The organism is Erythrobacter sp. HA7-11, assembly GCF_055693605.1.
The window spans coordinates 791,670-848,175 of sequence record NZ_JBVFUF010000002.1; the positions used below are offsets into that span (position 1 = coordinate 791,670).

Annotated in this window: 51 protein-coding genes, 1 tRNA gene, 6 pseudogenes and 1 riboswitch (2 of these 59 only partly in view); of the genes and pseudogenes, 39 read left to right on the plus strand and 19 right to left on the minus strand. The window is 59.9% G+C overall.

What is annotated here, in order from left to right:
• Positions 1-352: the 5' portion of a heme ABC exporter ATP-binding protein CcmA gene (gene ccmA, locus ACZ1GU_RS04095; RefSeq protein ID WP_472646816.1), read on the minus strand. It extends 230 nt beyond the left edge of the window; 352 of the gene's 582 nt are visible here — the first part of the coding sequence; the start codon lies at positions 350-352; its stop codon lies off the left edge, out of view.
• A gap of 77 nt (positions 353-429) precedes the next feature.
• Between ccmA and ACZ1GU_RS04100 the strand changes: the two genes are divergently transcribed.
• On the plus strand, positions 430-735 hold the full coding sequence (locus ACZ1GU_RS04100) for a 4a-hydroxytetrahydrobiopterin dehydratase (protein WP_472646817.1): 306 nt from the start codon (positions 430-432) through the stop codon (positions 733-735).
• Between the two features lie 20 nt (positions 736-755).
• On the opposite strand, the gene ACZ1GU_RS04105 is transcribed toward ACZ1GU_RS04100, so the two are convergent.
• The 3 genes and pseudogenes from ACZ1GU_RS04105 to ACZ1GU_RS04115 form a co-directional block, all read right to left on the minus strand.
• Complete coding sequence (locus ACZ1GU_RS04105) at positions 756-1,571, minus strand: SDR family oxidoreductase (protein ID WP_472646818.1); 816 nt, start codon at positions 1,569-1,571, stop codon at positions 756-758.
• A 94-nt stretch (positions 1,572-1,665) separates the two neighbouring features.
• On the minus strand, positions 1,666-3,741 hold the full coding sequence (locus ACZ1GU_RS04110; RefSeq protein ID WP_472646819.1) for a S9 family peptidase: 2,076 nt from the start codon (positions 3,739-3,741) through the stop codon (positions 1,666-1,668).
• Between the two features lie 95 nt (positions 3,742-3,836).
• Positions 3,837-4,455, minus strand: a pseudogene (locus tag ACZ1GU_RS04115) (DNA-3-methyladenine glycosylase family protein).
• 106 nt (positions 4,456-4,561) lie between these two features.
• On the opposite strand from ACZ1GU_RS04115, the gene ACZ1GU_RS04120 reads away from it, so the two are divergent.
• The 33 genes and pseudogenes from ACZ1GU_RS04120 (at position 4,562) to ACZ1GU_RS04280 (ending at position 37,851) form a co-directional block, all read left to right on the plus strand.
• Positions 4,562-4,879 carry a 2Fe-2S iron-sulfur cluster-binding protein gene (locus ACZ1GU_RS04120; protein ID WP_472646820.1) on the plus strand — a complete coding sequence of 106 codons (318 nt, stop codon included), beginning with the start codon at positions 4,562-4,564 and terminating at the stop codon, positions 4,877-4,879.
• A 42-nt stretch (positions 4,880-4,921) separates the two neighbouring features.
• Positions 4,922-5,938: a cysteine synthase A gene (locus ACZ1GU_RS04125; protein WP_472646821.1), complete on the plus strand. Its 1,017-nt coding sequence runs from the start codon at positions 4,922-4,924 to the stop codon at positions 5,936-5,938.
• Positions 5,939-5,947: 9 nt separating this feature from the next.
• Entirely contained in the window at positions 5,948-6,376 is a 429-nt protein-coding gene (locus tag ACZ1GU_RS04130; RefSeq protein WP_472646822.1) for a hypothetical protein, read from the plus strand.
• Positions 6,377-6,518: 142 nt separating this feature from the next.
• Positions 6,519-7,172: a hypothetical protein gene (locus tag ACZ1GU_RS04135; protein WP_472646823.1), complete on the plus strand. Its 654-nt coding sequence runs from the start codon at positions 6,519-6,521 to the stop codon at positions 7,170-7,172.
• A gap of 401 nt (positions 7,173-7,573) precedes the next feature.
• Positions 7,574-8,065 (plus strand): division/cell wall cluster transcriptional repressor MraZ, encoded by a 492-nt coding sequence (locus tag ACZ1GU_RS04140; RefSeq protein ID WP_472646824.1) that lies wholly within the window; start codon positions 7,574-7,576, stop codon positions 8,063-8,065.
• Entirely contained in the window at positions 8,065-9,015 is a 951-nt protein-coding gene (gene rsmH / locus ACZ1GU_RS04145; protein WP_472646825.1) for a 16S rRNA (cytosine(1402)-N(4))-methyltransferase RsmH, read from the plus strand. The genes ACZ1GU_RS04140 and rsmH overlap by 1 nt, the downstream gene beginning before the upstream one ends.
• The gene (locus ACZ1GU_RS04150; RefSeq protein WP_472646826.1) at positions 9,012-9,584 is read left to right on the plus strand and encodes a hypothetical protein; all 573 of its coding nucleotides are present in this window, start codon (positions 9,012-9,014) and stop codon (positions 9,582-9,584) included. The genes rsmH and ACZ1GU_RS04150 overlap by 4 nt, the downstream gene beginning before the upstream one ends.
• Positions 9,581-11,301 (plus strand): annotated as a pseudogene (locus ACZ1GU_RS04155) (peptidoglycan D,D-transpeptidase FtsI family protein). The gene ACZ1GU_RS04150 and the pseudogene ACZ1GU_RS04155 overlap by 4 nt, the downstream one beginning before the upstream one ends.
• Positions 11,298-12,806, plus strand: coding sequence for a UDP-N-acetylmuramoyl-L-alanyl-D-glutamate--2,6-diaminopimelate ligase (locus tag ACZ1GU_RS04160; protein ID WP_472646827.1), 1,509 nt, complete (start codon positions 11,298-11,300; stop codon positions 12,804-12,806). Before ACZ1GU_RS04155 ends, ACZ1GU_RS04160 begins: the two are co-directional and overlap by 4 nt.
• A complete protein-coding gene (locus ACZ1GU_RS04165; protein ID WP_472646828.1) occupies positions 12,803-14,320 on the plus strand; it encodes a UDP-N-acetylmuramoyl-tripeptide--D-alanyl-D-alanine ligase in 1,518 nt (505 codons plus the stop codon). Before ACZ1GU_RS04160 ends, ACZ1GU_RS04165 begins: the two co-directional genes overlap by 4 nt.
• Positions 14,321-15,391: a phospho-N-acetylmuramoyl-pentapeptide-transferase gene (mraY, locus tag ACZ1GU_RS04170; RefSeq protein ID WP_472646829.1), complete on the plus strand. Its 1,071-nt coding sequence runs from the start codon at positions 14,321-14,323 to the stop codon at positions 15,389-15,391.
• Positions 15,392-15,407: 16 nt separating this feature from the next.
• On the plus strand, positions 15,408-16,751 hold the full coding sequence (gene murD / locus ACZ1GU_RS04175) for a UDP-N-acetylmuramoyl-L-alanine--D-glutamate ligase (protein WP_472646830.1): 1,344 nt from the start codon (positions 15,408-15,410) through the stop codon (positions 16,749-16,751).
• Complete coding sequence (locus ACZ1GU_RS04180; protein ID WP_472646831.1) at positions 16,748-17,977, plus strand: FtsW/RodA/SpoVE family cell cycle protein; 1,230 nt, start codon at positions 16,748-16,750, stop codon at positions 17,975-17,977. Before murD ends, ACZ1GU_RS04180 begins: the two co-directional genes overlap by 4 nt.
• Positions 17,974-19,184 (plus strand): annotated as a pseudogene (gene murG / locus ACZ1GU_RS04185) (undecaprenyldiphospho-muramoylpentapeptide beta-N-acetylglucosaminyltransferase). The gene ACZ1GU_RS04180 and the pseudogene murG overlap by 4 nt, the downstream one beginning before the upstream one ends.
• Positions 19,181-20,611 (plus strand): UDP-N-acetylmuramate--L-alanine ligase, encoded by a 1,431-nt coding sequence (murC, locus tag ACZ1GU_RS04190; RefSeq protein WP_472646832.1) that lies wholly within the window; start codon positions 19,181-19,183, stop codon positions 20,609-20,611. Before murG ends, murC begins: the two are co-directional and overlap by 4 nt.
• An 85-nt stretch (positions 20,612-20,696) precedes the next feature.
• Positions 20,697-21,581: a UDP-N-acetylmuramate dehydrogenase gene (gene murB, locus ACZ1GU_RS04195; RefSeq protein WP_472648710.1), complete on the plus strand. Its 885-nt coding sequence runs from the start codon at positions 20,697-20,699 to the stop codon at positions 21,579-21,581.
• Positions 21,578-22,099: a DUF4262 domain-containing protein gene (locus tag ACZ1GU_RS04200; RefSeq protein ID WP_472646833.1), complete on the plus strand. Its 522-nt coding sequence runs from the start codon at positions 21,578-21,580 to the stop codon at positions 22,097-22,099. Before murB ends, ACZ1GU_RS04200 begins: the two co-directional genes overlap by 4 nt.
• Positions 22,096-23,082: a D-alanine--D-alanine ligase gene (locus tag ACZ1GU_RS04205; protein ID WP_472646834.1), complete on the plus strand. Its 987-nt coding sequence runs from the start codon at positions 22,096-22,098 to the stop codon at positions 23,080-23,082. The genes ACZ1GU_RS04200 and ACZ1GU_RS04205 overlap by 4 nt, the downstream gene beginning before the upstream one ends.
• A complete protein-coding gene (locus ACZ1GU_RS04210) occupies positions 23,069-23,986 on the plus strand; it encodes a cell division protein FtsQ/DivIB (RefSeq protein WP_472646835.1) in 918 nt (305 codons plus the stop codon). The genes ACZ1GU_RS04205 and ACZ1GU_RS04210 overlap by 14 nt, the downstream gene beginning before the upstream one ends.
• Positions 23,986-25,314 carry a cell division protein FtsA gene (gene ftsA, locus ACZ1GU_RS04215; protein WP_472646836.1) on the plus strand — a complete coding sequence of 443 codons (1,329 nt, stop codon included), beginning with the start codon at positions 23,986-23,988 and terminating at the stop codon, positions 25,312-25,314. Before ACZ1GU_RS04210 ends, ftsA begins: the two co-directional genes overlap by 1 nt.
• Before the next feature lie 156 nt (positions 25,315-25,470).
• A complete protein-coding gene (gene ftsZ / locus ACZ1GU_RS04220; protein ID WP_472646837.1) occupies positions 25,471-26,784 on the plus strand; it encodes a cell division protein FtsZ in 1,314 nt (437 codons plus the stop codon).
• Positions 26,744-27,208 (plus strand): hypothetical protein, encoded by a 465-nt coding sequence (locus ACZ1GU_RS04225; RefSeq protein WP_472646838.1) that lies wholly within the window; start codon positions 26,744-26,746, stop codon positions 27,206-27,208. The genes ftsZ and ACZ1GU_RS04225 overlap by 41 nt, the downstream gene beginning before the upstream one ends.
• A gap of 99 nt (positions 27,209-27,307) precedes the next feature.
• Positions 27,308-28,852, plus strand: a complete 1,545-nt coding sequence (locus ACZ1GU_RS04230) for a tetratricopeptide repeat protein (RefSeq protein ID WP_472646839.1) — start codon at positions 27,308-27,310, stop codon at positions 28,850-28,852.
• A gap of 140 nt (positions 28,853-28,992) precedes the next feature.
• On the plus strand, positions 28,993-29,499 hold the full coding sequence (locus ACZ1GU_RS04235; protein ID WP_472646840.1) for a type III secretion system chaperone family protein: 507 nt from the start codon (positions 28,993-28,995) through the stop codon (positions 29,497-29,499).
• Positions 29,500-29,527: 28 nt separating this feature from the next.
• Entirely contained in the window at positions 29,528-30,334 is an 807-nt protein-coding gene (locus ACZ1GU_RS04240; RefSeq protein ID WP_472646841.1) for a pyrroline-5-carboxylate reductase family protein, read from the plus strand.
• A 129-nt stretch (positions 30,335-30,463) separates the two neighbouring features.
• Positions 30,464-31,219, plus strand: a complete 756-nt coding sequence (locus ACZ1GU_RS04245; protein WP_472646842.1) for a Bax inhibitor-1/YccA family protein — start codon at positions 30,464-30,466, stop codon at positions 31,217-31,219.
• A 224-nt stretch (positions 31,220-31,443) separates the two neighbouring features.
• Positions 31,444-32,391, plus strand: coding sequence for a hypothetical protein (locus ACZ1GU_RS04250; RefSeq protein WP_472646843.1), 948 nt, complete (start codon positions 31,444-31,446; stop codon positions 32,389-32,391).
• A 1-nt stretch (position 32,392) separates the two neighbouring features.
• Positions 32,393-32,619, plus strand: a riboswitch (cobalamin riboswitch).
• A 115-nt stretch (positions 32,620-32,734) separates the two neighbouring features.
• Positions 32,735-33,814 carry a TonB-dependent receptor gene (locus tag ACZ1GU_RS04255; RefSeq protein WP_472646844.1) on the plus strand — a complete coding sequence of 360 codons (1,080 nt, stop codon included), beginning with the start codon at positions 32,735-32,737 and terminating at the stop codon, positions 33,812-33,814.
• Positions 33,750-34,028, plus strand: a pseudogene (locus ACZ1GU_RS04260) (TonB-dependent receptor plug domain-containing protein); the annotation flags it as partial. The gene ACZ1GU_RS04255 and the pseudogene ACZ1GU_RS04260, both read left to right, overlap by 65 nt.
• Positions 34,029-34,150: 122 nt before the next feature.
• The gene (locus ACZ1GU_RS04265) at positions 34,151-34,702 is read left to right on the plus strand and encodes a TonB-dependent receptor domain-containing protein (protein ID WP_472646845.1); all 552 of its coding nucleotides are present in this window, start codon (positions 34,151-34,153) and stop codon (positions 34,700-34,702) included.
• Between the two features lie 70 nt (positions 34,703-34,772).
• On the plus strand, positions 34,773-35,831 hold the full coding sequence (obgE, locus tag ACZ1GU_RS04270; RefSeq protein WP_472646846.1) for a GTPase ObgE: 1,059 nt from the start codon (positions 34,773-34,775) through the stop codon (positions 35,829-35,831).
• A complete protein-coding gene (gene proB, locus ACZ1GU_RS04275) occupies positions 35,816-36,943 on the plus strand; it encodes a glutamate 5-kinase (protein WP_472646847.1) in 1,128 nt (375 codons plus the stop codon). Before obgE ends, proB begins: the two co-directional genes overlap by 16 nt.
• Positions 36,940-37,851, plus strand: coding sequence for an NAD-dependent epimerase/dehydratase family protein (locus tag ACZ1GU_RS04280; protein ID WP_472646848.1), 912 nt, complete (start codon positions 36,940-36,942; stop codon positions 37,849-37,851). The genes proB and ACZ1GU_RS04280 overlap by 4 nt, the downstream gene beginning before the upstream one ends.
• A 4-nt stretch (positions 37,852-37,855) precedes the next feature.
• Here ACZ1GU_RS04280 and ACZ1GU_RS04285 read toward each other — a convergent pair whose 3' ends face one another.
• From ACZ1GU_RS04285 to ACZ1GU_RS04330, 10 genes and pseudogenes are all read right to left on the minus strand, one after another.
• Positions 37,856-38,647 (minus strand): phosphoadenylyl-sulfate reductase, encoded by a 792-nt coding sequence (locus ACZ1GU_RS04285; RefSeq protein WP_472646849.1) that lies wholly within the window; start codon positions 38,645-38,647, stop codon positions 37,856-37,858.
• Positions 38,640-39,098 carry a DUF934 domain-containing protein gene (locus ACZ1GU_RS04290; protein ID WP_472646850.1) on the minus strand — a complete coding sequence of 153 codons (459 nt, stop codon included), beginning with the start codon at positions 39,096-39,098 and terminating at the stop codon, positions 38,640-38,642. Before ACZ1GU_RS04290 ends, ACZ1GU_RS04285 begins: the two co-directional genes overlap by 8 nt.
• A gap of 86 nt (positions 39,099-39,184) precedes the next feature.
• Positions 39,185-40,816 (minus strand): nitrite/sulfite reductase, encoded by a 1,632-nt coding sequence (locus ACZ1GU_RS04295; protein WP_472646851.1) that lies wholly within the window; start codon positions 40,814-40,816, stop codon positions 39,185-39,187.
• The gene (locus ACZ1GU_RS04300; RefSeq protein WP_472646852.1) at positions 40,816-41,112 is read right to left on the minus strand and encodes a DUF2849 domain-containing protein; all 297 of its coding nucleotides are present in this window, start codon (positions 41,110-41,112) and stop codon (positions 40,816-40,818) included. The genes ACZ1GU_RS04295 and ACZ1GU_RS04300 overlap by 1 nt, the downstream gene beginning before the upstream one ends.
• The gene (gene cobA / locus ACZ1GU_RS04305; RefSeq protein ID WP_472646853.1) at positions 41,109-41,867 is read right to left on the minus strand and encodes a uroporphyrinogen-III C-methyltransferase; all 759 of its coding nucleotides are present in this window, start codon (positions 41,865-41,867) and stop codon (positions 41,109-41,111) included. The genes ACZ1GU_RS04300 and cobA overlap by 4 nt, the downstream gene beginning before the upstream one ends.
• An 89-nt stretch (positions 41,868-41,956) precedes the next feature.
• Positions 41,957-43,048 (minus strand): mechanosensitive ion channel family protein, encoded by a 1,092-nt coding sequence (locus ACZ1GU_RS04310; RefSeq protein WP_472646854.1) that lies wholly within the window; start codon positions 43,046-43,048, stop codon positions 41,957-41,959.
• Complete coding sequence (metC, locus tag ACZ1GU_RS04315) at positions 43,045-44,265, minus strand: cystathionine beta-lyase (RefSeq protein ID WP_472646855.1); 1,221 nt, start codon at positions 44,263-44,265, stop codon at positions 43,045-43,047. The genes ACZ1GU_RS04310 and metC overlap by 4 nt, the downstream gene beginning before the upstream one ends.
• Before the next feature lie 2 nt (positions 44,266-44,267).
• Entirely contained in the window at positions 44,268-44,765 is a 498-nt protein-coding gene (locus tag ACZ1GU_RS04320) for a sulfurtransferase (protein ID WP_472646856.1), read from the minus strand.
• A gap of 34 nt (positions 44,766-44,799) precedes the next feature.
• Positions 44,800-45,126: pseudogene (locus ACZ1GU_RS04325) on the minus strand (rhodanese-like domain-containing protein); the annotation flags it as partial.
• Between the two features lie 57 nt (positions 45,127-45,183).
• A complete protein-coding gene (locus tag ACZ1GU_RS04330; RefSeq protein WP_472646857.1) occupies positions 45,184-46,353 on the minus strand; it encodes a hypothetical protein in 1,170 nt (389 codons plus the stop codon).
• A gap of 239 nt (positions 46,354-46,592) precedes the next feature.
• On the opposite strand from ACZ1GU_RS04330, the gene queF reads away from it, so the two are divergent.
• Together queF and ACZ1GU_RS04340 are read left to right on the plus strand one after the other, a co-directional pair.
• Positions 46,593-47,063, plus strand: coding sequence for a preQ(1) synthase (gene queF / locus ACZ1GU_RS04335; protein ID WP_472648711.1), 471 nt, complete (start codon positions 46,593-46,595; stop codon positions 47,061-47,063).
• A gap of 225 nt (positions 47,064-47,288) precedes the next feature.
• The gene (locus tag ACZ1GU_RS04340; protein ID WP_472646858.1) at positions 47,289-50,348 is read left to right on the plus strand and encodes a YadA-like family protein; all 3,060 of its coding nucleotides are present in this window, start codon (positions 47,289-47,291) and stop codon (positions 50,346-50,348) included.
• Positions 50,349-50,423: 75 nt separating this feature from the next.
• Here the strand turns inward: ACZ1GU_RS04340 and ACZ1GU_RS04345 are convergent.
• A tRNA-Thr gene (locus ACZ1GU_RS04345) sits at positions 50,424-50,499 on the minus strand.
• Between the two features lie 174 nt (positions 50,500-50,673).
• On the opposite strand from ACZ1GU_RS04345, the gene ACZ1GU_RS04350 reads away from it, so the two are divergent.
• Entirely contained in the window at positions 50,674-51,084 is a 411-nt protein-coding gene (locus tag ACZ1GU_RS04350; protein WP_472646859.1) for a TM2 domain-containing protein, read from the plus strand.
• Positions 51,085-51,096: 12 nt separating this feature from the next.
• Here ACZ1GU_RS04350 and ACZ1GU_RS04355 read toward each other — a convergent pair whose 3' ends face one another.
• Genes ACZ1GU_RS04355 through ACZ1GU_RS04365 form a run of 3 tightly spaced genes read right to left on the minus strand, consistent with a single transcriptional unit; the run spans position 51,097 to position 54,039 of the window.
• Positions 51,097-51,981, minus strand: a complete 885-nt coding sequence (locus tag ACZ1GU_RS04355; RefSeq protein WP_472646860.1) for a hypothetical protein — start codon at positions 51,979-51,981, stop codon at positions 51,097-51,099.
• A gap of 10 nt (positions 51,982-51,991) precedes the next feature.
• Positions 51,992-52,753, minus strand: a complete 762-nt coding sequence (locus ACZ1GU_RS04360) for a hypothetical protein (protein ID WP_472646861.1) — start codon at positions 52,751-52,753, stop codon at positions 51,992-51,994.
• On the minus strand, positions 52,714-54,039 hold the full coding sequence (locus tag ACZ1GU_RS04365) for a replication-associated recombination protein A (protein ID WP_472646862.1): 1,326 nt from the start codon (positions 54,037-54,039) through the stop codon (positions 52,714-52,716). The genes ACZ1GU_RS04360 and ACZ1GU_RS04365 overlap by 40 nt, the downstream gene beginning before the upstream one ends.
• A 112-nt stretch (positions 54,040-54,151) precedes the next feature.
• Between ACZ1GU_RS04365 and ACZ1GU_RS04370 the strand changes: the two genes are divergently transcribed.
• On the plus strand, positions 54,152-54,835 hold the full coding sequence (locus tag ACZ1GU_RS04370) for a PadR family transcriptional regulator (RefSeq protein ID WP_472646863.1): 684 nt from the start codon (positions 54,152-54,154) through the stop codon (positions 54,833-54,835).
• 97 nt (positions 54,836-54,932) lie between these two features.
• Entirely contained in the window at positions 54,933-55,385 is a 453-nt protein-coding gene (locus ACZ1GU_RS04375; protein ID WP_472646864.1) for a hypothetical protein, read from the plus strand.
• Positions 55,386-55,390: 5 nt separating this feature from the next.
• Here the strand turns inward: ACZ1GU_RS04375 and ACZ1GU_RS04380 are convergent.
• A pseudogene (locus ACZ1GU_RS04380) lies at positions 55,391-56,506 on the minus strand (glycosyltransferase family 4 protein) (it continues 79 nt past the right edge of the window).

Here is a 56,506-nt window from a genome sequence, read left to right on the forward strand (position 1 = left end):
GATAGCGCACCGGAATGTCGAGTAACGGTTCCAACCCCAGCATCCGGTAAGTTGCGGGCGCATCTGCGCAGCCGTCTATCCGCTCCCAGAATGCCAGCGCCTTGGCCAGCGGCAGATCGGGATCAAGCGAGACCCGCTCATCCAGCAGGCCAATCGCGCCTTCGCTTACAACGCTGCCAGAAAACGGGGTGAGCAGTCCTGCCATCGCGCGTATAAAGGTTGTCTTGCCGCAGCCATTCGCCCCGGTGACGTGGCACGCTTCGCCAACCTCCAACGTGAGGCCAAGTCCCCGGAAAAGTACGCGGTCCCCCCGGCGGCAGGCTAGGTCAGTGGCGGACAGGCGCGCTTGCATGGAGCCCTCTTGCATGAATGTGGGCGTTAGGCAAAAGCGGGCATGCGAACAACTCATGCTTGATGGAGACCCCCAATATGTCAGTCGCCGAATTGAACGAGAAGGAGCGGGCAACTCTGCTTGCCGATCATCCCAAGTGGAACGAAGCGCGAGAAGGCAAGGCGGTCGAGCGGACTTTCGAGTTCGAGAGCTTCTCCGCTGCCTGGGGTTTTATGAGCCGCGTTGCTTTGCTCGCCGACAGCCACGATCATCATCCCGAATGGTCCAATGTCTACAACCGCGTTAAAATCACGCTGACCACGCATGATGCTGACCCCGACAATGGCGGCGCGCTCTCAGAACGCGATGCAAAGATGGTCGACGCGATCGACGCAATCGCTTGAGGCTAGAATTTAGAGCTGTGTTAGCGCCCGAGCAGTCCCGATGCCGCACGTTGCTGCTTGCGAATCTTGCCTGGGGTCCACCGCTTCGCGAAGTTGAGCTTCTTCGCGGTCTTGCCGACGAGATAGTGCACGTCATCACTATGCACCGCTTTCCAGATGGTGGCGGCCACTTCCTCGACTGGCGTAATTTCAAGACCAGCGGCTTTCACGCGGTCTCGCACTGGCTCGTTGGAATGGCGATTGCCGGTGCCGTCCAGCAAAGGCGTCTCGATGAAGCTCGGACAGATTGAGCACGCCTTGATCTTGTCGGGGGCCCACTCTGCATCAAGGCTTTCGGCAATACCGCGCACGGCGAACTTGGTAGCACTGTAAACGCTCATTCCCGAGCCGCCTGTGATGCCAGCCGCGCTAGCGATGTTCACGAGGACGGAGTCCGGCGCGGCTTCCTTGAGGTAGGGATAGGCTGCTTGGGCGCCGTACAGCACGCCCTTGATGTTGATATCGAGGCAGCGATCAATCTCATCCACGTCCAGCTCATTGAGCGGACCGCCCGTGCCGATCCCGGCATTGTTGACAACACAATCGATTTTGCCGCCGGCTGCTTTCGCAAAGGCTTCGAGCGCTTCATCCCAGGCAGCGCGATCTCGCACATCGAGTGTATGCGTGGAGCACTGGCCCTCAAGAACGAGCGCCTTGGTCTCCTCCATGCCAGCTACATTCACGTCGGCCACTCCGACAAACCAGCCGCGCTCGGCAAAGAAAATCGCCGTTGCTCGGCCAATGCCCGAGGCGCCGCCCGTGATGAAAATTGACCTGTGTCCCGCTGTATCGCCCATGTGATCCCTCTCAGATTGCAGTTTGCAACCTGTTTAGTGCGATGGTCTGACTTTGTCAGGTCTTGATGTGATAACTGATCTAGGTTGCTCAGGATTAGTCGCTCAGCACTTCTTCCAAGCCGACAACATGCTCTGCGCCTTCGAGGATTTGTGCGGTTGAACTGGCCACAGTGTTGCCGATGCCTTCGCTGCGTCCGCCAAGGCAGCTGGCGAGAAAGTTCTCGGTGATTGCAGAAAAGGCGATATTGTTGACCGGCTTGGCAAATCCGTGCCCTTCATCGGGGTAGAGGACGTAAGTGACCGGCACGTTGGCCTTTTTCATCGCGCCGACAATCTGGTCGCTTTCCGATTGTTTGACCCGCGGATCATTTGCGCCCTGCAAGATCAATAGCGGCTTGGTGATCTGATCTGCCTTGTAGAGCGGGCTTGCGGCTTTCAGCAGCGCTAGGCCTTCTTCAGTGTTCGGGTTGCCCATGCGCTCGTGGAAGATCTTCACCATCGGCGCCCAGTATGGCGGGATGGTTTCGAGCAGCGTTTCGAGGTTGGACGGGCCGACAATATCGACTCCGCACGCAAACTTTTCAGGCGTGAATGTGAGGCCCGCCAGCGTTGCATAGCCACCATAGGAACCGCCCATAATCGCGACTTGGTCGGCGGTCGTGATGCCTTCTGCAATCGCCCAATCGGTCGCATCGATCAAATCGTCGTGCATCGACAGGCCCCATTGCTTGTTGCCTGCATTGATGAAGTCCTTGCCGAAACCGGTTGAGCCGCGGAAATTGACTTGCAGCACGGCGTAGCCGCGATTGGCGAGCCATTGGACGGTGCTGGCAAAGCCATAACCATCGCGGGCCCATGGGCCGCCGTGCACAAGCAGGACCATCGGTACGGTCGTTTCTGGGCGACCGCTTGCGTCGGTATCGCTGCCTGGTGGAAGCGTGAGATATGAAGGCAGAGTCAGGCCATCGCGGCTGGTGATTTCAACCGGATGCATGGGTTGGAGCGGCGCACCTTCCAGCTCTGGACGAGTGATGTAGAACGGCGTCAGGCTCTGCGCGGCACGATCATAGATGTAACTGCCACTCGGCGCAGTCAGCGGGTCGTTCCATACGATCCAAGTCTGGTCATCATCGGTCCGGCTGGCGACGCCAAACTCGCCGTCTAACCGGCTTTCGAGCCAATCAAACGACGCCTTGATTGCTGGGTTGATCGCGGTCCATTCGGTTTTAAGATATGTGGCCGAGTACGCCTCAACCACGCCGGTCTCGCGGTCGCGCATCGTACCGCCAATATCGGCTTTCTCATTCTCGGCGATCAGCGTTTTCTCGCCCGTTGCCGTGTCCTGCGCAAACAACGCAGCGGTATTGCGTCCGCGGCTATCTAGCCAATAGAGCACTGAGCCATCATTGGTGTAGCCCGCTGGTGACGTGGTGAGCGAATCTTCCATCGCCGTGGTTTCGAACGGCGCGTCCTCCACCACATTGTCTGCAACGCGGAAATAGTCCGTCCCGCCAGCCTCATTTTGTCGCATCGCCATGCGCAAGGTTAGCGTGTCATCAGCAACAAAGCCTGCATAACTGTTGTTCTCATACACAAGCTCCAGCTCGCCTGTGTTGAGGTCCAGCAGGTGAACATCATGGAATTGAGGGTCGCGATTGTTGAGGCCAATCAAGATTTTGTCGCGAATGGTTTCTGACCCGCCGACAATATCGACCCGCGTGTTCTCAAACGGCGTAAGCGTTGTTTCTTCGCCGCTTTCGACATCGATCGAATAAAGCAGAAAGTTCTCATCGCCGCCTTTGTCCTGAATGTAGAGCAAGCTCTTGGAATCGGGCGACCAGAAGTGCTGGCGGATCGGGCGGTCCGCTGCGTTGGTCATCGCTTTTGCTGCATCCAGATCGTTGTGCGGAGCCATCCAGATGTTGAGAACGCCGTCTTTGGGAGCGAGCCAGCTAAGATAATTGCCATCAGGGCTGATGCGACCTTGCGCGCGTGTCGGATTGCCGAACAACGCGTCGCGCGGGATAAGCGGGAAACTTTCGACGGTGCTGGTCATCATTGCTCCGGTATTTGTTGTCTGATTGTCTGCCGAGAGAGCTCCCGGCAGGATGAGTGTGCTTGCCGCAATGGAGGCAACCATTGCGCTGGCTGCGCGAATAATTGGGGACATGGGGGCTTTCCTCCGGGTTTCAAATAGGTGTATTGTGCTAGCAATACAGACTGTGTTTTCGTTTACAAGCGAGCCGGGCCATTTTCTGGCTCTGGTTAGAGCGCGGGGTTGGCATAAAAATGCCAAGTGAAGATCGCCATTGCGCCGCGATGGGGGCGCCAGCGGTCACCAATTTTGCGTAGGTCTTTTTCGGACGGGCGCTCCTCAAGTTCGAGCAGCCTTTTGACACCCTCTTGGACGGCGAGGTCACCAGCTGGCCACATATCGCCGCGGCCTTCGGCAAACAGCAGATAGATTTCGTACCGACCAGCGTCCGATGCCCTTGATCTTGGTCAGCTCTGCAATGGCGTCTTCGTCATCCGCCGGAAGCTGATCAAAATTGACGTCGCCCGCGCTGACCAATTCGCACAGGCTGCGGGCATAGCCTTGTTTCTGGCGGGACAGGCCGCAGGCGCGAAGCGCATCGAAATCGCGTTCGAGCAAGCAGGTCGGGGTGAAGTCCTCGCCCAGTTCCGCCTCTAGCTTGTTCCACATGGACGTCGCCGCCGCGACCGAGACTTGCTGGCCCACAATTGTGCGCAGCAACGTCTTATATCCACGATCCCGCAGGCGCGGCTCGGGATAGCCAATCCGCTCAATCTCGCGGGCAAGGACCGCGTCATTATCAGCAAGTTCATCAAGGCCCGCCTTGATATATTCAGCGCTTAATCCCACTTGCCGCTCCACAAACCCAGATTCAAATTCGCCTCTAGCAGCGCGCTAGACTATCGGATAGAGCGCCGCCGACACGCGATAAAGCAAGAACAAGGAATTTGAGCTCATGCCAAAAATGATCGTCACCAATCGTGAAGGCGAAACGAGTGAGATCGAGGTCGAAGATGGCCTGACCGTAATGGAAGCGATCCGCGACAACGGCTTTGACGAATTGCTGGCGCTGTGTGGCGGATGCTGTTCGTGCGCGACATGTCATGTGCAGGTCGACGCTGATTTCGCCGACCAGCTCCCGGAAATGAGCGAAGACGAAGATGATCTGCTCGAAAGCAGCGATCACCGCAAGGAAGGCTCGCGCCTGTCATGTCAGATCCCGTTCACGTCGGAGCTCGACGGCCTGAAGGTAACTATCGCACCAGAAGATTAAACTTCGTTGCGAGCGCGCAGCGGACCGCTTACCTCGCATGATATGAATATCACTCAACCCATCGGCGATACGCTCGCTTTGATTGGCAATACCCCGCTTGTCAGGCTCGAAGGGCCGAGCAAGGCGGCTGGCTGCGACATCTGGGGCAAATGCGAGTTTGCCAATCCCGGCTCTTCGGTAAAAGACCGCGCGGCGCTTTATATGATCCGCGACGCGGAAGAGCGCGGCGATTTGAAGCCCGGCGGAACTGTGATCGAAGGCACGGCTGGCAACACCGGAATCGGTATCGCTCTGGTGGCGAATGCGCTCGGCTACAAGACTGTGATTGTCATGCCCGACAATCAGTCGAAGGAAAAAATGGACACTTTGCGCGCACTTGGCGCTCGCCTGGTGCTCGTTCCACCGACCAAATATGCGGACCCTGCGCACTTCCAGCATACATCGCGGCGCATGGCCGAAGAGACCGAGGGCGCGATTTGGGCCGGACAGTTCGACAATGTCGCCAATCGCAAGGCGCATATCGAAGGCACATCGCAAGAACTGTGGGAACAGCTCGGCGGCAAGATTGACGGCTTCACCTGCGCAGCTGGGACCGGAGGGACCATTGCAGGCGTTGGAATGGGCCTCAAAGAGAAAGACGAGAACGTCCGCATCGCGCTGACCGATCCACATGGCGCGGCGCTCTACAATTACTACGCTCACGGCGAACTCAAGAGCGAAGGGTCTTCGGTTGCGGAAGGGATCGGGCAGGGCCGGATCACTGCCAACCTAGAAGGCGCGCCGATCGATACGCAATTCCGCATCTCCGATGAGGAAGGCATGGAATGGGTCGAGCTCTTGTTGCGCGAAGAAGGGCTGTGTCTTGGTCTCTCCTCCGGCATCAATGTCGCCGGGGCAGTCGAGCTGGGCAAGCAATTGGTTGCCGAGGGGCGCGAAAATCCGCAGGTCGCAACGATCTTGTGCGACACTGGCTTCCGCTATCTCTCAACGCTCTACAACGCGGATTGGTTGAAAGAGAAAAACCTGCCGGTGTTCGACTGGCTCGAACAAGCGTGTTAGGCTGAGCATATGGCATATCGCAAACTGTTCGAAGCTCGTATCGCCGACCGCGAAGCGGCGACCGGAAATTCCGGCGAAGTGGCTGGCGCGCCTCTGGGCGGAACACGTGAAGAAGCCGCGCATCGCTTGCAGGTCGGATTAACCGGACTTGCCGCGATGGTCTTATTGGTGGGCCTTGCCAGCATCATCCAAGGGCGTGCGGCGATTAGCGAAGAAACCGCTGTTCCTGAAGCTGCCCCCACGACCGAGCCAAGCGAAGCACCGCCACTTCGTGATCCCTTGGCCGATGCCGGAGTTGTGCCAGATTTACCATCCGAGCCTGAGGCAACGCCAACGCAGGAAGCCGCGATCGTGCCAGAGGTAGGGGCAGGGACGGGCGCGACCCAAGGCGGCATCGAACGCGACCAATTGCCTAAAGATGAGTCCGAGGCGCCTTAATCCCTTTCTCGCGTCTGGTTTCGTGGCGATCCTTTTGGCTGTCGCTGCAGCGGTATTCCTAGTCTTCGTGCGCCCAGCGCAGACTGCGGCCTCGGAGTGTGCGCAAGAGAGTCGTGCGGAACCACCGCCTGCATTGGCTTTGATGACTAGCCTGCCAATCTATTGGCCGTTGGGCGCAGACGTCAGTGATCTCGCAGCAGGTGGCGAACGCATCAGAACCTGGCAAAAAGTCGCAATTTCTCCCTGCTACACACTGGTCCCGGTCGATACGCTTGCTCCGGTTCCCGGGCTTTCCCCGCAAGAGCCAGAATTTGACCCGCTGGCCGGTCACACACGATTGGCGGTCATCCAGCCACGCGGCCTTTCTCCGCAGGATAATGTCGCTCTCGATGATTGGGTGAGGGCGGGTGGTACGCTATTGATTGTGCTCGATCCAGCTTTGAGCGGTCACTATGAATTGCCACTCGGGGATCCGCGTTTGCCGACCCTGTCCGCTTTGATCCCTCCGGTGATTGATCGCTGGGGGCTGAAAATCAGCTTTGACGAGACGCAGGAAATCGCTGCCTTAGAGGCGTCGGTGGAAGGCTTTAACCTCCCGCTCGTTCTGTCCGGACAAGTGTCGGCTAGCAATGACGATTGCACAATTCTCGCCAACGGCGCGATGGCGCGCTGTTCCGTCGGCAAAGGCGTAGTCACAGTGCTCGCTGATGCTGCCGTGTTTGAGCACGAGGAATTGACGGGTGGGGATTCGGCGAATCTCATCGGCCTGCTCGAATACGCATTTGAGCAGCGCTGAAGCGAGCGAAAATTGCGGTCGGGGATTTCGCGGGACCAGCGCGGGGTTTTCGAGTCGTGCAGCCTCGATTTCCTAAAATTGGCAGAAAATCAGCCTTTTGGCGCTCTGATCTCGATTGACCTGCTAAGTGGTTTGACGGATAGGCGTTGAAAATTAACCATATAAAACAATAGCTTTTCGGCTTTTCCCGTAAAATCCCGCAAAAACCCCTTCCATCCCGACTAAACCCACGATAATACCGTCTTCCATCAAACATGCCCCGTTTGTGCTGTGCCGCCTTTCTTAGTCGGCGCGCTGTCCGCGTTTGCGCGCGGCTGGCGGCGGGGAAGCCGTGTTTGTGTCCCGGACGGGACGGGGAAATTTCGAGTTCGCGCAGGCGAACATGAGGGGAGTTGGAGCGCGTGTCGTTCGCAGGATTCAGTGGTCAAGCTTATTCGCCAGCCGGCGATAAGGGCCGCTTTGTGCTGCCTCCACTCTTTCGAAAAGCCGTCAAAGAAAGCTCAGCGGGGCGGATATTGTGCCTCGCCAAGCATGAGCGTTGGAACTGCCTGACCGGCTTTGGGCTTTCTCGCAAAAGCGAACTCGAAGATCAGCTGGAGCGCGAGGAAGATCGCGCCATCCGGCTTGATAAGGAATTCGACCGCGACCTGCGCGCGATGCAGCTCTTCGGCTTTGTCGAAGTGCCATTCGATGACAGCGGTCGTTTCGTCATGCCCGAACATCTGCGCAGTTTGGCCCAAGTTGAAGACGGACTCTACTTTCACGGCGGTGGCCGCTTCTTCACGATCTGGAATCCGGATCAGCTCGCCGAGATGGGCGAGCAATGGGAAAGCGCGCAGGCTGCTTGTAAAAATCTGGTCGCTGAGGCCGCGGCGAAAGGGCGCAAAAGATAATGTCCCACGCCGCGCCTCATATCCCTGTCATGCTTGATGAAGTTATCGCCGCGCTCGATCCCCAGCCCGGTGATGTGATTGTCGACGCCACCTTTGGTGCCGGCGGATATACTCGTGCGCTGCTGGATCGCGGCGCAACTGTCCACGCCTTTGATCGCGATCCTGACGCGATCACTCAAGGCCGCGGATGGAGCGAGGCGCGTTCTTTCCCTCCGCGTCTGGTGCTTCATCCGCGGCGCTTTTCCGAAATGGTTGGCGCCATGGCGGAAGTGGGCGTTGCGCAGGTCGATGGCGTTGCAATGGATATCGGCGTGTCCTCGATGCAGCTGGATCAGGCTGAGCGCGGCTTTGCCTTTTCGGCTGACGGTCCGCTCGATATGCGGATGAGCCAGGACGGCGAAAGCGCGGCCGATTTCCTCAACTCTGCCGATGCCGACACGATTGCCGACGTACTTTATGAATATGGCGAAGAACGACAGTCTCGACGCGTTGCCCGCGCGATCGTCGCTGCCCGTCCACTCGAGACGACCGGTGAGCTTGCGCGCATTGTTCGCAAGGCGCTGGGCTATAAGCCGCACGACAAGAAGGACCCCGCGACGCGCACCTTCCAGGCCGTTCGCATTCACGTGAATGACGAGCTTGGCGAGCTGCGCGAGGGGCTTTCAGCCGCTGAGCAATTGTTGCGCGCCGGTGGGAAGCTCGCAGTGGTCAGCTTCCACAGCCTCGAAGACCGGATGGTCAAGCGCTTCCTGAAAGAAGCGTCGGGCGGTGGTCGCACTGTCTCGCGCCATTTGCCGGGTGAAATTCCTGGCCCGGAGCCTGTTTTTGAAAAGCCATCCAAAGCGATCCGGCCAAGCGAGGCCGAGATCGACCGTAACCCACGCGCGCGCTCTTCTACGTTACGCAGCGCAATCCGCACCGAAGCTGAAGCGAGGAGGCTGGCAGCATGATCGTTTCTGGTTCCCGTTTGCGTCAAATCGGCTGGATGGCCGTGCTTGCCCTGTGCATCGGCCTGTTCCTGGTGCTCAGCTTCCGCGTGCATGCGGTGAAGAGCGAAGTGCTGCTCGCAGAGCGGCAGATCGTTGCGCTTGAGCGCGAGACTCTTGTGCTCGAAACCGAATTTCAGGCGCGCGCCAGCCAGCGCCAACTTGCCAATTGGAACGTGGTTGAATTCGGCTATGTCGCCCCGCGCGCTGATCAATACCTTGAAGGCGAACGGCAGCTGGCAAGCCTTGGTTCGCCGCAAGCGCCCGGTGCGCCTGCGCCTATTCGCGTTGCTCGAGCCGAAACGCAAGATGGCGGTGTTCCTCAATCTATCCGTGACCGCGAGATGGTTTCTCCTATTAGTGGCGCGCCGATCACGCTTGCATCGATTGATAGCGATGACGCTCCGACAACAATGTTTGCCGAAGCTTTCAGCGAATTCCTGATCGAAGCCTCGCCAATCCGCGCCGCGCAAGCGCGCACATCCTCGACTGTCGGCGGCTTGCCAAACCAAACAGTAGAGGCGGCTGAATGACCGCATATGCGGCCCGCCCGGCCATCCCCGCAGGCCGCATCAAACTCGTCAACCTGCGCTATCGCTCGCTGTTGACGGCGCGTTGGCGTGTGCTCTGGATCGTGCTGGTTTTCGCGCTGATTGCCGCTGCCGCGATCTTGCGCATCGCCTATCTCGGTTTTGCAGGGCACGCTCCGTCGCGTTCGAGCCTTGCTGAGCAGCTGCTGCCGCCGCGCGGTGAGATCACCGACCGCAATGGGATGCCGCTGGCGCGTGCATTTCCCGCCTATGCCCTCTGGTATGCACCAAAGGCGATGGGTGATGGCGGGGCGCCTTTGGTTCGCTCGCCTGAAGAGGTTGCTCAAGGCCTCGCGGCGATTTTTCCCAATATGGATGTGACCGATACCGCGAAGCGTCTGGCGTCGGGGCGCGCCGGATATCTACGCCGCCGTGTACTGCCCGAAGATGCCAACAAAGTCATGGCCTTGGGTGAAATTGCACTCGAGATCCCGCGTGAGACCGATCGTCACTATCCGCAAGGTTCGCTGGGCGCACATGTGCTTGGCTATGTCGCCGCTGATGATCGCGGTCGCGTTGGAATGGAAGCGGTGCTGGACAAACAATTGCGCGATCCGGCCACGCGTTCTGACTCAGTGGCCTTGTCGATTGATATGCGGGTCCAAGGCGCGCTCGAAGACGAATTGCGCAAAACCATGCTTGCGACCAACGCTTTGGGCGCGGCTGGCATCGTTCTCGATGTAGACACTGGTGAGGTGATGGCGCTTGCATCGCTCCCCGAATTCGATCCGAACAAGATCGATGCCGAAGGGCAGGCGAACATGATGAACCGTGCGACCAACCAGGTCTATGAACTGGGTTCGACGTTCAAGCCACTGACGGTTGCCGCCGCGATTGATGCTGGCGTTATCAGGGACTTGTCGAAGAACTGGAACGCGCGGTACCGGTGAAGATCGGCTCAATCGAGCGCGCCGACTTCACAGACAAGGGCGCGTACCTCAATATTCCGCAGGCGCTGGCCTATTCGTCCAATACGGTCACAATGCGGGTTGCTGATCAGCTCGGTCCTGAGCGGCTGCGCCAGACAATGATTGATCTGGGCATGAATGAGCGGCCCTATATTGAGTTGCCTGCCAAAGGCCATCCGATCTGGCCCCAGGGCAAATGGTCGCGCCTTACGAATATGACCGTCGGCTATGGCCACGGTATCTCGGTTACGCCGCTGCATCTTGCGAGCGCTTATGCCGCGATGGTCAATGGCGGTATCTGGCGTCCGGCAACCTTGCATAAGCTGGAAGCGGGCGAAGCCCCGCGCAGCCGCCGCGTGTTCAAAACCTCGACCTCTTCGCGCATGCGCCAATTGCTGCGGATGATCTCGATGTACGGCACAGGCCGAAGCGCCGATGCGGAGGGATACCGCGTGGGCGGAAAAACCGGCTCGGCGGAAAAGGCGACGCGTGGCGGCTACAGCAAGACAAAGCTGATTTCTTCCTTCGCAGCGGCATTTCCGCTCGATCGCCCGCGTTATGTGGTAGTGGCGGTAATTGACGAGCCGCGCGGCACGGTCGCGAGTTCATTCCAGCGGACGGCAGCGTTCAACGCCGCGCCTGTGGTGGGCAGGTTGGTCCCTAGGATCGGTCCGATGCTGGGTGTCCGTCCTGATACGACGCGCGATGTCGATATCAGCGACCTGAGGTTCTTGGTGGAGGGCCGCAAATGAAACTTGAAGCACTGGCGACGCGAGCGGGCGTCGCATTGAAGAGCGGCGAGGATGCCGAAGTCACCGGCTTCGCTATTGATCACCGTAAGGTTGCGCCGGGCACCGTCTTCGGCGCTTTTCGCGGTCTGGAGTTCAACGCGGAGGATGTGATTCCTCAGGCGATTGCAGCAGGCGCCGTCGCGGTAGTGACGCGCCCCGGTGTGAGCGTCGCAGGGGCTGTGCACATCGCCAGCGACGAGCCGCGCCGCACTTTTGCGCAATTGGCAGCCGGTTTCTTCACCCCTGTCCCGAACACAATCGTCGCAGTCACCGGAACGAACGGCAAGACGTCCACGGTCGAGATGACGCGTCAGATCTGGCGTATGTGCGGCGAGCGCGCGGCCAGTATCGGGACTTTGGGTGTAACAACTCCGGATGAGAGCGTTTCAACCGGTCTCACCACGCCCGACATCGTCACGTTTCTCTCCAATATGAGCGGATTGGCGCGTGAGGGCGTGACTCATGTCGCATATGAAGCATCAAGCCACGGCCTGTCGCAATTTCGGAACGAGGGATTGCCGGTCAGCGCTGCAGCTTTCACCAATTTCAGCCGCGATCACCTCGACTACCATGCTGACATGGAGGACTATTTTGCGGCAAAAATGCGCCTTTTCAGCGAAGTCCTGAGCCAGGGCGCAGCAGCCATCATATGGGACGGCGGGGACAATAGCGAGTGGACCCGCCGCGCCATCGAGCACGCGGTGTCCTCCAATCTGCGCGTGCTCCTAGTCGGCAAGGTGGGGAGCGAGCATCCAGCGTTCCTTCGCCTTGTCGATCGCAAGACCACACAGCTTGGCCAAGTGCTCGAGGTGGAGCATGACGGGGTGCACCGCACAATCAAGCTGCCGCTTATCGGCGAGTATCAGGCCGCCAACGCTTTGGTTTCAGCGAGTCTAGCGATTGCAACGGGCAGTGATCCGGCGCAGGTGCTTGATGCGGTTTCGCGGCTTCAGCCTGTGCGCGGACGCATTGAACGCGCGGTTATCTCTCCCGCAGGCGCGCCTGTCTATGTCGATTACGCGCACACGCCAGATGCGCTCGCCGCCGCGATTGCGGCTTTGCGTCCGCATGTCGCACGCGGGCAGGGCGGGCGTTTAATCACCGTGTTCGGAGCAGGCGGGGATCGCGATCCGGGCAAGCGCGAAGCGATGGGCGCAGCCGCGTCGGATCAGTCGGATATCGTCATCATCACCGATGACAATCCGCGAGGGGAAAGCCCCGCTTCGATCCGTGCGGACATTATGCGCGGGGCCGCTGCGAGCGCGCGGGAAATCGGAGATCGCCGCGATGCAATTCGCGAAGCAATCGCGCTTGCAGGCGCGCATGATATTGTGCTGGTGGCCGGTAAAGGCCACGAGCAAGGTCAGATTATCGGGTCGGGAGATAATATGCGGATTTTGCCGTTCGACGATGTAACGGTGGCGCGCGAATGCGTAGCTGAACAAGCGTCTGGAGCGACTTCGTGAGCGCCTCTGCAAACGCCAAAAAAGCAGCGCATGCCGCTCTTCGCGCCTGGCCGGTCGTCGAGCGCGATCGCCTGCCGCTGGCCCTATGGTCGTCAGCCGAGATCGAGCAGGCAACCGGCGGCATAGCAAGCCACGCGTTTCAGGCGTCCGGCGTGGAGATGGATTCGCGCGATGTGCGTCCTGGCGACTTGTTTGTCGCGCTGAAAGGTGAGGCGATGGACGGTCATCGCTTCCTGCCAAAAGCGTTCGACGCGGGTGCAGTCGCCGCAATCACAGATAGGCCGGTCGACTACCCGCACGTTCTGGTCAAAGACACCAGCAAGGCACTACATGACTTGGCGCAGGCCGCGCGCGATCGCAGTCCAGCGCTGCGGATCGCCATCACCGGTTCGGTCGGCAAAACTGGCGTGAAAGAGGCAATCTTCAACGCTCTCGACCGCGCGAGCCGCGGCGCGGCGCATCGCAGTGTTCGCAGCTACAACAATCATGTCGGCGTTCCCTTGAGTCTTGCGCGTTTGCCCGCGCGCAGCCGCTTTGGTGTGTTCGAAATGGGCATGAACCATGCGGGCGAAATCGCCCCGCTCGCTGCGCATGTTAGGCCCAATGTCGCGTTGATCACCACGCTCGCACCCGCTCACATCGAAAACCTTGGCAGCATGGAAGCGATTGCGGATGAGAAAGCTGCGATCTTCTCCGGTCTTGTCAAAGGCGGAACCGCGATCATCCCAGCGGACACAGATCATACCGATCGCTTGATCGAGCACGCGCGCAAGGCTGGTGCCAAGATTGTCACTTTTGGCCGGAGCGAGCGCGCAGATGTGCGCCTGCTCGACGCGATCCCGCAGGCAATCGGCGGTTCGCTGGTCACAGCAGACCTGGGCGACGCGCGGCTTTGCTACACGATTGCCGAGCCCGGCGAGCATTGGATAACCAATTCACTTGGCGTCATGGCGGCGGTCCGCGCGGCGGGTGGAGATTTGGCTGCGGCGGGACTGGCACTTGCCGAAATGGGCGGATTGAAGGGTCGCGGCGCGCGCTTCCAGATTGACGCGAATGATGGCGGCCGCGCGCTGCTGATCGATGAGAGTTACAACGCCAATCCTGCGTCCATGCGCGCAACTTTGCGCCAATTGGGCCAGACGCCGGCCATGCGCCGCGTTGCGATTTTGGGCGAAATGGGCGAGCTTGGAGACTTCGCCGCTCGCTTCCACCGACAGCTGGCCGAACCGCTGGCCGAGGCGAAAGTCGACCACGCCATTCTCGTTGGTAACGGCATGGCGCATCTTGCGACAGAATTGCGTGGGCAATTGAGCAAAAGTGGCAGCCCCGAGCTTGGCATGTCAGGCGGCTTCACGCATTGCGATAGCCCAGCCGAGGCGATCGCCAAGCTAAACGAATACGGGATCAATGGCGGGGATGCGATCCTCGTCAAAGGCTCCAATTTCGTAGGGTTGGGGGCGGTCGTTTCCCACTTTACGCAAAAGGACCCGTCCAAAGGGTCACAGGACGACTAAATGCTGTATTTGCTAGCCGAATGGATGGGGTTTGAAGGGATATTCAACCTCGTGCGCTATCAAACATTTCGCGCTGGTGCGACGCTGATCACTGCGCTGTTTATCGGGATGCTGATTGGTCCGCGCTTCATCAATGTGCTGCGCGTTCGCCAAGGCAAAGGGCAACCGATCCGCGAGGATGGGCCGCAAAGCCACCTCGCCAAACGCGGCACGCCAACCATGGGCGGACTGATGATCCTGATCGCGCTGGCGCTCTCGTTGCTGCTGTGGATGGACCCGCGCAATCCGCTCGTATGGGCGTGTCTGGCGGTCACAGCGGGTTTCGGCATCATCGGTTTTCTCGACGATTACGACAAAGTCTCGAAGAACAGCCATGCTGGCGTGCCGGGCAGGGTGCGTCTGGCGCTGGAGTTCGCCGTCGCTGGCGTCGCATCCTACATCATTGTAAGTCAGATCAGCACAGACCTCTACGTGCCGTTCTTTTCGGATGTGCAGATCCCGCTTGGCCCGGCATACTACTTCTTCGCAGCGTTCGTGATCGTTGGCGCGGGCAACGCCGTAAACCTTACAGACGGGCTCGATGGGCTGGCGATCATGCCGGTGATCATCGCTGCAGGTACCTTCGCGATCATCGCCTATCTGGTTGGGCGGGTCGATTACAGCGAATATCTTGGCATTCCGCATGTCGAGGGCGCAGGTGAGCTGGCTATCTTCGCCGCCGCGATTATCGGCGCGGGGCTAGCCTTCCTGTGGTTCAACGCACCACCTGCGGCTGTCTTTATGGGCGATACCGGAAGTCTTGCATTGGGCGGGGCCTTGGGCGCTATTGCGGTTGCCTCTCACCACGAGGTTGTACTGGCGATTGTCGGCGGCCTGTTCGTGCTCGAAGCCGTCTCAGTCATCGTTCAGGTGTTCTGGTTCAAACGCACCGGCAAGCGGGTGTTCCGCATGGCGCCGATCCACCACCATTTCGAACAACTCGGCTGGAGCGAAAGCAAGGTCGTGATCCGGTTCTGGATCATCTCGATCGTGCTGGCGATGGCGGGGCTGGCGACACTCAAACTGCGTTAGGGGACTTGCTGGAGCCGTGATCACATCGACTGCCTTTGCTGGAAAGCGCTATGCCGTGCTCGGCCTGGCGCGATCCGGCGCGGCTACGGTGGAGGCTCTGCTAGCGAGCGGGGCCGAGGTGACGGCGTGGGACAATCGCGAGGAAGCGCGCGCGGCTTATGCTGGGCGCTGCGAGCTGGCCGACCCGCTGGAGCTGGACCTCACCGGATTTGCGGGCGTGGTGGTGTCGCCCGGCGTTCCGCTCAACGCGCATCCGATCAAGCACCATGCCGACACATTCGGCGTGCCGGTGATTGGCGATGTTGAATTGTTCGCCTTGGCGCGCGCCGAGTTGCCGCCGCACAAAGTGGTCGGGATTACCGGGACCAACGGCAAATCGACCACCACCGCGCTGGTGCACCATATCCTCAAGACCGCTGGCGTGCCGACAACGATGGGCGGGAACATTGGTCTGCCTATTCTCGCACAGGAGCCACTGCCAGAGGGCGGGGTCTATGTGCTGGAACTGTCGAGTTATCAGATCGATCTGACGTTCAGCTTGGATTGCGATGTTGCTGTGCTGCTCAACATCACGCCCGATCATCTGGATCGCTATGATGGTGATTTTGAGAAATATGCTGCGAGCAAGGCTAGGCTGTTCGAGATGCAATCTGGTGAAAGCTGTGCTGTGGCAAGAACGGAAGATTGGTGGGGCGGACAGAAGGCAGGCTCGAATGCAAGCGGAAAGTATCTCGAGGTTTCCGACGACATATTTTTCCAAATTCAAGATGCACCAAGAGCCATCATTCCATCTGAGCAAAGGCGCTGGCCCTCACTGAAAGGGCCACATAATTTGCAGAATGTAGAAGCCGCTTTGGCGGTTTCCGTTGTTCTAGATTTGGATATGAAGCTGATCCGCAAAGGACTGGAAACCTTCCCCGGCCTCGCACATCGCATGGAGCGGGTCGCTGAGCGCAATGGCGTTACCTACATCAACGACAGTAAGGCGACCAATGCGGATTCCACCGCGCCTGCCATTGCGGCCTACGCTCCCGATCCCGACCCGCGCGTGCGCTGGATCGTCGGAGGCATGGCCAAAGAGCAAGGCCTCGGCAAGCTTGCGGGACTGATGGATCATATCGCGGCTGCCTACACTATCGGCCAAGACGGCGAGATGTTCGCCAACGCAATCCAGCCATCCGCGCCCGCGACCTATTGCGAAACGCTCAGCAAAGCTTTCGCCAAAGCACACGGCGAAGCAAAAAGCGGCGACGTTGTTCTGTTCTCGCCAGCCTGTGCGAGTTTCGATCAGTTCAAGGATTTCGAAGATCGCGGGCAACAATTCCGCGATCTGGTCCATGCCTTGGGGGAGGCGGCATGAGCACAACTGGACATTTTGCGCCAACGCAGGCCGCAGCCACCTTTCACGCGCCCGTGCCAAGAGCGCGCGGATGGATAAGCGACGTGCGCATCTGGTGGCGCGAAGTTGATAAATGGCTGCTGGGGCTGGTGCTGATTTTGATGATGATTGGCACGGCTGCCGTCGCAGCTGCTTCTCCTGCAAGCGCTGATCAGCTCTCGACCGTTGAAACGCAGCTCGACGAATTTCTATTCTTCAAATCGCACATCGTCTGGCAGATTTTGGGCGTCGGCGTGATGGTCGTTACCAGCTTTGCGAGCCGCGACAATGCGCGGCGGATGGGCATTTTGCTTTTTGCAGCGATGTTGTTCCTGCTGTTTCTCGTGCCCTTCATCGGCGCGGAGAAAAACGGCGCGCGTCGCTGGCTTGAATTTGGCATGTCATTGCAACCTTCTGAGTTTCTCAAACCCGGATTTGCGATCGCGATGGCTTGGATACTGAGCTGGCGGTTGCGCGATCCGAACCTGCCGGTTCTGACGTATGTGACCGGCGCCATGGTTCTAATCGGCGGCTTGCTGATGCTCCAACCCAACCTTGGCGCGACCATCCTGTTTGCAGGCGTGTGGTTCGTGCTGGTGTTACTGTCTGGTGTGTCGGTGCAGCGGATCAGCGCGCTGGTCGGCGCAGGCGTGATTGGCCTGACTGCGACCTATTTCCTCTATGATAATGCGCGCCACCGCATCGACGCGTTCTTGGGTGGAGGCACAGCCTTTGACCAGGTTGATCTGGCGCAGCGCACCCTTCTTGCGGGCGGCTGGACCGGCAGCGGTCTGTGGCTGGGCATTCGCAAGATGAACTTGCCCGAAGCGCACACCGACTACATCTTCTCCGTCATCGGAGAGGAGTATGGTTTGCTGATGTGTGCGGTGATTGTGCTGCTTTACCTCGCGATTGTAGCGCGGGTGCTGTTGCGGCTGGTGGATGAAGAGAACCTGTTCGTGCTGCTCGCAGGCGCGGGCCTGGTCACGCAAATCGGCGGTCAGGCGTTCATCAACATTCTGGTCAATCTCCAACTGTTCCCTTCCAAGGGGATGACCTTGCCGCTGGTCAGCTATGGCGGTTCTTCGACACTCGCGGTGTGCTTCACATTCGGATTGCTGCTGGCGATCACGCGGCGCAATCCCTTCTTGCAACGCGAATCTCCCGGGTTGAAAGACTTCCTGTCGAATAAGGAGGAGCCGCGATGAGCAGCGACACGCCCAAAGGCGCAAGCCGCCACTTCGTCCTTGCCGCAGGTGGTACGGGCGGGCATCTGATCCCAGCCTTCGCGCTGGCGACCGAGCTTGAAGCGCGCGGACATCATGTGGCGCTCATCACCGATGAGCGCGGGGCGAACATTCCGGGTAAGCCTGACTTTTTGACCGCGCATGTCCTGCCCGCAGGTCGCTTGGGCAAGAACCCCATTCGCTGGTTCAGCGGTCTTCGCTCTATCATGGAGGGGCGCAACATGGCGCTGCGCCTTTTCGATGCGTTTGAGCCTAGCGCGGTGATCGGCTTCGGCGGGTACCCAGCCTTTCCCGCTTTGCTTGCCTCAACCAAAGCCAAAATCCCAAGCGTCGTTCATGAGCAGAACGCTGTGCTGGGCCGCGTCAACCGCCTGCTCGCCGGGCGCGTCGATGCAATTGCGACGAGCTATCCCGATGTCGAGCGCCTGAAAGAAAAGCACGAGACCAAGGTTTTTCTGGTCGGCAATCCAGTCCGCCCCGAAGTGCTTGAGCTGCGCAAACAGGACTTTCCCGAATTCACCGAAGAAGGCCTGCTGCGCGTTCTCGTGACTGGAGGCAGTCAGGGCGCGAGCGTGCTCTCCGATGTCGTGCCCGATGGTCTTGCCATGCTGCCGCCTGCCCTGCGCCAGCGTCTGCAAGTCACTCAGCAATGCCGCAAGGAAGACGTCGAGGCTGTACGCGAGCGCTACGCCAATCACGACATCCCAGCAGAACTCGGCACCTATTTCGAAGACATGCAAGAGCGGCTGGCGGACTGCCACCTGTTCATTGGGCGCGCGGGCGCATCGACTATTGCCGAGCTGACGGCGGTGGGGCGTCCAGGCATTCTCGTGCCCTTGCCCATCGCAACTGATGACCATCAGGCAGCGAACACTCAAGAAGTGGTAAAAGCGGGCGGCGCGCGCATGATCCGGCAGCACAATTTCGCGCCTAAGGAATTGGCGAAGCAAATCCAGGCCATGGCGCAAAAGCCGCAGACCCTTGCCAATGCAGCGCATGGCGCGTGGAATTGCGGTACGCCCTGATGCAGCAAAGGATCTCGCGGATCTGGTCGAAAGTTTTGGCGGCGTTGATATGATGGACGTCATCCGCGTGGGCGAAGGCGAGAAACGCCAGACTGCGACCAACACTGCGGTACGAAGGCGCGACCAAGGATATGGCCGAATGAAGGGTGTCGGCACCGATATCGGGACGATCCATTTCGTCGGAATTGGCGGGATCGGGATGTCCGGCATCGCCGAAGTGATGCACAATCTCGGCTATTCGGTGCAGGGCAGTGATCTGGCCGAAGGTCCGAGCGTTGAGCGCCTGCGCGCGCGCGGGATCAACGTGCATATCGGGCACGAGCGCGAGAACGTGGACGGCGTCGCGGTCGTCGTGACCTCAACTGCCGTGCGCCGGACCAATCCGGAAGTCGCCGCTGCGCTTGAAAACCGCACGCCAGTGGTTCGCCGTGCGGAAATGCTCGCCGAGCTGATGCGCCTGAAATCGACAGTTGCCGTCGCGGGAACGCACGGAAAGACAACGACGACCAGCATGATCGCAGCCCTGCTTGATAAAGGTGAAGTCGATCCGACGGTCATCAATGGCGGCATCATCGAGCAATATGGCTCCAACGCGCGCCTCGGTGACAGCGACTGGATGGTAATCGAGGCAGATGAAAGCGACGGGAGCTTCCTGCGGCTCGACGGCACGATTGCGGTCGTCACCAATATCGATCCCGAGCATTTGGATCACTATGGCGATTTCGACGGCGTCAAACGCGCCTTTGTCGAGTTCATCCACAACGTGCCGTTTTACGGCGCGGCGATCCTTTGTGTCGATCACCCAGAGGTTCAGGCGGTCATCGGGCAAGTGCGCGATCGCAAGGTCGTCACATACGGCTTCTCTCTGCAAGCCGATATTTGCGGCGTAAACATCCAGCCGCACGAAGGCGGCAATCGCTTCGATGTGGTCATCCGCCAGCGGGGCGAAGAGGACCGCCGGATCGAAGGCGTGAACCTTCCAATGCCGGGGCGTCACAATGTCCAAAACGCGCTCGCAGCGATTGCCGTCGCGATTGAGATGGGCTGCGCCGATGATGTGATCCGCGAAGGTTTTGGCCAATTTGGCGGAGTGCGTCGCCGTTTCACCAAGGTCGGCACTGTCGCCGTGGATGGCGGATCAGTCAGCGTGATCGACGACTATGCCCACCACCCGGTTGAAATCCGTGCCGTGCTGGAAGCAGCGCGCGAGGCCGTCGGCGGAGAGCAGGGCCGCGTTATCGCCGTTGCGCAGCCGCACCGCTATTCCCGGCTCAATGATTTGATGGAAGAGTTCCAAAGCTGCTTCAACGAAGCGGACCTCGTCTATGTGACGCCTGTCTACGAAGCCGGCGAAGACCCGATCGAAGGCGTGGATTCAGCCGCTTTGGTCGCAGGCCTCAAATCGCGCGGGCACAGAGCAGCGCAAACTGTCGAGGATCAAAGCGAGCTTGCCGGGGTCCTCGCAGCAGAAATTCGCGATGGAGACATTATCGTATGCCTCGGCGCGGGGGATATCACCCGCTGGGCCGCTGGCCTCGCAGCCGAGATTGACTCACAACGGAGCGCATGAACGAAATGGTGCAGCCAGGCGACTGGAACGATATGGACGACGGATCAGCCCCAACCAGCTCGGTTGAGGGGCTGCGGGCGCGCCTATCCCGGTCGATGGTGTTCGTGGCAGGCTGACGCAGGACGCGCCGCTCGCCAAGCATGTCTGGTTCAAAAGCGGCGGCAATGCCGATTGGCTGTTCGAGCCTGCCGATATTGACGATTTGCGCGATTTTCTCGAGCGGCTCGATGGTCAGGTTCCCGTGATGACGCTGGGTGTCGGATCGAATATGATTATTCGCGATGGCGGTGTGCCGGGTGTTGTTATCAAGCTCGGCAAAGCTTTTTCCGAAGTGGAAATCACCGGAGAGACCACGCTGCAAGCTGGGGCGGCGACCCCCGTTAGCATTATGGCGCGCCGTGCGGGCAAGGCCGGGATCGACGGGCTCTCATTCTTTATCGGCATTCCCGGCTCTGTCGGCGGCGTCGTGCGGATGAACGGCGGGTGTTATGGCCGCGAGACTTGCGATGTGCTGACCGAATGCGACGTCATCCTGCCCAATGGCGAGTTTGCCACGCTCTCCAACGCCGATCTCCAATACAGCTATCGCCACTCGGCATTGCCGGATGGCGCGGTGGTTGTCGCGGCGCGGTTTGAGGGATTCCCCGGCGACCCAGAGGTCATCAAGGCAGAGATGGACCGCATTTCATCCGAGCGCAAAGGCTCTCAACCCATTGGCAGCATGACTGGTGGTTCAACGTTCAAGAACCCGCCGGGGCATTCGAGCTGGAAGCTGATCGACGATGCGGGCCTACGCGGCTTCAAACTTGGCGGCGCTCAGGTCTCCGAAAAGCACTGCAATTTCTTGATCAATACCGGCGATGCGACCAGCGCGGATATTGAAGGGCTGGGCGAGCTGGTGCGCGAGAAAGTCTACGCGAACTCCGGCGTCGAACTGCAGTGGGAAATCAAGCGGGTCGGGCGTCCATGAGGAACTGGTTCAAAAAAGACGAACTCTCTCGAGAAGAACGCGAGATCGTATCGAACGTTGAGAAACATGGATGCCATCTCAACGGGGTCTTCGATCCAGAAGGCGTCCAGCCCAATTTCGTCTATTCTGTCGGATTCACCCAGACGCTCGAAAAAACCGGTAAATCTGACATGCCGGAGATCATCATTTTTGGCCTGCCCGGCGATTTTTGTGGCCCGGCGATCAATCAGCTGCTCGCGATGTGCGTCGCGGGGCAAGTGCTACAGGACGGGGTTCGGATAGAGGGTTTCTTCGGCGACTACGATGGCATTGTTAGGAAGGTTCATCCAAGCCAGATAGAAGAGGAGTATCTCAATTCGGCAATATGGTATCATCGCACCCAGATGGACAGCGAGCTCACTAATGTGGCGATGCTGGTCTGGCCCGATGCAAGCGGAATTTTCCCATGGGAGGAGGGTTGCGAAGAATGGGTCATCGCAGATCAACCCGCTCTCTATGAACCACGGCTTGCCACATGAGTACCAACCAATTTCTCCATATCGCGGTCCTGATGGGCGGCTGGGCCAATGAGCGCGAAGTTTCGCTGTCGAGCGGAAATGGCGTTGCCGATGCGCTCGAAAGCAAAGGCTACCGGGTCACCCGCATTGATATGGGCCGCGATGTCGCTAGGCGCATTGCCGAGGCAAAGCCCGACGTTGTGTTCAACGCGCTCCACGGCGTGCCCGGCGAAGACGGTACGGTGCAGGGAATGCTCGATCTGATGGGCGTGCCATACACGCATTCGGGCGTTGCTACCTCTGTCATCGCTATCGACAAGCAGCTCACCAAGATGGTGCTTCAACCGCATGGCGTGCCGTTTCCGGGCGGACGCATCGTGCAATGCGACGAGGTATTCGAGCGTGATCCGCTGCCGCGTCCCTATGTCTTGAAACCGGTCAATGAAGGGTCCTCAGTCGGCGTCGCGATTGTCACGGATGACAGCAACTACGGCAATCCGATTGCGCGCGATGCGGCGGGGCCGTGGCAGGACTTTGACGCGCTGCTCGCTGAACCCTTCATCAAAGGCCGCGAGTTGACGACAGCGGTGATCGACGGGCCCGACGGACCGCGTGCCCTTGGCGTAACTGAGCTGATCGTGAAGTCAGGTTTCTACGATTACGAGAACAAATACACCGAAGGCAAAACCGAGCATATCTGCCCGGCTAACATACCTGCCGAGATCGCTGCCCTGTGCGAGCATTATGCACTCACCGCCCACGCAAAGCTTGGCTGTGCAGGTGTCAGTCGCACCGATTTCCGCTGGGACGACGAAGTGGGCGACGCGGGGCTGTTCGTGCTCGAGACCAACACGCAGCCAGGTATGACGCCGCTCAGCCTCGTACCGGAGCAGGGCAAGCATTTTGGGATCGCCTATCCCGATTTGTGCGAAATGATCGTGCGAGAGGCGCTGCGCGTGCATGCGCCCGCACCAACGCGAGGAGGCGCTGATGGCGCAGATTAAACGCGGCGGAAAAGGCGTGCGGCGGGCGGCCAAGGCATCAAGCCGGGCAAAGACAGCGCGGCGGGCCAAGGCGAAGACGACAGGCGTTGTAAGCAGCGCGATAAGCCTGCTGCCTTTCACCGACGATCAATTGCAGCGGATATTCCTCGCCTTCATCATCGGAGGTGCGGTGGCGCTTGCGTGGTTCATCGCGAGCCTTGCAGGCGTGCCTGCTATGGCGCAGGCGCAGGTCGCGGCGCTCGCCTCAGATGCCGGATTCGAGGTGCGCCATGTTCGCGTGACCGGAACAAAACGCATGGATGAGCAACACGTCTACAGCCGCGCTCTCGCCCAGCGTGACCGGCCTATGCCGCAAGTCGAGCTCGAGGCTTTGCGCGAAGAATTGCTCGAAATGCCGTGGGTTGAGGATGCGCGGGTTTCAGCGCAACTGCCTGAAACATTGGCGATCGACATTGTCGAGCGGAAGCCGCATGCGGTGCTCGCCAAGCCGGACCGCTTAATGCTGATTGATGCCTCGGGCGTCGAGCTGGAACCAGTAGCGATCGAGAACGCCAAGGATATGCTGCTCATCTCTGGTCCGGGCGCAAGCCGACACGTCAGCGATCTTGATCGGCTGCTTGCCGCAGCGCCAGCCTTGAAGCCGCAGATTGAGGCCGCAGAATGGGTCGGCAATCGCCGCTGGAACCTGACCTTCAAAACGGAGCAAGTGCTGGCATTGCCAGAGGGCGAAGACGTAGCCGCGACTGCGCTTGTAAAGTTCGCTCGGATGGACGGACAGAACCGCTTGATCGGCGGCAAGGTTGCAACTTTCGACATGCGCGCTCCGCCGCGTCTTTACATGCGCATTCCGGGCCGTTCTGAGCAGGTCTTGCCGGACGGATCTGGCGGCGGAGGCTTCCGCTAATGCCACCGGCCAAGAACCAGAGCCCGCTCGGAAAAGCGCGCCTCGCCAAGATCTTCGGCGCAGTAAACATCGGCTCGTTCCGTATCTCGGCCATGATTATGGGCGAAACCGAGGATGGCGATCTGGTCGTTCTCGGATCGGGCCACCGGGCCAGCCAAGGGATCAAGCGCGGCTATGTCACGGACATGAAGGCTGCGACCTATGCCATTCGCGACGCGGTCGAGCGCGCAGAGAAAAACGCCGGGGCCAATGTGCAGAGCGTATGGGTTGCTTGCGCCGGAGCAGGGCTCGCCAGCAGTGTCTCAAAGGTCGAGATCGAAATTGGCGGTCGCCGGATCGAGGAAGAAGATGTCGAGCATCTGCTAGTGGCTGCGCGCGACGCGATCCAGCCCGATGGCCGCATGGTGCTGCACGCTCAGCCTGCCCATTACACGCTCGACGGCGCGAACGGCGTTGCCAATCCGCGCGGTCTCCATGCCGAGCGGTTGGGTGTAGACGTCCATGTGATGTTGGCTGACGGCGCGCCGGTGCGCAATCTTACTGAAGCGGTGCAAAACGCGCATCTCGAGGTCGAAGGCGTCGTTGCAGCGCCGCTCGCTGCCAGCTACGCTGTGCTCAGCCAGGAAGAGCGCGAACTGGGCGTTGCCTTGGTCGAAATCGGCAATGATGTGACCAACGTGTCTGTCCATGCGGGTGGCATGCTGCTGGGGCTTCATGCTTTGCCGTTTGGGTCAGGCGACATCACCGATGCGATTGCCAGTGCCTTTGGCATTCGCCGATTTCAGGCAGAGCGCCTTAAATGCGTCTCTGGCTCGGCCATCGCCTCGCCCAGCGATCACCGCGAGATGATCCCCGTAAATGGACCAAATGATGGCGGCGATGGCGCTGCAGGGCCAATGGCACGCGGCGCCGATGACAAGAATCGCATTCCCCGCGCCGAATTGGTCTCGGTCGTGACCCAGAATCTCTCGCGGCTCACAGATGAAGTTGGCCGAGCGCTCAAATCGATGGGCTTTTACGGCTCTCGTGCGGGTCAGGTTGTGCTGACCGGCGGAGGAGCCGAGCTCGCAGGCCTCGCCGAATTTGCTCAAGGTGCGCTAGGAATGCCAGTGCGGATTGGCCGCGCGCCAACATTGAGAGGATTGCCCGAAGCGCATTCGACACCAGGGTTTGCGACGCTTTCCGGTCTATGTCTCTATGCGGCTGACGACCCGATCGACATCCGTGCAATCGGAGCGAAGTTCCAGCAGACAACGCGCTATGATGGTGGGTTTATCGGATCGCATATTCTGTCGCGTTTGTTTCGAGCATTGAAGGAGTATTTCTGATATGAGGCGAATAAACCGCCTTTGATCAGAAAATAGGCACTGTGGATAAGGGTTTGTGCGCTATAAACGCGAATACGCATATGTGGCACAAGTCATGGTAAATATTGCACACAGCGGGGAGCCGGTGGGTCGCCCCTCGCTCGGAAGGACACGATCATGAGTATCAATATCGGACCAGCAGCGACGGATGACCTGCGACCTCGCATTACCGTTGTCGGAATTGGCGGAGCGGGCGGAAACGCCATCGCCAATATGATTGAATCCGACATCGAGGGTGTCGAATTTATCGTTGCGAACACGGATGCGCAGGCGCTCAGCAGCAGCCCGGCACAGACCCGAATTCAGCTTGGTCCTGACATCACAGGTGGCCTTGGCGCTGGCGCTCGTCCCGAAGTCGGCAAGGCGGCTGCTGAAGAAACCGTGGCAGAAATCGAAGCCGCGCTTGATGGCGTCAACATGGTATTCATCGCCGCGGGCATGGGCGGCGGTACGGGCACGGGTGCAGCGCCTGTTATCGCAGAAGCAGCGCGACGTAAGGGCGTGCTCACTGTTGGTGTGGTGACCAAGCCGTTCCTGTTTGAAGGCACGCGTCGGATGCGCGCTGCAGAAGCCGGCATCGACGAGCTGCAAGAGCATGTCGACACGTTGATTGTCATCCCGAACCAGAACCTGTTTCTTGTGGCTCAGGCTGAGACGACTTTCAAACAAGCGTTCCAGCTTGCTGACGAGGTGCTGCAACAAGGTGTCCGCTCGATCACCGATCTGATGGTGATGCCGGGCCTCATCAATCTCGACTTTGCTGATGTCCGCTCTGTCATGAGCGAGATGGGCAAGGCGATGATGGGCACAGGCGAGGGCGAGGGTGAAAACCGCGCGCTTGATGCAGCTGAGCAGGCAATCGCCAATCCGCTGCTCGACGGCGTCAGCATGCAAGGCGCCAAAGGTGTGATCATTTCGATCATCGGCGGCGAAGACATGAAACTGCTCGAAGTTGACGAGGCGGCCAACCACATTCGCGAGCTTGTTGACGAAGATGCCAACATTATCTGGGGCAGCGCGTTCAATCCCGATCTCGATGGCAAGATCCGCGTGTCGGTGGTTGCGACCGGCATAGAGCAGGGCGCGGTCGGCTCCGCCAGCGACAGCGCGCCAGTTGCTTTGTCGAGCGCGCGCGCGCCGAAGAAGCCGGCACTGCCTCTGCCAGGTGAAGAAGATGAGGTAGCCGAAGCTGAAGAACTGCCAGCGATGGATCTCGGGTCGTTTTCGGAACCGGTGACCGAAGAAGAGCCTGAGATGGCCGAAGACGAGCCTTATGAGGCGGAGCCATTTGACCTAAGCGGTATGCAAGCAGGCGATGAGCTTGGCGATGATGATGACGATGACGTCGATGGCATTGTCGATCCGCTTGCTGGTTTGCGCGGCGCGGAAGATGATTTCGGCGGCGGCCTCGAAGAACCGGTACGAAGATAGCTCGTTCGGCGGCGCGACTGATGCTGGCTTTGGCAGCAGTGAGCCGGCAGCCGATGCGAACGAGAGTGATACGTTTGACCTAACATCGGAAGTCTCCGGCGATGATGGCGGTGATGATCTCCTTGGCGAGGCGGACCGTCTGGCTGAAGAAGACAATCCGGTTGAGCAAAGCGCGCCTTCGCGCCGCGACGGTATCCTTGGTTCAGGCACGGGCGAGGCCGCTGATGATGCGTCCGGCGCTCCAGCCAGCACGGCTCCGGCAGCGGCAGCGGGCGGCAGCACGCTCTTCGAGCGTATGGCCAATCTTTCGCGCGCATCCAGCTCTGATAAAAAGGACGACGAAGACGAGGAAGAGGACGCAAGCGGCGAAGACGCGCCAGCGCTGAGCATTCCGCGGTTCCTCGGTCGCCAGAATAACCAATAAATCGACGCGAAGAGTGCATGGCGGGCCGGTTGCAAGCGTCAACGGCCCGTCGTCGCATCCATGCGGTTCGGCGCTGGTTCACAATATTGCGGCTAGCCAATGATCGCCGCGATGTTACATGATCTCACCATGACCTTTGGACCTTCCACTCGCCTGTCGCTTTTGCTGATCGGTGCGGCTTCCAGTTTCGTCGCATTCCCGATGCCAGCAACCGCGCAGACCCAAGGCGCCACCGGGCGCGAAGTCGTCCAACCTTTGCCATCGGCTCAAGTCCAGCGACTCAACCGCGCATTGCGTCAATTGGCCCGCGCGCCGCGCGACTTGGGCGTGCTGGTCGAGGCCGGCAATGCTGCGATGGCGCTCGGCGATTATGATGCGGCCATCGGCTTTTTTGGGCGGGCGCAGGATATCTCTCCCAATGACGCACGGGTGAAGATGGGCATGGCTGCGGTGTTTCTCCGGTCTGATCGTCCGATCGAAGCGCTGCGTTTATTCAGCGAAGCAGAGGCGGCGGGCGCATCATCGCGCGATGTCTTGCCGGACCGGGGCCTCGCGTATGATTTGGTCGGCAACAACACCGAGGCGCAAGACGCCTATCGCAATGCGCTGATTTTGAGACAGGATGACGAGGTTGTCCGCCGTCTCGCGCTGAGCCAGGCCATCGCTGGCAATTCCGATGCGTTCGAGGCGACCTTACGTCCATTGCTTGAACAGCGTGATTTTGCCGCGTTTCGCACACAGGCGTTTGGATTGGCTATCCTCGGTCGGCAAGATGAGGCTGCGGCGATTGCCGATGCTGTGATGCCACGCGATCTGGCTGCGCGGATGACGCCATACCTTGCCTTTATGCCCCGTCTTACCAAGCCTCAGCAGGCGGCGGTCGCCAATCTTGGTATCTTTCCCGCCGCTGCTGACGTGGGACGCGACGACCCCCGCATTGCGCAATACGCTGCGCAAGGTAGCGCGATCGCGCGCAATGCGGATAGCCGTCTTGCGCCGGCAGGTGAGCCATTGGGGCAGCCCAGCGGTTCGTCATTGGATCAAGTACGTGTGGCGCAAGCGACCGAGCCAGCGCAAACGGAGGTTGAAAATCCGGCGGACCTGCCGCCCCAAGACACCGCCGAAACCGTGCGCGTCGCGCGCGCCGACGAAAGTGCCACGCCGCGCCCGGGCTTCGATCTTGTGCGGGTTTCGACTAGAACGGTTGATGAAACGCCCGAACCTGCAACGAAAGCGAGCGTTGCCGATGCCTTTGCTGGCTTTGGCGAGGAATTGCCAAGTGTATCGCGCGGCGGTGATGGAGCGGTCGATCTAGCGGCGATCGAAATTCCGCGTGAGGACAGCACAGCTCCTGCGGAGCCAGCCAAACCCGCGCATCCCAGCCGCAATTGGGTGCAGGTTGCAACGGGCAAAGATCGCTCTGCGCTCAAGTTTGACTGGCGACGGTTCAGCCGGACTGCTCCCGACGAATTGAGAGATTTTACCCCGCATGTCGTGGAATGGGGAGAGTCCAACCGGTTACTCGCTGGACCGATTTCGGACTCGAAAGATGCTCGCGCGCTGGTCAATGCGTTGAAGGACAAGGGCCTCGATAGCTTCACCTACACCAGTCCTGAAGGGCAAGAAATTCAACAGCTTCGATAGTTTTTTCGGTTACGAACAGCTTTCTGTGCACAGGCTTTGAACAAGCCAATTGCGTTCTCCCCAACCGCAAAAGCGCACCGCATTGCCAAGCAGCCCCTTGCCGATGCATTCCGCATCTCGATGCAAAAGAGATGCCCCCGATGAGACCTCGTGAGAACGAACAGCAGGCAGCAGATGATGCTGCGCCGGTCGACATGCTGGCCGCTTTATTCGAAGCGCGAGGCTGGCCGTTCGAGGTTGTCTCGGGCGACGAACTGACCGGTGAGATTCAGGGAAGCTGGACCAAATACCAATTGCGCGCGATCTGGCGAGCTGAGGACAATGTCCTTCAATTCATCGCTTTGCCTGACATCCGGGTCTCGGCTGAAAAGCGGGAGGCGGCGCACGAGTTGTTGTGCCTCATCAACGAGCAAATGTGGCTTGGGCACTTCGACATCTGGTCGAACGGTGACATGCTGCTTTATCGCCACGGCGCAATGCTGGGTGATGACGGAATGCTCAGCGTCAAACAGGCACAGGCGATGGTCGAAACCGCGCTGGATGATTGTGACCGGTTTTATCCCGCGTTCCAGTTTGTGTTGTGGGGCGACAAAAGTCCGCGCGATGCGCTCGATAGCGCGCTTGTCGACGCCGCTGGGGAAGCCTAAAAACCGCCCGAAAAGAAGGGCGGCTTGAATGAACACTCCTCGAAAACTGCTGATGATCGGTTGCGGCAATATGGCCGGCTCGATGCTGGCTGGATGGCTTGCAAAGGGCGTTGATCCAGTGCGCTTTCTGGTGGTCGATCCGGGACTGGACCAAGTGCCCGATGGCGTGACATTGCTGCGCGAGCTTCCGCAGGGAAGCGATCATGATGCGGTGTTGCTCGGGGTGAAGCCGCAACAACTTGAGGGTTTGAAGGAGAGCCTGCAGGCCATCACCGGCTCAGGTGTCACTGTGTTTTCGTTGCTCGCCGGGATCACTCTCGAAGGTTTGCGGAGTGCTTTTCCCGATGCCAAAGCGCATGTGCGGGTCATGCCCAATCTCGCGGTGCGGATCGGAAAGTCACCCGTTATTCTCGCCGAAAGCGGACTGGACCAATCCGAGCGCGATGCGGCATTCGCCTTCTTTGATCAGCTTGGCAGCGCGCTGTGGCTGGATGACGAGGCGCAGTTTAACTTGCTGACCGCGCTTGGAGGATCGGGGCCGGGCTTCGTCTATCGCTTCATTGACGCACTTGCTGGCGCAGCAACCGACCTCGGTATGGATCGCCCATCGGCAGACCGTTTGGCGCTTACGATGGTGGAGGGCGCAGCGCAGCTTGCAGGCGGTGCAGAGGTTTCTCCCGCAGAGCTGGCAGACCGGGTCGCAAGCCCCGGCGGCATGACCCGCGAAGGCCTCAACGTGCTCGACCGAGATGACGCCTTGCGCAACCTGCTGTGCGAAACCTTGAAAGCGACTGCGAGTAAAGGCGATGAACTCGCTCAAAACGCTGGCAAATAAGCGTTCGCAATAGTGTTAACGCGTGGAAAGCTTTGCAGTCCGGTTTTGCTTGAAATTCGCGCGCAAAATCCCGATATTATCGGGAACGGCGCGTATGGTCGCGCCCATTTTCAAAGGTAGGGATCTACTATGGCTGAATGGAATGACACTCAGCAAACACAGCAAAACTATACCGGGGCATCCGTCCCGAAATCAGGCGTGGTATTTGACCAGGGCCTGCGCAAATACATGCTCGGCGTGTACAACTATATGGCTTCGGCAATTCTGCTGACCGGTATTGTATCCATGCTGACAGCGCAGTCTGGCTTGGTCTTTGCGATGTTTGATCCGGCCACCGGCGGACCAACCCTTTTCTACTGGGCGATGGTCGCTGCACCCTTTATCCTCGTAATGTGGCTGCAGTTCCGCATCTTCAAAATGTCGGTCACCACGGCGAAGATTGCCTATTGGGTTTACGCCACACTGGTCGGCGTTTCGATTGCGTCGATCTTCGTCGTCTACACCCCGATTTCGATCGCGCAGACATTCTTCGCGACCGCAGCGGCTTTCGCTGGGCTTAGCCTGTTCGGATACACCACCAAGAAAGACCTGTCGGGCTTCGGCACTTTCCTTGTCATGGGTATCTGGGGACTGTTCGCGGCCATGCTGCTCAACGTCTTTATCTTCCAGTCGCCACTGGCTGATATGGTGATGAGCGGCGTCGGTGTACTGCTATTCGCAGGTTTCACCGCCTACAAGACACAGGAAGTGAAGAACATCTACTCGCAGGTTCGCGGCAACAGCGAGATGATGGCCAAGACCACCATCTACGGTGCGCTGCACCTTTACATGGCGTTCATCAACATGTTTCTGTTCCTGCTGCGCTTCATGGGCAGCCGCGACTGAACCTAAACGCAGATGCGGCGCGGCTGATCGCAAATTCAGCCGCTCCAGCCGCAGCAAACTTGAAATAATGCGATGCCCGGGGCGTTCATGGCGCTTCCGGGCATTTGCTTTGGGATTTAGGTGTGAGAGCGCATTGCGCTTCAGCCCAGGTCAAGGCAGATTAGAGCAACAGGTTTGAGATCCCTTTGGGCGCAACTCAAAAAAAATGAAAAAGGCGATAGATAATGAGCGCAGGACAGCAGGCCAGCAATGATGGCCGGCATAACACGAATGGTTCCGACAATCAGGCTCGCGCAGGCTTTGCCGGTATCGGCTTGCGAGTCACGACGATTGCGGTCGGTGCCGCAGCGCTGAGCGCTTGCGTTACTCCGCCGCCACCACCGCCTCCGCCACCACCGCCTCCGCCAGTTGCGGAAGTGATCCCCTATCGCCCGCTGCCGCCGCAAGGTGCCTCCTATATTATGGACATTCCGCGAGCCGGGGCTGATGGCCAACGCGCGACGATCAATCGTGGCATAACCGACGATGAGAAGGTGTGGCATTTCCGCTCTGCTTGGAACGTTGCTGCCCTCAATTGCACGTCTGCCCGAAGCGAGCCTGTGCTCGGCGCGTATAGTGACTACATCAAGAAGCATGCTCGCGCATTGAAGCGCGTGAACGACCGGATTGACCGTGTCTATCGCAGCCAGTTGAGCTCAAGGCGCAATGCAATCATGGCTCGCGAAGGCAAGATGACGAGCGTCTATAATTTCTTTGCATTGCCACCCGCGCGCCGTGATTTCTGCAGCACTGCCTTGGATATCTCGAACCGCTATCTTGCTGACACCAGCCAGGATCCCATCGCCTTTGCGACAGCCAATTTCCCGATCATTGAAGCGCCGTTTGAGCGTTTCTTCACCGCCTATGAGGCGTATGAACGTGATAGTGCGGCTTGGGATGCGCGCTATGGCGAGCGCTATGGTTCATCACAGCCCGGTTGGGTTGCGGTGCAACGCGCCCGTACGGAGGGGATCATTCCGACACCTCCAGTAAGCGGTGCCGTTGCCGATCCTGGCACGACGGGCAATGCGCGAGTTCCGATTGTGCCGGCAGCGGAGGACACGGTCTCGCAGCCTGTCACTCAGCCTATTTCGGACGCTGATACGGCAGCGGCTGGTCCGGGCTCCAACTAGAATACTTGCGCTGCCCTTTGGGGCGGCGTAGGCCAAGCCAGCACTTCGGTAGCGGGAATGCGGTGCGCGCGTCTGAAATCCTCAGACGGGCAAATCCGCGGCTGTCCCTGCAACTGTAAGCGGCGAGCGATCGGCTCTTTATGCCACTGGAACGCGCAAGCTTCCGGGAAGGTGGGCTGAAAGCATTGACCCGTGAGCCAGGAGACCGACCGGAGAGCGTCGCTTGTTGCCCCGCTCAGGGATTGGTGAGGCGCGGAGACCCTTCGTTTCGAGCGACATTTGAACTGGCCGTGTGAGGTATCCCTCGCGCGGCTGCAATGTTGCTCAATCGGAAGGGATCCCGATGACGAAGATATGTTTGTTTGGCGGCGTGGCTGCGGCTGCGCTTGGGTGGAGTGCGTCGGCGGGCGCGCAGGAGCGCAAGGATGGCGTTTGCTACATCAGCGCGCTCGATGAAGAAGGGAATGGAGCCATCTGCTATGAAGGCCAGGTCATTCTCGTTCCAGGCAGCAGGGCAGAAGATCTGGCGCTGGAGGACTTTACTGGCTCTGCGTCGCTCATCACCCCAGAACAGATCGAACGGCGCCAAGTCCGTGAGATCGCCGATGTCTTGCGCGATGTTCCAGGCGTCGCCGTCAGCGCCGTAGCGGGGCAGACGCAAATTAGGCTGCGCGGATCGGAAGCCAACCACGTTCTCGTCCTGGTCGACGGCATCGAAGTGTCAGACCCGTTTGCAGGTGAGTTTGACATTGGCACCCTGCAAGCTGAGATCGGCAGCCGGATCGAAGTGCTGCGCGGTCCGCAATCGGCGCTCTATGGCTCGGACGCAATCGGCGGCGTGGTCGCCTATGAAACCGCAAGTGGAAGTGACGTGAACGGCTTTGCGGCTCAGATCGAAGGCGGAACCAACGACACGATCAACGGTTCTGCACGCATTGGTATCGGAGATCGGGACGCCAATCTCGCATTGAGCGCGACCGTCGTCAGCACAGATGGTGAGCCAAACGCACGCGGCGGCACGCGCGATATCGGGCGTGACAGTTATACGGTTTCGGGCAAAGGCGCAGTGCAAGTCGCTGACGGGTTCGAATTGCGCGCGGCGGGACGCTTTGTTCGAACCGAGGGTGATTTCAACGATCAAAACTTTACCGTCACAGCCGTGCCCGATCCCACCTTTGGTTTGGTGATCGACAGCCCCGGAACGCGCTTTGAAAATGAGGCGCTTTACAGTCTTGTCGGAGCGCGGCTGGACGCGCTCAATGGTCGGTGGAAGCACGACCTATCCCTGCAATTCGCCGATATTGAGCGCGACACGTTCAACGCATTCGGTACGCTCGTCGGGCAGCGAGGGCGACCGCTTGAAAGCCTCTTACGTCAGCGCCTTCGAGTTCGCGGACGAGCATTCGCTGGTCTTCGCCGCTGATTGGGAACGCGAGCGTTTCCGCAATGACGACCCGTTCGGCTTCGCCTCCGCCGCGCGGCAGGAATTAGAAAATGTCGGTCTGGTCGGCGAGTATCGCTACGCTGGCGATAGGTTCGATTTCTCGGCGGCGCTGCGCCACGACATCAATGATCGGTTTGCTGATGAGACCACGTTCCGCCTCGGTGCTGGCTACCGCATCGCCGACAGCACACGCATCCGCGCTTCGATCGGCGCGGGCATCAAGAATCCCGGCTTTTTCGAGCTGTTTGGCTTCGTTGACGGTACCGCTTTCTCGGGAATGAGAATTTGCGCCCAGAACAATCGACCAGCTGGGAAGTGGGCGTCGATCAGACAATCGGAAATGCCAAGTTTTCGATCACCTATTTCAACGCTGAGCTCGAGGATGAAATCTTCACCACATTTCCCGCGCCTGACTTCATTGCGACCCCTGCCAATCGTGACACCAAGAGCACCCAGCGTGGGATCGAATTCTCTGCCAATGCGCGGTTGGGTGGCGGTTTCTCGCTCAACGCCGCCTATACCTATCTTGATGCGGAAGAAGATGGCGTGACCGAGGTTCGCCGCCCGGAAAGCGTCGCAAGCGCGGCGCTCAACTGGGAGCATCCGCGCAAGCTTGGCTCTGCCAATCTCGTGATCCGCCACAATGGGGAGGCAGAGGACCTTGCGTTCACCGACCCCAGCTTTGTGCCCGTGCGTGAAACCTTGGACGATTACACGCTTATCAATCTCGCTGCGCGAGTGAAGCTGACCGACCAGTTCGAGGCTTTTGGCCGGATCGAGAACTTGCTGGATGAGGGCTATGAGCAGGTGTTCAGCTTCGTTTCGCCGGGCCGAACGGCACTAGTTGGATTATCGGCGCGATTTTAGTTTTTGCGGCGAAAATGCGCGGCCGCCAAAAATGGTCGCAATCTGATCGGGAAATGCATAGGAGGCGCACATGCATTTTCTCGATCAGGCCAAAATCTATTTGAAATCGGGCGCGGGCGGACCGGGCGCGGTTTCGTTTCGCCGTGAGAAGTATATCGAATATGGCGGCCCGGACGGGGGCAATGGCGGTAAGGGCGGCGATATTGTGCTCGAAGCTGTGGCTGGCCTCAACACGCTGATCGACTTTCGTTATGCCCAGCATTTCAAGGCCAAGCGCGGCAATCACGGGCAGGGCAAGGACAAGACCGGCGCGTCGGCTAAGGACCTGGTGATCAAGGTGCCGGTCGGCACTCAGGTGCTGTCCGAGGACAAGGAAGAGGTGCTCGCGGACTTCACCGAAGTCGGCCAGCGCATCGTCTTCCTGGAGGGCGGGCAGGGCGAGCGCGGCAATGCATCTTACAAGAGCGCGACCAACCGCGCCCCGCGCCAGCATCAGCCGGGCGAGCCGGGCGAGGAAGAATGGGTCTGGCTGCGGCTGAAGTTGCTGGCTGACGTTGGCCTCGTCGGCTTACCCAATGCCGGAAAGTCGACTTTTATCAACGTCGTGTCGAATGCGCGCGCGAAGGTCGGCCACTATGCCTTTACGACGCTGATACCGAAGCTGGGTGTTGTGCATCACAAGGGCCGCGAATTTGTGCTAGCGGATATTCCCGGCCTGATCGAAGGCGCAGCGGACGGCGCAGGCATCGGCGACCGATTCTTGGGCCACATCGAGCGTTGCCGCGTGCTCATTCACCTGGTCGACATTTCCGGTGACGATCCTGCTGAGGCATTCCGCATCGTGCGCGAGGAGCTGGCCGCTTATGGCGAAGGGCTTGAGGACAAGCCGCAATTGATCGCGCTCAACAAGCTTGATTTGGCGGATGAGGAACTTGTCGAAGGGTTTGCGGCGGAATTGATGGAGGCGGGCGCGGACGAGGTATTTGCGATATCCGGTGCAACTGGTGCCGGGATCGAGCAATTGCTCGACGCCGTGCTCGGCTATCTGCCTGATCGAACCTCGACCGAAACGAACCAGTCGGAGGTCGAGGACGAGACCGAGGATGGCGGCGAATGGTCACCGATCTAAAGTCGCTGCTCGACCCGGCCACTTGCAATCGTATCGTCATCAAGATCGGCAGCGCGTTGCTGGTCGAGGATGGCAAGCCAGCGCGCGGCTGGCTTGACGCGCTTGCGCTCGACTTGCGCGATCTGCGCGAGGGCGGGGCGCAAGTGATCATTGTCAGTTCAGGCGCTATTGCGCTGGGCGCGGCGCGGCTGGGCCTCCCCAAAGGTGGGCGTGCGAGCCTTGCCGATGCGCAAGCCGCTGCATCCGTCGGACAGGTGGCGTTGGCGCAATTATGGGCGACGACACTCGATTTTCACGGCCTGACAGCGGCGCAAATGCTGGTCACGCTCGACGATCTGGAAGACCGGCGGCGCTATCTCAACGCCTCGGCGACGCTCGAACGTCTGCTGGAAGCAGGCGCGGTCCCGGTCGTGAACGAAAATGACAGCGTCGCGACCGAAGAGATTCGCTTTGGCGATAATGACCGGCTGGCTGCGCGTGTGGCGCAGGCGGCGGGCGCAGATGCCGTGCTCCTTCTGTCTGATGTAGACGGCCTGTTTGATCGCTCGCCTGCCGAGGAAGGTGCGCAATTGATCGAGACAGTAGAGGGTGTAACGCCAGAAATCATCGCGCTGGCGGGAGAGGAATCCTCTTCCGGTCTCGGCTCGGGCGGGATGAAGGCCAAATTGCAGGCGGCGCGGATCGCTGAACGTGCTGGCATCGCGCTCGGTATCATCAACGGCACGCATAATGCGCCAATTTCGCGGACGAGAGAGACCGGTCGCGGCACGATTTTTCTTCCCGTCCGCTCCGACAATGCCCGCAAGGCCTGGCTTGGCGGCCGTCTGGCCCCTGAAGGCGTCCTGAGCGTGGATGCGGGCTGTGTTGCAGCGCTCAGTGAAGGTGCGAGCCTGCTCGCAGCCGGATTGACCGACGTCGAAGGCGATTTTCAACGCGGCGCGCTGGTCAGTCTGCATGGCCCAAAGGGCGAGCGGCTGGGGCAAGGCTTGGTCGAATACAGCGCCAAGGAATGCCGCGCGATCCTGGGCCTGCGCGACACCGATCAAGCGGCAAAGCTCGGCTATGCGCCGCGCGCGGCTGTTGTACACCGTGATCACATGGTGCGCGGATGAGCGGCGTGCTCGCGATTACCGGCGCGACCGGTTTTGTCGGCAGCACGACGCTGGACGAGGCATTGCGGCAGGGTCACCAAATACGCGCGCTGACTAGGCGCGAGCAGCAGCCCTGCGATGGCGTCACATGGGTAAGCGGCACGCTGGACGACACCGATGCGCTGGCGGAGCTGGTCACGGGCGCAAACGCGGTGATCCACATTGCCGGCCTCACCAATACGCCCGACACGGCAGAGTTCGAGACCGCCAATGTCACTGGCACGCAAAACGTGATCGCGGCGATGAAATCCGCTGGCGTGAAGCGTCTCGTATTCGTGTCATCGCTCTCGGCGCGCGAACCTGATCTGTCGGCCTATGGCGCGTCAAAAGCCCGCGCAGAAACGCTGGTCGAAGCAAGCGGGCTGGATTGGACCACCGTGCGTCCGCCTGCGGTCTACGGCCCGCGCGATATCGACATGTTCGAGCTGTTCCGCAGCGCGAAGTTCGGGATCGTGCCGCTGCCCCCACGTGGGGCGACCTCGATCATCCATGTCTCAGATCTGGCGCGCCTGCTTATTGCGCTCACCGGCCCCGTCGCGCCCAGCCGCATGCTCTTTGAACCCGATGACGGGCGCGAAGGCGGTTGGAGTCACAAGGAACTTGCAAAAGCGATTGGCAAGGCAATGGGGCGGCGCGTTTTCGCTCCGCATCTGCCTGGCAATGTGCTCGATATCGCGGCCAGCGCGGACAAGATGCTGCGCGGCGACAAGGCCAAGCTTACCGCCGACCGGGTGGGCTATATGCGCCATCCCAATTGGGTCGTGCGCTCGCAAAAGGCGGTGCCAGCCAAGGTGTGGCAACCGCAGATCAGCGGAGAAGAGGGTCTCAAGACGACCGCCGATTGGTACAAGGCGGAAGGCTGGCTCTAAGCCTTTAGAGGAACGGTTCCTCGCCCGGTTTGTGGATGCCGCATTCGGTCTTGTCCCAGCCTTTCCAGCGGCCAGACCGTGCGTCTTCACCCTCGGCGACCTTGTGCGTGCACGGCTCGCAGCCGATCGAGGGATAGCCTTCTTCGACCAGGGGATGGCGGGGCAGGTCGTGCTCTTCGAAATAGGCAGCGATGTCTGCGGCACTCCAGTCAATCAGCGGGTTGATCTTAAGCCGTCCTTGCGCGTCGGAGCCATCGATTTCGAAGCGCGGTAAATGCGCGCGGGTCGCGGATTGGAACGCTTTGCGTCCTGTGAAGCTCGCATCGTATTGAGCGAGCGCCTTGGCCAGTGGCTTCACTTTGCGGATTTCGCAGCAGCCATCAGGGTCATAGGACCAACGCAGGCCGCTTTCATCTTTCTCGGCCAGCTCTGTCTCATCGGGCGTGAGGACGATCAGGTTGGTGAGGCCGATTTTCTCAGCCACTTTGTCACGATACTCCAAGGTCTTGGCAAAGTGCTTGCCAGTATCGAGGAAGAGCACCGGCACATTCGGATCAACCTGCGCGACTAAATGCAACAGCACCGCGCTCTCCGCACCGAAGCTGGAGACGATGGCGATATCTCCGGCGAGATCGCCTTTAATCACCCCTTCGAGCATCTCGATCGTCGTGCTGCCGCGGAACATGCGGTTGAGGCGCACTGCGTCATGCTCGGTAAAGCGGGGACCGGTGTCGAGCCGGTCGACTGCGCGTTCGCGCGCTTCCCCGGTGGAAAGTGGGGCTTCGGGCTTATTCATGGCGCATTTCCTGAATAGTCTTCCGGCGATCCGCAGCGCTTTGATAGACATTGTCGCACTGCGCAAAGGCGCGCTTGGCGTCCTCTTCATTAAGCGGTTTGTCAGGGGCGAAAGCGTCAAATCCGCAGCGGCGCATGTGCGAAAGCTGGTCGATCAGTACGTCGCCAACGGCGCGCAATTCGCCCGTGTAGCCCGCTTCGCGCAAGATCCGTGCGGCAGAGTAGCCGCGCCCATCGCCAAAGGTAGGAAAATTGACTTCGACGAGCGCAAGCCGGTCTAGGAAGGGCAGCAGCACGCGCGCGTCGTCGCCCGGTTCTATGCGCACGGCGGTGGCGTTGGTCTGATGGCAGCACGCATCGACGGTGACGGTGCCGTGATCGGCGACTTCGTCATCGCGGAAGCGGAACTGCACTTCATCTGGGCTTGTGCCAAGGTCGTCACGCTCAACCATCCCGGCCTCCTCTTGTGGTCGCGCTGAATGGAAGGAATATTTGGAAATGAGCCGATTGCGCTATCAGCGCTACGGTCCTGAGGCCGTCATTTCTCATAAAGGGCCTCCTTAAACGGGGTCATGCCGATACGGCGGTAGGTATCGAGGAAGCGCTCTCCCTCTTCGCGCTCAGCCAGATAGACATCGGTCACGGTCTCGACCGCGCCGACCACGCCGTCTTCGTCAAAGCCGGGGCCGGTGATCTTGGCGAGGCTGACGTCTTCAGCTTCGGAGCCGCCGAGCGAGAGCTGGTAGTTTTCCGTGCCCTTCTTATCGACGCCAAGTATGCCGATGTGGCCCGCATGGTGGTGTCCGCAGGCATTGATGCAGCCGGAGATTTTGAGCTTGAGCTGACCGAGCTCTTCGGTGCGGCCTTTCTTCGCAAAATTCTCCGAAATGCGCTGCGCGACGGTGATTGAGCGCGCATTGGCGAGCGCGCAATAATCAAGGCCGGGGCAGGCGATGATATCCTCGATCGTATCGAGGTTGGGCGCGCCAAGGTCTGCCGCTTCCAGCTCGGTCCATAGCGCATGCAAATCGGCGATCCGCACATGTGGCAGGACGATGTTCTGCGTATGCATGACACGCAGCTCGTCAAAGCTGTATTGCTTGGCTAGCTTCGCCATCAGGCGCATCTGGTCGCCGGTTGCATCGCCGGGAATGCCGCCGACGGGCTTTAGCGAGATAACCGCGCTGACATAGCTGTCATGCTTATGACGCACGGTGTTGCGATCAACCCACAGGGCAAAATCGGGATCCGAGCGGTCAACTGTCTTAGGGCCGTCTTCAAACGCAGGGTCGGCAAAATACGGCTTGATCCGCTCCAGTTCCTCGCGAGGTGGCTCGACGCCCTGATCCAAAAGGTGTGCGAACTCTTCTTCGACCTGGCGAGTGTATTCCTCCGCGCCAAGCTCGTGGACGAGGATCTTGATCCGCGCCTTGTACTTGTTGTCGCGGCGACCATAACGATTGTAGACCCGCAGGCATGCCTCGGCATAGGTAACCAGTTGATCAAGTGGCACAAAGTCGCGGATCATCGGTGCGATCATAGGCGTGCGGCCCATGCCGCCACCAACGAAGAAACGCGCACCAATCTCGCCCTCTTGCTCGACGATCTGAATGCCAATGTCATGCAGGCGCATCGCCGCGCGGTCGGTATCGCTGGCAATCACCGCGATCTTGAACTTGCGTGGCAGATAGGTGAATTCCGGATGGAAGCTCGACCACTGACGCAGCAGCTCGGCATAGGGACGCGGATCGACCAGCTCGTCATGGGTGGCACCGGCGAAGTGATCGGACGAGATGTTGCGGATGCAATTTCCGCTGGTCTGGATCGCGTGCATCTCGACCTTGGCGAGGTCGGCGAGAATGTCGGCGGCGTCTTCCAGCTTGATCCAATTGTATTGGAGGTTCTGGCGCGTGGTGAAGTGGCCATAACCGCGGTCATACTTGTCCGCGACGTCAGCCAGCGTGATCATCTGACGCGAGTTGAGCGTGCCATAGGGGATGGCGACGCGCAGCATATAGGCGTGCAGCTGAAGATATAGGCCGTTCATCAGCCGCAGGGGTTTGAACTGGTCTTCGGTCAGCTTGCCTTCAAGGCGGCGCTTGGCCTGGTCGCGGAATTCCTCAACGCGGGCATCGACCATCGCTTGGTCATATCCGTCATACTTGTACATTAGATCACCCAGTCCCAGCCGGTTTTTTCGGCGGTTGGCACGGCGAGATCGCGCCGCACGGTTGGTCCGAGCGCGCGCACCCGGTCTTTGATATGAGCGGGGCGCACGCCTTCGCTGTCCTGCGTCGCTTCGAGAGCGTAGGGCACATTTACGCGGCGCGCGGCCTCCTCGGTGGCAATGATCTGGTCAGCAGCGTCGCCGACATCGACTGCGTCGTGGACCGAGAGCGACCAATTCTGACCGTCCCACCACACGACTTCGCCGGTCTTGAGGTCGTTTCCTGTGAGGATTTTCATACCGCTGCCTCCAGCGCCTTTGCAGCGATCACCGCATCATCCCGCGCGGTCACATCGCCGATAACGATGAGGGCGGGGCTCTTGATTTTGTGAGTGGTGACGAGGTCCGGCAGGCCTGCGAGCAGTCCGCGTACCACGCGCATTTCTGGGCGCGCAGCGTTCTCGATCACGGCGACCGGCACATCGGGGGCAAGGCCGTCCGCCATCAGCTTTTCAGCGATCTGTGGGGCGGTTTTGACGCCCATATAGATCACCAAAGTGCGCCCCTTTCCGGCAAGACCCGACCAGTCTTGATCGGAGAGTCCCTTGCACTGGCCAGCGACAAAGCTGACGATGCTGGAGGCATCACGGTGGGTCAGGGCGATCTGCGCTGCTGCTGCTGCGCCATTGGCGGCGCTGATACCTGGCACGATTTCCACGCTGACGCCGGCTGCGCGGGCGTCTTCTGCCTCTTCACCGCCGCGCCCGAAGACCAGCGGATCGCCGCCCTTTAGGCGAATGACGTCGCGGCCTTTCTTCGCCTCGCGGATGAGCAGCGCGTTGATGTCATCCTGCGGTAGAGTGTGGCGCGCGCGTTTCTTCGCGACTGAGATGAACTCGGCACTTGCGGGCGCAAGCCTTAGGATTTCGGGGGAGACCAGCCCGTCATGCACGACCAGCTCGGCATTTTCGAGCAGGCGCGCGGCGCGCAGGGTCAGCAGGTCAGGATCGCCTGGACCTGCACCGACAAGATAGATTGTTCCGGCTTTTTCCATGCGGTAGAAATGATCGACCGGGCCGTCATTCGCCAGCGAGAATGGGTTTGCGTGCGATAAGGAAAGCTATTGCAACCAATCTGGCCGCGCTATTTTCCGGTTTCAGATCCGCGATCAGCCATTGCCTCGATAAGCTGTTCAAACTGCTTATTGGCTCGCAAATTGAGGTCACGTTGCGGGAACGGTATTTCGATGTTGTTCTCTTTGAGGAGCCACCAGAGGTTCTTCAGAACTTCGCTGCGGACATTGCCGACGCCGTCTTCTGGATCGCGGATCCAGCAGTGGATCACGAAATTTACCGAGCTGTCGCCATATTCGGCCATCCACACGGTTGGCTTGGGGGAGTCGAGCACTCGCGAACACGATTTGGCCGCCTGCAACATCAGGTCCTCGGCGAGCTTCATATCAGAGTCATAGCTGACGCCGACCTGCACCTGCATCCGCACATTCTTGGAGGAGTAGGACCAGTTTTCGACCTGATTGATCATCAGGTTTTCGTTCGGGATCAGATATTCGCGTTGATCGCGCGTGGTGACGGAAACTGCCCGAATGCCGATCTTGCGGATCTGGCCGAAGCTTTCATTCCCGGCTGCGTCGGTCACCGCGATCACGTCACCCGGTTTGATAGACTTGTCCATCAAGAGGATGATGCCGGCGATGAGGTTACCAAAGGTCTTTTGCAGACCGAAACCGATGGCAAGACCGAATGCGCCGGAGAAGACTGCAAAGGCAGTTAGGTCAATCCCCAACAAATCGATGCCAATGAAAAAGGCGGCAGTCCAGATAAGGATTGTCGAGATCTTCTGCGCGAGCAGAGTTTGTGTCGAATCGAAATTGGTGAAACGCCTGATGATCGACATGCACAGCCGCGTCGCGGCCCATGCAAGCGTCAGGACGAGCAGGATAACGCCGACGACGAGCAGCGCATCGAATAGCGAAATGCGCATCTCGCCCAATTCGAGGGCAATTGCATCGAGCGAGTCGATCACCGATCCTGCAGTCTCGCTGCGCGAAGCAATGCCTTCCCTGATACCATCCGCTTCGATCACCCGCGCTTCTTCGACGGGCGCTTCCTCCGCAAGGCTCCACGCCTGACCTGGCAGCGTCGGTTCGGGCGTAGCCGTGGTCGCAGCATCGGCTGGAGCGGCATTATCGCTGGCAGGGGCGGTTGTTGTGGTCATTGCTCTTTCATTGCCGCAAAGCCCTTTTCGAGGTCTTCGATAAGGTCTGCCGGGTCTTCAAGGCCGATCGATAGGCGAATGCTCATCGCGTTGCCAGCCTCATCTGCCCCGCTGCCTTTCGCGCCAGGAACAGGCATGCGCTCGCGGATTGGCGCGGCGTCATAAGGAAGGGCGAGGCTTTCATATCCACCCCAACTGTATCCGATGCCGAACAGTTCCAGCGCATCGACGAAAGCGGCGCGCTTGGCGGTGTCTGCTTCAACGAGCGTGAAGCTGAACAGCCCGCATCCACCGGTGAAATCGCGGGCCCACAACTCATGTCCGGCATCGCTCTCCAACAAGGGGCATTGGACGGCTGCGACACGGGGATGATCGCGAAGCCGTATTGCGATAGTCTTCGCGCTTCGCGCCCCTCGTTCCAGCCTGACGCCGATTGTGCGAAGCCCGCGTAAGGCGAGCGCTGCATCATCGGGCGAGACGACGTTACCCATCTGCTGGCTCGTCTGGCGCAGGCGGCGATAGAATTTCTCGCCCGCGCTCGCGCTGCCCATCATCAGATCGGAATGCCCGCCGACATGCTTGGTCAGGCTCATCACCGCAATGTCACATCCGCGCTCCAGTGCCGGAAAGCCGATCGAGCTGGCCCAGGTGTTGTCGATCAGGCTGATCGCGCCGCGCTCTCTCGCAATCGCTGTGAGCACCGGGATGTCGCAGACCTCCATAGTGAGGCTACCGGGGTTCTCGAGCCAGACAGCTTTGGTTCGCTCGCAAAACAGATCTTCGTAGGCGGCAACGTCAAGCGGGTCGAAAAAGCGATGCTCGACGCCCCAACGCTTCAGAAACCCGGTCGCCATAATGCGCGATGGTTCGTAGGAATTGTCACTGACCAGCAGCACGTCACCGGAGCGCAAAACGCTCATCAATGCGCCGTTGATCGCCGCAACGCCGCTGGGGTAGAGCATTGTGCCCGCTGCGCCCGGCTCCAGCTCGGTCAGCGCCTCGGCCAGCGCCCATTGGGTGGGTGCGCCTTGCCGTCCGTAAAAGAACTTGCCGTCCTTTGGCTGCGGGCCGCCGGCTTTGCGGTCGGCCTCAGAGGCGTAGAGGTGCGTGCTCGCGCGCCAGACGGGCGGGTTTACGACCGGTCCGGTCCATTCCTTGCGCCGCCCTGCGCCGACGAGCTTGGTGCCCGTTTTCTTGCCTGATCCGCTGCCCGCCATCGCTATTCCCTTAGCCCCGTTTCTTTTGGAGTTGCCGGATCGCCGCCCCAATCCGACCAACTGCCATCATAGAGCGCCCAGTCGTCTTTTCCGATCAGATGCAACGCGAACAACAGGACGCTGGCTGTGATTCCGCTGCCGCAAGTGGTCATGACAGGCTTGTCGAGGTCGATTCCGGCGCGCTCAAATGCCGCACGCAAATTGGTTGGCGATTTGAACGTGCCATCGGCCTCAAACAGTTCGCCGAAGGGCAAGTTGCAAGATCCGGGGACCCGGCCACCTTCAACCCCGTGCACCGGGTCGGCTCCTGCCCCTTCAAAACGGTCTTGAGCGCGCGCATCGAGCACTTGTTCGGCCTGCGTTTGCAAATTGGCGAGCACATCGGCCTTCATCCGCAGCCGCGCAGGCGGACCAAGCTCGGGGATTTGCGTCGGCTCTGGCGCGATGGCGCCGCTTTCGAGCGTGCCGGCCCTCCGTGCGCCATTTGCCAAGACCGCCATCGAGGATCGCAACACTATCGATGCCGTGCGCTGCCAACATCAACCACGCGCGGGACGAGGACTTGAGATCGCTGTCATCATAGATCACGACCCGGTCGCCGGGCGCTATGCCGAGTTCAGCAAGTCGCGCTCTCACCTGGTCGGGGCGCGGAAAAGCAGACGGCACGTCCGAGGTTTCATCGACCAGAGTGTCGAGGTCCGTGAAGCGCGCGCCGGGGATGTGCGCGGCGGCGAACTCTGCCGCCGCATCGCGGCCCGCAGCGGGTAAATGCTTTGATCCGTCCAAGACTACCAAGCGAGCGTCGCCCAAGCGGTCGGCCAGCCACCGTGTGCTGACGAGAGAGGAAGACGGATCGCTCATGCCCTAATGGCGGTAGCGCGGCTTCGCGCTCGCGCCAAGTGGGCGGTTTATCCAGCTTTAGGCCGGAGCAACATCAAGCTCGCGCGCGCGCAGGCCGGGAATGCCGCCGGGCGGCGTATCAAGCGGGATAGGGTGCAGTCGCGCGGTGTTCGCAGCACTCGGCAAGCCGACCACATAGTGGTGGATGTCCGGCTCGTTATCACCCTGCGCAACAGTGACCTGCAAGAGCGGTACGAACAGCGGTTTGTTGCCCTGACGCATCACCTGCAGCTTTGCTGTCGGCAATTGCGTTTGCCCGCTGATCACATGGCTTTTGCTAGGGCCGATCCGCTCAATCATCTCCGCCTGAGATTTGTCAAAGCCTAGGTCGCCGCCTTGCCCGATCTGTTTCTGCGCGCTAGTAAGAATCGCGCTCACAGAAACGTCGCGCACCGCGCGCGTGTCCCGATTGGCGAGTGTTAGGCGGTATTCGAGCGTAAAGTTCATCACGCTGCGGGTTGCGCTTACCACTTCTAGCCCGACGTCGATGCGGGCAGGCCCAATAGGAGGCATCACGGTCGTAGAACGGTCGGCGCTTCCGGTCACAGGTTCAGCGACTGGAGCAACTTTTGGACGCTCGATTTCGGGCACGATTGCTGTCGCGCTGCGGCGTCGAAGGAAGAGCATACCTGCGAGAAAGGCCAGAAGCGCGGCAATGCCTGCGGCGATCCATGCCCACAAGGGCACAGCGCCTTCGCTGGTTGTGGGCGCGGTCTCGCCGGTGCTCGTCGCAGGCAGCGCATCAGTGCTGGTCGGCAGCGCTGCCCCGCTATCAAGGCCGGGTATCGCGTTTTCGGTGGGAGGCGAACTCGCTTCAGTTGCCTGAGGCGCTGCCTCGCCCGATGGCACGCCCGTGGCTTGCGTTTGAGCCGGTGACGGGTTTTCAGCGGGTTGCTGAGGTCGGGATGCAGTGCCCGTCGGCAAGGGTTGCACCACCGCTGATCCGCCGGTGTTGGCTCCATCGGGGGGCGCAGTGTCAGTCGGGTCTAGAACCGGGTCGATCCTTGGAGCGTTCGTATTGCTCGCGGTGGGCGCAGGCGTGGGACGCTCTGTCGGGATGACACGCGGCGCAAGCGGAACAACGCCTGTATCATCCGCCGGGCCTTCCACTTCTGGGCGCGCTGTGGGCGTGGGCGTTGGCGTCGGCAGCGAAAACCCGCCTGGAGACGCCAGCAGTGGTGTTGGCATCGCCAGAGCCACAGTCAGTGCCACCGCCGCTGAACAAGCAGGGGTGCTTTTCGCCTGTGCTGGAAAAAGTCGGTGGCGGTGGGACATTGTCTTCTAAGCGGTGTTTCAATCTAGGGTGTTGGGTGCGAAACGCGGTTTGCAATAGCAAAACTTACACTCGCGGACTTGTCTTACGAGTTAACGGCGCGGCGTCCAGCGTGCGGCTTGCAAAGGGCGCGCTTTCGCGGCAACAGCGCGGCATGGAAACCACACCCGAAAACCCTGCCGCGCCCGCCTTTTTGGGCAAAGACACGCCTTTGCCGAATTCTCCTGAAGAGGCAGTGCTCGATTACGTGCCAAATCCGCGCAAAGGCGCGCTTTTTCTGGTTCGCTTTGCCGCGCCTGAGTTCACCTCGCTGTGCCCGGTGACCAACCAGCCCGATTTTGCGCATTTGGTGATCGACTACGCGCCAGGAGAGACGATTGTGGAATCGAAGAGCTTGAAGCTCTTTCTCGGATCATTCCGCAATCACAATGGCTTCCATGAAGATGTGACGGTCGGCATCGGCCAGCGTCTGAACGAGGAGATGAAGCCGAAATGGCTGCGCATTGGCGGCTACTGGTATCCGCGCGGCGGCATCCCGATTGACGTGTTCTGGCAGAGCGGCCCTGCGCCAGAGGGTTTGTGGGTGCCCGATCAGGGCGTTCAACCCTATCGCGGGCGGGGGTAGGGCGCGCCGTATCGCCGGACTATCCGCGGGACGGATGGCTCCCGACCTCGCGCAGATGATGGCTCCCGACGTTGCGCAGATACAATGAGCCGGCGCGCTTATGGCTTTGCTGACGTCAGGGGCAGGAGTCGCATCTTTTTCTATTGAGAACTCAACAGGCAGTCTCGTTTATCTGGATTGACTGCGATACCCCAACATAAGTTTTTGGACTGAAGGGGTAATTCTATGAAAAATGCACTGCTGCTGTCGACTACGCTGTCACTGGGAGCGATCGGTGTTTTGCTGATAGCGCCGCAAGAGGTGCGCGCAGATGATTGTATACTAGACACTAATAATAATGGCGTCTCAGACGTCCTCGATGACGATTCATTTGCAAATTCAAATGGTCAAGACAACAGCCTGGCTTGCGGGGACTTCGCGGACGCAACGGGCACCAATGCGACCGCAATTGGTGCACGAACGACAGCGACGGGTTCGAATTCAACCGCTCTTGGTTATGAGGCAGTCGCTAACCAGAACAATACGACCGCATTGGGCCATTCGGCAGACGCGACCGCAAGTTTGGCAACCGCAGTTGGCGCATTTGCCAATGCCGGCGAAGTTTCGAGCGTTGCGGTGGGGGCGCTGTCGAGCGCGACCCAGTTGTCATCGACAGCAGTGGGTGGAAGCGCAACTGCAACGGCATTTGATGCGACAGCCATTGGTAACTTGTCGAATGCATCTGGACAGGATGCGACTGCTGTTGGTTCCGGCGCGCAAGCGGGCGCTTTCGCGACATCGCTTGGCCGTCTTGCTATCGCGAGTGCTAGTGAAGCGGTAGCTGTCGGGCAGGGGAGTGATGCAACCGGGGCCGCGGCCATTGCGCTCGGCACGGATGCCCAGGCGACGGCCACTGCCGCGATTTCCTTGGGACGTCAGGCAAACGCTTCTTCAGGCGATGCCATTGCGATTGGACGTGCAGGCGCCGCAAGTCAGAGCGGCGCGATCTCATTCGGAGCATTTGCCGGTGCCTCTGCCAGCGATGCGATTGCGATCGGGAGAAGCTCGGCTTCCGGCGGCACGGGTAGCGTAGCGGTTGGTAACGGATCGCTGGCTGCCGGAGGAAATTCGATTGCAATCGGCCAAGGTGCCAATGCGCAAGGTATGCCTGGTGTATCAGTCGTCGCCATCGGTGCAGGAGCGACAGCATCAGGAGGACTCGACGTCGCAGTTGGAGTCGGGGCGAGCGCGCAAGGTATGAACACGCTGGCGGTCGGAAGCAGCGCAAGCACGACCGGGTTTGAGGCCACCGCGATCGGCACGAGCGCCAATGCTTCGGCTAATGGTTCGGTTGCGCTCGGCAGTGGATCAATTGCTGATGAGGCCAACACCGTTTCCGTAGGTAGCCAGTTTGCGACACGCCGCATCACCAATGTCACAGATGGTGTAGCCAATACAGACGCCGCCACAGTGGGTCAGTTGAACACGGCGATTTCCGCCGTAAACTCCGCTGCCAGCGCGGCGCAGGCGGATGCGACACAGGCTTTGGCTGATGCTGCTGCGGCCCAGGCGACGGCGGATACGAACACGACGGCGATTGCCTCAAACGCGACCGACATTGCGAACAATACGGCCGCAATCGCTGCCAACACTTCCAGTATAGATACGAACACAGTTGCTATCTCAGCACTCCAAGGGGATTCTGCGAAACTTGCTTTCGTCGCGATCAATTCGTCCTCCGGCCAAGCCGGAGCGGACGGGACGGACGCGATTGCGATTGGCTTTGATGCATTTGCCGGCAATGTGAACAGCGTTGCGATTGGCGCAGATGCCAATGCCGAAGGCGACCGCGCAGCCGCGTTCGGCAATCTGGCGCGGGCCGATGCGGCTGATGCGGTGGCCATCGGTGCGCTCGCTAGTGCTAATGGACAGTTTGCAACCGCGTTGGGCCACGATGCAGCTGCTCCTGGAAACACTTCGACTGCCTTAGGCGCGCGGTCCACCACTGGGGGCATCCAATCAACTGCCGTAGGAGCATTTTCCGAAGCCACTGCCAATGCTGCAGTGGCTCTCGGTTCATTTTCCGACGCGACAGGGAGCTTCGCGGTCGCCTTGGGTTCTCAAGCAGTTGCATCGACAGATCGAAGCATTGCGCTAGGCACGGGCAGCAATGCTGCTGGAATTGAGTCTACTTCAATTGGATTTCAATCCTCCGCATCCGGTGTCCGCAGCGTAGCGATCGGTTCTGGTGACGTAAACAATGCTGGGTCCGGCGCATCGGCGACGGGGACTCAGGCAATTGCGCTTGGCGCTGCTTCATCGGCTGCTGGGATTAACTCGTTGGCGTTTGGTGCGGGGTCGGTTTCAACTGGTGCGGCTTCCATCGCCATTGGCGGTGACGGAGCGGATGGCGATGTGCTGGGTGCGCAGGCTTCTGCAGCTCGGGCTAGTGCTTTTGGTGCAGACGCTTTGGCGCAAGGCGAAGATGCAACGGCGATCGGCAGCGGGACCCGTGCTGGCGCTTTGCGAAGCGCAGCCTTTGGTCGTGGTTCGAGGGCGCTTGCAACGAGTTCGACGGCGGTCGGCGACACTGCCTTTGCTCTGGGCGGACGCGCCACAGCGATTGGTCAGCGCGCGCTCGCAAGTGGCGGTCGGTCTACTGCGGTAGGCTTTGACACCGAGGCCGGCGCAAATGCGACCGCGGTCGGTGATACGGCTCTGGCAAACGGTGTTGGCTCGACAGCGGTCGGCTTCCGCGCAACTGTCACGCACGCCAATTCGACGGCGGTCGGCGCGAATGCGACTACAACAGCTGACAGCCAGGTAACCCTTGGAGGCACGGGCTCAAGTGTTCGCATCGGCGACATTGATGCGAGCACCGCTGCCCAGGTCGGTCCGGTTGATGCGGTCACGGTCGATGCCAATGGCACGCTGGGACGTCAGAGCGTGGCCACCGCTGCGTCGGTTGATAATGTCCGCGTGGCGCTCAACGCCTTCTCGCAAGTCTCGACCGCGCAGTTCGATGCGCTGAGCGGACGGGTAAGCACCTTGTTCGATCTCACCGAGACGATCGACAAGGATGCGCAGCGCGGCATTGCCTCGATCGCTGCTCAGGCCAACCCGCACTTCCCGAGCGAAGCGGGCAAGACCAGCTATGCCAGCAATGTTGCAACCTATCGCGGCGAGGTTGGTGTCTCAGCTGGTCTGATGCACCGGTTCGACGGGGACTTCGCCATCACCGCTGGTGTCACATATGCAGGCGGCAACTCAACCAGCGTTAGAGCAGGCATCGCGGGAGAGTTCTGATCGGTTGAAAAGCACGGGCGGGGCGTTCCTGGTTGAACGTCTCGCTCACGCGTCACACGAATTTTGGGGAGTGAATGGTGCCGGCTGCAGGAGTCGAACCCGCGGCCTGATGATTACAAATCAACTGCTCTACCAACTGAGCTAAGCCGGCCCGTTTCAAGACGAGACGCCCACTAAGCGAAAGCATCGCTGCTCTCAAGAGAAAATATCCCGCTTTGCAATGGTCGCACACCGAGTGTTGTTTGCGCTTTGTCGATCAGCGTCCAGGATCGCTTGATCTGCCCACAATGTCTGTCCTACCACGTCTTGAACTTAGGGACGGAAAATGGACGAATACACGCACAAGCAAATGATGTTTGAAGAGAACGAGAAGTCGGTTCTCGTCGCCTATTTGCTGTGGTTGTTCTTCGGCATGTTCAGCGTTCACCGGTTCTATGCTGGCAAGACCAAGTCGGGCGTGGTTCGGCTTATCATGCTGCTGATTCCGATCATCGGTTGGGCGCTTCTTTTGCTATTATGGATCGCTGACCTGTTTCTGATCCCATCGATGGTGGGCGAGCAAAACCTCAAGACGATCAATCTCATCAATGCGGCTTCGAGCCCGTCTGGAGATGGCAAGAAACAGCCGCGTCAGGCGCTGACCGCAGCAGATCGCAAGCGTGAGGCTATGCTCGAAGACTTGCGGCAGACCGGCTACCGCAAAGAGCGCAGCGACAAGTCGTATCTCTATAGGTGAGCGCTGCGAAAACTAAAGCGCGCCGAAGGTCCAGCCTTCTGTCCGCGCAATCTCAGCCGTGAGCGTGCGCGGCTCCCATCGCCGCTCTTCCTTGTGAACCTTGCGCAGCCAAGCCGCCGTCAGCAGCGCGTCGGACGAATGATCGTCCACTTCGCCAGTCTGGTCTATCGGCGCGCTGCCGAGCGCCTCCAGTGCTGCATTTAGATCGGCATAGGTCAGGAACTTCGTCCGCGCGCCCAGATCCGCTGCCTCTTTCGAAGCTAGCCCGGTGTAAATCTCGACCAGCAGCGAGCCCAGCTTAGGAATCGGCTGCACCGGCCAGACCGGCAGATGCCCTTTCAAGTGGTGCAGCATTCGCATCCCAGTGAGCGAACTTTTGCCGACCTGCGCCGCGCCGACGAGGTTGAAATTGCTCACCGGGCGACATTTCTGAGCGCGCTGCGCGGTTTCGGCCTGGCGAAAGCGGCCTTCGCGGCTGACTGCGTCGGGCAAGTGAAAGCGGTCGCCAACGTGCTCTTTGCTGTGGCGGAAGTAACGCGCGGCCTCTGGATGCGCGAGAAAACTGTGTGCGCCCAGATGCGGGTCGCCTGCGCAAATCTCGTCGATCAGCGCCCATAGACCGTTCGCATGGCGCGGGCTGCGATCCCAGCCGGGAAAATACGCACCCGCATCCTCGAACGGCAGGCTGATGCCGAGGTCGATCCCGACCAAAGTGCTGCGCGGAAGATCATGTTTGAGGATGTCGAGCACATCGATCCGCGACCAGCCTCGCGCCGGCGGTTCGACAAGTACGGGTGGCCCGCCTTTCGCATCTGCGAGTGCGAGCGCGATGCCCTTATGCCGCTCACCCTTGGCGCCCGACCAGTCGATCGCGAGGAAGTGATCGAAATCACGCATTCTTTGCGTCCTACCGCTGCGCTGCTTGAGGACGCAGAACGCTCCCCGTGCAGCTATCGCCTGCGCGCAGTTTCCAGCCATCGCGGGCGCGGGACACATAGCGGTCGCGCGGATATTCTGCGAGCTTTCGCCAATCCACCACGCGATCATAAGGGACTGCTGAGAGATGCAGGCACCCCTCATTTTCCCATTTATCGATCCGCCAATCGGCCATCGTCGGCAGGTTGGTGTCGACATGAACCGGGCTCATACCGCTGGTAAACGTGCGCCAGACTGCAAAGCCTTCAAGCCCGCCCCATCCTGCATCCGAAAATTGCACAGCGGCAAAGTGACCACTTGTCGGCGAGAAAACTGGTCTCGCGCCGGTATCCGTGCTGCTGCCGGTGCCTGCAGTGTCGATCAGTGTGTAGCCACCCGCTTCATAACCGTTCCATTCATAGCCCAGGAAGCGGTCGTCCAATTTCTCGAAGGCGTCCGCGTTAATTGCCCATGTGGTTTCGACACAATGCACCGATCCCAGCTGGGTTCTGACCGCGAGCCAGTGCATCGACATATCTGCGAAGCCTGCCCATTCGGGTGGCAGCGCAAGCTCGGTATCACGTTCGAGCGTCGCATCGTCCAGAACAGGCCTTTTGGGGCATGCTTTGTTGGCGTCAGGGGGTAGGGTTTCCGTCTGAGCATGTGCAGGTGCAGCGATACCGCAAGCGAGGACGACTGGAAGCGCGAATTTGATCATTGCCCGTGCAGCTCCGCCCGTCTCTTGTCCCACCATTGCATTCGTTCCCTCACTTTGCGCTCAAACCCGCGCTCGACAGGTTCGTAATAGGTTTGCGGCTCCATGTCTTCGGGCCAGTAATTGTCGCCTGAAAACCCGCCGTCGCTGTTGTGGTCGTAGGAATACCCCTCGCCATAGCCGATATCCTTCATCAGCTTGGTCGGCGCGTTGAGGATGTTTTGTGGCGGCATGAGGCTGCCGGTCTCGCGCGCCGATTTGAAGGCGGATTTTTGCGCAGCATAGGCGGCGTTCGATTTGGGTGCGGTGGCGCAGTACAGGCAGGCCTGGACGATAGCGAGTTCGCCTTCAGGACTGCCGAGGAATTCATAGGCGTCTTTGGCCGCGAGGCATTGGATGAGCGCTTGCGGATCGGCGAGACCGATATCCTCGCTCGCGAACCGGACCAGGCGGCGCAGCACATAGAGCGGTTCTTCGCCAGCGGTAAGCATCCGCGCGAGGTAGTAGAGCGAGGCCTGCGGGTCTGAACCGCGCAGGCTTTTGTGGAGCGCGCTGATAAGATTGTAATGCCCCTCGCGGTCCTTGTCATAGACCGCGACGCGGCGCTGCAGGAACTGGCCGAGCGCTGACAGGTCAAGCGGCTCTGAAAGGCTCGCATTATAGAGCGTTTCGGCTTGGCCGAGGAGGAAGCGGCCATCGCCATCCGCGCTCGCGATCAGGGCGGCGCGTGCCTCTTCGGTAAGTGGCAGCGGTCCTTCCAGAGCCTCGGCGCGGGTGAGCAACGCTTCGAGCGCATCGTGGCTCAACCGTTCGAGGATCAACACTTGGCTGCGGCTGAGGAGAGCTGCGTTCAGCTCAAAGCTCGGGTTTTCGGTGGTCGCCCCGACGAGCGTGACCGTACCGCGCTCGACAAAGGGCAAAAACCCGTCCTGCTGCGCGCGATTGAAGCGGTGGATCTCATCCACGAACAGGAGCGTGCGCTGGCCCGCGCTCGCCATCTTGTCAGCTTCGGCAAAGGCCTTCTTGAGGTCGGCGACGCCTGAAAAGACCGCGCTGATCGAAACGAACCGCATTCCGACAGCTGCGGCGAGAAGGCGCGCAATGCTGGTCTTACCCGTGCCCGGAGGCCCCCAGAGGATCATGCTGGAAAGCTTGCCCGCCGCAACCATGCGCCCAATCGCGCCGGTCGGCCCGGTCAGGTGCTCTTGCCCAATTACATCATCCAGCGCACGCGGTCGCAACCGGTCGGCGAGTGGCGCATCGTCCCTCGGTTCATCATTGCGCGCGTCCTGCGGCGGGGCGTCATTTCCAAACAAATCTGACATTCGTCTGGCCTGATACGACGCTGGTCGGAAAATGCCATCCACCTCTTGTAACGAGTGTTCTATGATATATCTTAAGCGCATTAAGAGTTATCGAAAACACAGGAGTGCTCCTATGACTTGGCAAAAACGACGCGGTGGAAACTGGAACGGCAATTGGAACAATCTTGGCCCGCTGGTCGCGATGTTTGCAGCTTCGGCGAGCGAATGGGACAACGCTAGCTCGCGGCGTCGGCGCGATGAAGATGGATCGTGGCAGGATGGCTCGCGTCGGCGCAAGCGCCGGGGCCGGATGTTCGCGCAAGGTGAATTGCGCCTCGCGCTGCTGGCGTTGATCGATGAAGAGCCGCGCCACGGATACGAGTTGATCAAGGCGATCGAGGAAATGACGGCGGGCGGCTATGCGCCAAGCCCGGGTGCAGTTTATCCAACGCTGCAAATGCTCGAAGAAGAAGGGCTGATCAAACCGGCGAAAGCGAAAGCGAAGGCTGGGGCGAAGAGCAAAGCCAAGAACGAGGACAGCGAGACAAGCGCGAAGAAACCTTTCAATGTGACCAAAGCGGGTAAGGCCGAACTGGCTGAGCGCGAGGAAGAGGTCGAAAAGCTGATGGGGCGCCTCAACGAACACGGCGATCGCGCTGAGAAGGTAAAAGAGCGTTCACCCGATCTGTTCCGCGCGATGGGCAACCTCGGCTCTGTGCTGAAAAACCGCGCGCGTGCCGGCAAGCTCGATCAGAATGCGATCAATGAAATCGTTGATATCATTGATGAAGTGGCTAAGCGCATCGAGAGAATGTAACGTGAGCGTGCTGACTGGCTAGACCGTCAGCGCCCCATGTTGCAGAAATCGCAACGCGTGATAATCTCCCTCTCATAGCTGCCCGAGAAGAGACAGCATGGGAGGGATTTTTATGGACGAATTGGGTAAGAAGAACACGCCTTGGCATCTTTGGGTGGTCGGTGCAGTCAGCCTGCTTTGGAATCTTGGCGGTGTGGCGAGCTACACCATGACAAAACTGGCTGCGCTTGAAGGGTCGGGAATGCCGACCGAACAGCTTACCTATTATTACAGCTTTCCTGCGTGGGCGACGGCATTTTGGGCGCTCGGCGTTTGGGGATGCTTCTTTGGTTCTGCCGCTTTGCTGCTGCGCAGCCGATATGCAGTTTGGCTGTTCGGAATTTCGATTGTCGGACTAGTCGGCACGACCGTCTACCAGCGCATGTTTTCTGAGATGCCGGAGACGCTCCAAACCATGGGTCACAACCTTTTCGCACTCGCGATTTGGGTCATCACGATCGGCCTGTTTTTCTACGCGCGGCGTCAAGTTCAAAACGGCGTGCTGATTTAAGCGAGCTAGGCCGCGGCTTCTTCCGCGGCCATTTCTTCGGCGATGATCGCCTGACGTTCTTCGACGAGCCGAACATAAATATCCGCGACCACGCGGTTGATCGCTTCCCAGCTGTATTCGCGGCTTTTGGCTTCGCCCGCAGCGCCGTGGCGCGCGCGCAAATCATCATTCGTGCAATAGGGTGCGAGCGCCTCTGCAAAGGCCTTGGGATCGCCCGGTGGCACCAGCCTGCCAGTCTCCCATTCATCGACCAGGCTTGAGGCGCCGGTGGCGCCTGCCGCGACCACGGGAAGGCCACTCGCCATCGCTTCAAGCGTCACATTACCGAAAGTCTCGGTGATCGAGGGGTTGAAGAACACATCTCCGCTCGCCAGCGCTCGGCCAAGGTCAGCGCCGGTCTGAAACCCTGCAAAAATGCCGCCAGGTAGCGCCTCTTCGAACCAGCCACGCGCCGGTCCGTCGCCGATCACCAAAACCTTGTGCGGAGCCTGCAATTTGCGCAGCTCAATAATACTATCGGCGAAGACATCCAGACCCTTTTCCATCACCAGTCGACCGAGGAAAACGATCGCAATATCATCGTCTTCAAGACCGAGGCTGCGCCGCCATACCATATCGCGCTTAGAAGGATCGAAGATCGTGCGGTCGACTCCGCGCGTCCAAAGCCCGATATCGTCATGCATCTTTTGCGCGAGCAGCTCGTCAATCATGCTTTGCGAAGGCGCTACCAGCGCATCGCAGCGATTGTAAAAGCGCCGAAGCATCATCACCACCAGCGGCTCCAGAAACGCCATCTTGTAATAGCGCGGATAGGTTTCAAACCGTGTGTGGACGGATGACAATACGGGGATGTCGTGATCCTGCGCCCAGCGCAGAGCCGCATGGCCCGATGGGTCGGGCGAGGACAGATGCACGATATTGGGCTTGAACTTGTCGAGGTCGCGGCGGACTTTTGAATTGAGGCCGGTTGGCAGGCGATACTCACCGCGCCCCTTTACCGGCATGCGCCAGCTGGGAAGGCTGACAAGGTCGCCGGTTGGCTCAAAGTCTGGCTCTGCAACGGTAGGAGAATAGACGCGCACGTGCCGCGCCCAGGCCGAGCAGTGAGCCAACGAGGCGAT

Excerpts from the sequence above, each read along its gene's own strand:
- ACZ1GU_RS04100 (WP_472646817.1), top strand. The coding sequence starts at position 430 with ATGTCAGTCGCCGAATTGAACGAGAAGGAGCGGGCAACTCTGCTTGCC.
- ACZ1GU_RS04105 (WP_472646818.1), bottom strand. The coding sequence starts at position 1,571 with ATGGGCGATACAGCGGGACACAGGTCAATTTTCATCACGGGCGGCGCC.
- ACZ1GU_RS04110 (WP_472646819.1), bottom strand. The coding sequence starts at position 3,741 with ATGTCCCCAATTATTCGCGCAGCCAGCGCAATGGTTGCCTCCATTGCG.
- ACZ1GU_RS04120 (WP_472646820.1), top strand. The coding sequence starts at position 4,562 with ATGCCAAAAATGATCGTCACCAATCGTGAAGGCGAAACGAGTGAGATC.
- ACZ1GU_RS04125 (WP_472646821.1), top strand. The coding sequence starts at position 4,922 with ATGAATATCACTCAACCCATCGGCGATACGCTCGCTTTGATTGGCAAT.
- ACZ1GU_RS04130 (WP_472646822.1), top strand. The coding sequence starts at position 5,948 with ATGGCATATCGCAAACTGTTCGAAGCTCGTATCGCCGACCGCGAAGCG.
- ACZ1GU_RS04135 (WP_472646823.1), top strand. The coding sequence starts at position 6,519 with ATGACTAGCCTGCCAATCTATTGGCCGTTGGGCGCAGACGTCAGTGAT.
- rsmH (WP_472646825.1), top strand. The coding sequence starts at position 8,065 with ATGTCCCACGCCGCGCCTCATATCCCTGTCATGCTTGATGAAGTTATC.
- ACZ1GU_RS04150 (WP_472646826.1), top strand. The coding sequence starts at position 9,012 with ATGATCGTTTCTGGTTCCCGTTTGCGTCAAATCGGCTGGATGGCCGTG.
- ACZ1GU_RS04160 (WP_472646827.1), top strand. The coding sequence starts at position 11,298 with ATGAAACTTGAAGCACTGGCGACGCGAGCGGGCGTCGCATTGAAGAGC.
- mraY (WP_472646829.1), top strand. The coding sequence starts at position 14,321 with ATGCTGTATTTGCTAGCCGAATGGATGGGGTTTGAAGGGATATTCAAC.
- ACZ1GU_RS04180 (WP_472646831.1), top strand. The coding sequence starts at position 16,748 with ATGAGCACAACTGGACATTTTGCGCCAACGCAGGCCGCAGCCACCTTT.
- murC (WP_472646832.1), top strand. The coding sequence starts at position 19,181 with ATGAAGGGTGTCGGCACCGATATCGGGACGATCCATTTCGTCGGAATT.
- ACZ1GU_RS04200 (WP_472646833.1), top strand. The coding sequence starts at position 21,578 with ATGAGGAACTGGTTCAAAAAAGACGAACTCTCTCGAGAAGAACGCGAG.
- ACZ1GU_RS04205 (WP_472646834.1), top strand. The coding sequence starts at position 22,096 with ATGAGTACCAACCAATTTCTCCATATCGCGGTCCTGATGGGCGGCTGG.
- ACZ1GU_RS04210 (WP_472646835.1), top strand. The coding sequence starts at position 23,069 with ATGGCGCAGATTAAACGCGGCGGAAAAGGCGTGCGGCGGGCGGCCAAG.
- ftsA (WP_472646836.1), top strand. The coding sequence starts at position 23,986 with ATGCCACCGGCCAAGAACCAGAGCCCGCTCGGAAAAGCGCGCCTCGCC.
- ftsZ (WP_472646837.1), top strand. The coding sequence starts at position 25,471 with ATGAGTATCAATATCGGACCAGCAGCGACGGATGACCTGCGACCTCGC.
- ACZ1GU_RS04225 (WP_472646838.1), top strand. The coding sequence starts at position 26,744 with ATGATTTCGGCGGCGGCCTCGAAGAACCGGTACGAAGATAGCTCGTTC.
- ACZ1GU_RS04230 (WP_472646839.1), top strand. The coding sequence starts at position 27,308 with ATGATCGCCGCGATGTTACATGATCTCACCATGACCTTTGGACCTTCC.
- ACZ1GU_RS04235 (WP_472646840.1), top strand. The coding sequence starts at position 28,993 with ATGAGACCTCGTGAGAACGAACAGCAGGCAGCAGATGATGCTGCGCCG.
- ACZ1GU_RS04240 (WP_472646841.1), top strand. The coding sequence starts at position 29,528 with ATGAACACTCCTCGAAAACTGCTGATGATCGGTTGCGGCAATATGGCC.
- ACZ1GU_RS04245 (WP_472646842.1), top strand. The coding sequence starts at position 30,464 with ATGGCTGAATGGAATGACACTCAGCAAACACAGCAAAACTATACCGGG.
- ACZ1GU_RS04250 (WP_472646843.1), top strand. The coding sequence starts at position 31,444 with ATGAGCGCAGGACAGCAGGCCAGCAATGATGGCCGGCATAACACGAAT.
- ACZ1GU_RS04255 (WP_472646844.1), top strand. The coding sequence starts at position 32,735 with ATGACGAAGATATGTTTGTTTGGCGGCGTGGCTGCGGCTGCGCTTGGG.
- obgE (WP_472646846.1), top strand. The coding sequence starts at position 34,773 with ATGCATTTTCTCGATCAGGCCAAAATCTATTTGAAATCGGGCGCGGGC.
- proB (WP_472646847.1), top strand. The coding sequence starts at position 35,816 with ATGGTCACCGATCTAAAGTCGCTGCTCGACCCGGCCACTTGCAATCGT.
- ACZ1GU_RS04280 (WP_472646848.1), top strand. The coding sequence starts at position 36,940 with ATGAGCGGCGTGCTCGCGATTACCGGCGCGACCGGTTTTGTCGGCAGC.
- ACZ1GU_RS04285 (WP_472646849.1), bottom strand. The coding sequence starts at position 38,647 with ATGAATAAGCCCGAAGCCCCACTTTCCACCGGGGAAGCGCGCGAACGC.
- ACZ1GU_RS04290 (WP_472646850.1), bottom strand. The coding sequence starts at position 39,098 with ATGGTTGAGCGTGACGACCTTGGCACAAGCCCAGATGAAGTGCAGTTC.
- ACZ1GU_RS04295 (WP_472646851.1), bottom strand. The coding sequence starts at position 40,816 with ATGTACAAGTATGACGGATATGACCAAGCGATGGTCGATGCCCGCGTT.
- ACZ1GU_RS04300 (WP_472646852.1), bottom strand. The coding sequence starts at position 41,112 with ATGAAAATCCTCACAGGAAACGACCTCAAGACCGGCGAAGTCGTGTGG.
- cobA (WP_472646853.1), bottom strand. The coding sequence starts at position 41,867 with ATGGAAAAAGCCGGAACAATCTATCTTGTCGGTGCAGGTCCAGGCGAT.
- ACZ1GU_RS04310 (WP_472646854.1), bottom strand. The coding sequence starts at position 43,048 with ATGACCACAACAACCGCCCCTGCCAGCGATAATGCCGCTCCAGCCGAT.
- metC (WP_472646855.1), bottom strand. The coding sequence starts at position 44,265 with ATGGCGGGCAGCGGATCAGGCAAGAAAACGGGCACCAAGCTCGTCGGC.
- ACZ1GU_RS04320 (WP_472646856.1), bottom strand. The coding sequence starts at position 44,765 with ATGGCGGTCTTGGCAAATGGCGCACGGAGGGCCGGCACGCTCGAAAGC.
- ACZ1GU_RS04330 (WP_472646857.1), bottom strand. The coding sequence starts at position 46,353 with ATGCCAACACCACTGCTGGCGTCTCCAGGCGGGTTTTCGCTGCCGACG.
- queF (WP_472648711.1), top strand. The coding sequence starts at position 46,593 with ATGGAAACCACACCCGAAAACCCTGCCGCGCCCGCCTTTTTGGGCAAA.
- ACZ1GU_RS04340 (WP_472646858.1), top strand. The coding sequence starts at position 47,289 with ATGAAAAATGCACTGCTGCTGTCGACTACGCTGTCACTGGGAGCGATC.
- ACZ1GU_RS04350 (WP_472646859.1), top strand. The coding sequence starts at position 50,674 with ATGGACGAATACACGCACAAGCAAATGATGTTTGAAGAGAACGAGAAG.
- ACZ1GU_RS04355 (WP_472646860.1), bottom strand. The coding sequence starts at position 51,981 with ATGCGTGATTTCGATCACTTCCTCGCGATCGACTGGTCGGGCGCCAAG.
- ACZ1GU_RS04360 (WP_472646861.1), bottom strand. The coding sequence starts at position 52,753 with ATGGTGGGACAAGAGACGGGCGGAGCTGCACGGGCAATGATCAAATTC.
- ACZ1GU_RS04365 (WP_472646862.1), bottom strand. The coding sequence starts at position 54,039 with ATGTCAGATTTGTTTGGAAATGACGCCCCGCCGCAGGACGCGCGCAAT.
- ACZ1GU_RS04370 (WP_472646863.1), top strand. The coding sequence starts at position 54,152 with ATGACTTGGCAAAAACGACGCGGTGGAAACTGGAACGGCAATTGGAAC.
- ACZ1GU_RS04375 (WP_472646864.1), top strand. The coding sequence starts at position 54,933 with ATGGGAGGGATTTTTATGGACGAATTGGGTAAGAAGAACACGCCTTGG.